Origin of the sequence: Hyphobacterium indicum (assembly GCF_003129605.1) — a bacterium.
Classification (GTDB): Bacteria; Pseudomonadota; Alphaproteobacteria; order Caulobacterales; family Maricaulaceae; genus Hyphobacterium; species Hyphobacterium indicum.
In genome coordinates this window covers 906539-963283 of sequence record NZ_QBDX01000004.1, presented here as the reverse complement: position 1 = coordinate 963283, position 56745 = coordinate 906539, and the positions used below count along the sequence as shown (strand labels likewise).

Here is a 56745-nt window from a genome sequence, read left to right as displayed (position 1 = left end):
GAAAATTCCGATACTACATTCATTATTCGGCGCCCGCCGCTCCTGGATCGTCACAGCGATCACGGGAACGATTGCGGGGCTGGTGATCATTTCTCAGACCGATCCGACACAAGGTCTTCTGCCGGTGGCAATCGGCGCACTCCTGCTTTCCTATTCGGGCGCAACGCTGGATGTTGCCATCGATGCTTGGCGGATTGAATCCGCACCGAACCGGATGCAGGCGAACATGGCGGCCGCTTATTCGCTCGGCTACCGCTTTGCCTACATGACGTCTGGGGTGGGATTAGCGATTTCCGAATGGTCGGACTGGACATGGTCATTCCTCGCCATGGCGCTGGCCATGGGAATATCCATGGTGTTGGTCTTCTTCATCAAGGAACCCGCTGCCGGGGCCGGAAAAAGGGAACTTGAAGGCGGCTTTGCAAGCAAGGTGGTCAATGCGGTCTGGGAGCCGTTCAAACAGTTTCTCGGCCGACTCGGATTCTGGTTCTTCCCGGTCATTGCCCTGATCATGATCTATCGCATGTCCGATTTCACAATGGGCGTGATGGCAAGCCCACTTTATGCCGATATTGGTTTCAATCGGGCTATCGTAGGCGGTATCCAGAGCGGACCTGGCCTGATCGCAACCTTCACCGGCTTGTTCATCGGCGGAGTCGCGGCGTTCCGGTTCGGATTGATGCGCGCGATGGTGATCGGATTGATCATCACTTTCATCACGAACGGCGCCTATGCGTGGCTGGCCGCCACGGCTGGTCCGGACAGCATCTGGCAGCTCACTGTAGCAATCGTGGGTGACAATCTCGCTGGCGGGTTCGTGACAACTGTCTTCATTGCCTATCTTTCCAGCCTCGTCGATCCGGCCAATGCCGCGACACAATATGCGTTGCTGGCATCATTCTATGCGCTGGTCTCAAAATTCCTGTCCGGATTTTCCGGCGTGCTCGCCGATGCTGTTGGCTATGTGTACTTCTTCATCATCACGGCTTCGGTAACGATCCCCGCGGCGCTATTGCTCGCATTTGTAATGATCGCCGGGACCGAAGCCGCAAAAGGGAAACTCAAGTTCGCCGAACGGGAAACGATTTAGATTATTCCGCCGCTTCTGCCTCGGCAGACAAATCATAGGCGGCGAGGGCGGCCAATGTCGTGATTTCTGTTACAGGTGCGCCCAGACGGGCGATCTGGACCGGGCGCTCAAAACCCAGAAGCATGGGACCCAAAACGGTCGCGCCAGCGCCGGCGCCCATCAGCCGCGTGGCGATGGAAGCTGAGTGGATCGCCGGCATGACCAGCACATTCGCCGCCCGGGTCAGCCGCGAGAAAGGATAGAGCAGGCGGTGGGCGGGATCGAGCGCGACATCGGCAGCGAGCTCGCCTTCATATTCGAAATCCACACCGCGCTCATCCAGAATGCGCACGGCGGCCTGAAGCTTTTCGGAGCGCTGACCGGCGGGGTTGCCGAAGGTCGAATATGAAAGAAAGGCGACGCGTGGATCAAAACCAAAGCGGCGCGCCGCCGCCGCCGCCTCGCAGGCGATGTCCGCCAGAGCGGCCGAATCCGGGAATTCGGTGACATTGGTATCGGCGATAAAGAAAGTCTGGTTCTTGGCCAGAACGATGGACATGCCGATGACGCGTTCACCCTCGGCCGGGTCGAGCACGCGCGCAACATCGTTCAATGCCGCATCATAATTGCGTGTCACGCCGGTGACCATTCCGTCAGCATCACCCAGCTTCACCATGCAGGCGGAGAAGACATTGCGGTCGTTGTTTACCAGGCGCTGCACATCCCGCTTCAGATAGCCTTCGCGCTGGAGCCGCGAATAGAGGAAGGCGGAATAGTCTGCATTGCGCTCGGACAGGCGGGCATTGACGATGGTCAGCGCGTCTTCCGGCACGCCGACAAGGCGCATATTGGCGCGGGTCTGTTCCTCGCGCCCCACCAGAATGGCCTCGCCGAGTTCCTGCGCCTGGAATGCATAGGCCGCACGAATGACTGAGGGCTCTTCGCCTTCGGCAAAGACGATGCGCTTGCCCTTTCCGGCGACCGCACCCTGGATACGCTGGAGCAGGGCGGCAGTCGGATCCAGCCGCCGTGCAAGTGATTTTTTATAGACTGCCATATCCTCGATCGGCCGCCTCGCCACACCGGTATCCATGGCGGCTTGCGCGACATAGGGCGGAATGTAGGAAATCAGACGCGGATCGAAGGGCGAAGGGATAATGTAGTCCTTGCCGAAGCTGGGGCGCTGGCCGTGATAGGCCGCCGCAACCTCGTCAGGCACGTCTTCCTTCGCCAGGTTGGCCAGCGCTCTGGCGCAGGCGATCTTCATTTCCTCATTGATCGTCCGGGCCCGCACATCGAGCGCTCCACGGAATATATAGGGAAAACCGAGCACATTATTGACCTGATTGGGGTAATCGGACCGGCCGGTGGCCATGATCGCATCCTTGCGGACCTTGCGGACGGCCTCCGGGCGGATTTCCGGCTCCGGATTGGCCATGGCAAAGATGATCGGATCCCTGGCCATGGATTTGACCATGTCCTCGTCAATCGCTCCGGCAACAGACAGGCCCAGGAAACAGTCCGCCCCCTTCAGCGCTTCGGCCAGTGTCCGCGCCTTGGTCGGGGCAGCATGGGCGGCTTTCCACTGATTCATGCCGTCCTCACGGCCTTCATAAATGGGCCCGCGGGAATCACACAAAATGCAATGCTTGGCATTGACCCCCATGGCCTTGAGCAGCTCGAGCACAGCGATGCCGGCCGCGCCAGCGCCATTGACCACGACTTTCAGCTTTGAAATGTCGCGCTTGGTAATTTCGCAGGCATTTATGATGCCCGCTGCTGCAATGATGGCGGTGCCATGCTGGTCGTCATGAAAGACAGGGATATCAAGCCGCTCACGGAGCTTTTGCTCGATGATAAAGCAGTCCGGCCCCTTGATGTCTTCGAGGTTGATGCCGCCGAAAGTCTCGCCGAATCGCGCAACACATTCCACGAAGAGGTCCGGATCGGCTTCGTCGACCTCGATGTCCATTCCGTCAATATCGGCAAAGCGCTTGAAAAGGACCGCCTTGCCTTCCATTACCGGCTTGGAGGCCAGCGGGCCGAGATTACCCAGGCCCAGAATGGCTGTGCCATTGGAAACAATCGCTACAAGGTTGCCCTTGGAGGTGTATTCGTAGACCAGGTCGGGATCCGCCGCGATGGCCTTGACCGGCGCGGCCACGCCTGGCGAGTAGGCGAGAGACAGATCGCGTTGCGTCGCCATGGGCTTGGTCGGTTGAAGCGCGAGTTTTCCGCGGGTCGGCTGGCTGTGAAATCGCAGCGCGTCTTCATCATCCACGGGGCTTGTGCGGTCTGACATCTATTGTGTTCCTGAGCGGATCGCGGGAAGGGCAGGTTCGACCCTAACGCCGCGCGCGTCCGACGCAAGCGTCAAGGCCGCTTGCAGAGCTCACGAATCCCGGCCAATTTCCCGTGCTTCATGACTGATCCCACGCTCTCCGACCGCCAGTTTCCCAGCCCCGATGGCGCAACGCCGATGATGGCGCAATTCCTCGCCCTGCGCGAGGAAACGCCGAAGGATGCCTTGCTCTTCTACCGGATGGGCGATTTCTATGAACTCTTCTTCGACGATGCGAAACGGGCGGCAGAGGCGCTGGACATTGCGTTGACCCAGAGGGGCCAGCATCAGGGCGAACCCATTCCGATGTGCGGTGTTCCGGCGGCGACCGCGGAAGCCTATCTGGCCCGCCTGATTCGCGCCGGTTTCAAGGTCGCGGTGGGCGAACAACTGGAAGATCCGGCGGCCGCCAAGGCAAGGGGCGCCAAAACTGTTCAGCGCGGACTTGCGCGGATTGTTACGCCCGGCACGCTGACGGAAGATTCGCTGCTGGAGGCGAGAGCGTCCAACCGGATCGCGGCTTTTGCCCCATCGGCCTCTGGCGGAATGGCTATTGCCTGGGCGGAAGTTTCCACGGGTGAATTTGCTGCAAGCGCTGTCGACGAGGCCGGGATACCGGCCGAGCTGGGTGCGCTCAATCCGGCGGAATTGCTGGTGCCGGAAGAGTATTTTGTAGCGGCCGCAGCATGGGTCGGGCGTGGCCGGATCACGCCACTGGCGCGCGCCAAATTCGATGCAAAGTCAGCCACACGGAGACTGAAGGAACGCTTTGGTGTGGATTCGCTCGATGCGTTCGGTGATTTCACGTCGGCGGAAACGGCGGCGCTGGGTGCCTTGCTCGACTATCTGGAACTGGCGCAGGCCGGGGCTCCGGCGAAACTTTCCGCGCCCCGGCAGGTCCGGAGCGGGGGCGCCCTGCTCATTGATCCCGCGACGCGAGCCAGCCTGGAAATAGACCGGACGCTGGCCGGGCAACGCAAGGGGTCCTTGCTGGACGCGATTGACGGGACTGTGACGGCACCCGGTGCCCGCCTCCTCTCCGCCCGGCTGAACCGGCCCTCGACCGATCCTGCCGAAATCAATTCGCGGCTGGATCTGCTTACATATTTTCTGAATTCGCCCACCAGCGCGACGGTGCGGGACCGGCTGAAGGCGGCGGGTGATCCGGAACGCGCGCTGTCGCGCCTTGTCCTGTCGCGCGGTGGCCCCCGCGATCTTTCTGCTCTGCGGCGAACCCTGACAGAAGCGCAAAATCTGTCTGCCATATTGGTTCCGGGGCCTGGACTGGACGTGCCCGAAAGGCTGGCAAAGCTGGCCGAAGCCTTAAATGTTCAGGAATTTGAAGGGCTTCGTTCCCTGGTCGCTGATCTCGAAGCCGCGCTAGTTGAAGAACCGGGACTGTTTGCCCGGGATGGTGGCTTTATCGCCGAAGGCTGGATTGCGGCGCTGGATGAAGCGCGGGCCTTGCGCGACGATTCCCGGAAGCTGATTGCGGGTCTGCAAAAAACCTATTCAGAGGCCACAGGCGTTACCAATCTGAAGGTCAAGCATAACAATGTGCTGGGCTATTTCGTGGAAGTCAGTGCGCGCCATGCCGACCCGCTGATGGCACATGATGGCTTCATTCATCGCCAGACCATGGCCAATGCGGTGCGCTTTACCACGACGGAGCTGGCGGAGCTGGAATCAAAAATTGCCGGTGCAGCCGGCCGGGCCCTGGCGCTCGAAGTGGAGGCCTTTGGCGGATTCCGGGACCGGGTGGAGCATAATGCTGAAACCATCCGCTCCATAGCCCGGGCGCTTGCCGAGATCGATGTGGCAACGGCCAATGCCGAATTTGCACGGCGTGCAAACTGGACGCGTCCGGACCTGGCGGAGGAGGCGGTCTTCGAGATTGAAAGCGGGCGTCATCCGGTGGTCGAAGCCGCGCTGAAACGCGATGGCGAAGCCGGATTCACGCCCAATGACTGTCATATGTCAGGAAACGGAAAATCCGGCGCCCGTCTCTTGCTGGTGACCGGTCCGAATATGGCCGGTAAATCGACCTATCTGCGGCAGAATGCCCTGATGATCATTCTGGCACAGGCCGGGCTGTATGTGCCTGCGGCACGGGCGCGTATCGGAATTGCCGACCGGCTGTTTTCGCGCGTCGGCGCGGCGGATGATCTTGCACGCGGGCGTTCCACATTCATGAATGAAATGGTTGAAACCGCCGCGATCCTCAATCAGGCGACACACCGGAGCTTTGTGATCCTTGATGAAGTGGGACGCGGAACCTCGACCTTTGACGGATTGTCCATCGCGTGGGCCGCAGCAGAGCACCTGCATGAGATCAATACCTGCCGTGCACTGTTCGCGACGCATTATCACGAGATGACCCGATTGGCTGAAGAGCTGTCGGCCGCCGGGAATCTGAGTCTCAGGGCGCGGGAATGGAAAGGCGAGCTGGTCTTTTTGCACCAGGTCGCCGAAGGGCCGGCCGACAGGTCCTATGGCATTGAAGTGGCCCGGCGCGCCGGATTGCCTCCGGCTGCCATAGCGCGGGCGACAACCATTCTCGAGCGCCTCGAAAGTGAAGATGCCCCGGCCGCGGCGCTGGCGGAATTACCGCTTTTCTCGGCGATGCCTGTGGCCGCGCCCGCAAAACCCTCACAATTGTCCGAGCGGATGAAGCGGATTGATCCGGACCGGCTGAGCCCGCGGGAGGCGCTGGACTGTCTTTATGAGCTGAAGCGCCTGTCCGGCGAAGACAATGAGTGACGCAAAAGACGGCGCGCGCTAGAACCGGTGACAATGCTTGTTTCCTCGCTTCCGGCATCCCTTGATGGATTGAAACTGCGTGCTGAACTGGCAGCGGCGCTGGGCGGCAAGGGCTGGCAGGACACCGCAGCGCGTCTGGCCGCGATTACCCGCATAAAGGCATCTATCGAGGCCGGGCGGGAGGCAGCGTTCCGCAAGCTGGACGGAGCCAGTGGCGGGCTGGAGGCTGCGCGCTTTCTATCGGGCGTCATGAATGCCGTGCTTGGCGCGGTGTTCGATTCACTGGCAGCAGAAGCGGGCAAACCCGCGGATGGCATATCGCTTCTGGCGATCGGGGGTTATGGTGCCGGAGAACTCGCGCCGAGCTCGGATATCGATATTCTTTTCATAAAACCGGACCGCGCCAGCAAGGCCCAGAACGCCTTTCTGGAGCAGGTCATCTATGTGTTGTGGGATTGCGGGCTGGATATCGGCGGCGGGGCTGTCCGCACGATTGATGAAACGCTGAAGATCGCTGATACGAATATCGGCGAACGCACATCGCTTTTGTCATTGCGGCATATTGCCGGCGATCCCGGTCTTGCCGAAAAGCTGCGTCAGGCGCTCCGTGATGAAGCTCAGTCAAAAGGCGCTGCCTTTGTTGAAGCCAAGCTGGCCGAGCGGGACAGCCGGATCGCGAAAGCGGGCCGTTCGCGCTATACGGTCGAACCCAATCTGAAGGAATCCAAGGGCGGGCTGCGTGATCTGCAACTGATGCGCTGGCTGGCGCAATTCCTCTACGGCGCCGACGCTTTCGAGCGCTGGGTTTCCTCCGGGCTTCTGACCGTCTCTGATGTCGAGAAATATCTGCGCGCGTCTGATTTTTTCTGGACGATCCGTTTCCACATTCACGCCATTATCGGCGGCAAGGATGACCGGCTGACCTTTGACATCCAGCCGGAAATCGCTGCGCGTATGGGATTTGACGATGCCGAGGCGGAAAGCGCGGTGGAGCGTTTCATGCGGCGGTATTTCCTGACCGCGATGGATGTCGGCAGCCTGACACGGCTTGTGTGCGCCAAGCTGGAAGCGGACCACCGCAAATCGCGCCCGCGCGGCCTGGCGCGCTTTCTGCCCGAGAAGGACACGCTCGGAGAGCCGGTCGATGCAGCATTCCGGCTGGTCGATGGCCGTCTTGATTTTGCTGCCGATGTGGCGATCGAGAACGATCCCGTCCTGTTGATGCGGCTGTTCTGGGCGGCTTCGGCAATGGGGACGGATCTGCATCCTGATGCGATTGCGGTGGTGGGTCAGAATATACGCCTGATTGACGATGATTTCCGGTCGGATCCGCGTGCGGTCCGGGTGTTTTTCTCCATCCTGCTGGATTCGGCGGCGCCGCAACTGGTCTTGCGGCTGATGACCGAAGCCGGGCTTCTGGGGAAATTCCTGCCCGAGTTTGGCAGTATTGTCGCCCGCACCCAGTTCAACATGTATCACCGTTACACGGTTGATGAACACACGCTGCAACTGATCGGCCTGTTGCGCGAAATTGAAACCGGGGATCACCCCAATGATCACCCGATCGCCACAAAGATTGTCCACGACATCAAGAACCGGCGGGCACTGCATCTGGCCGCGCTGCTGCATGACACCGGCAAGGGCAAGGGGGATCAGTGCGTCGAGGGCGCGCTTCAGGCCCGCATGGCCTGTACGCGCCTCGGTTTGCCGAAAGCGGAGGTCGAACTCGTGGCCTGGCTGGTCCGTTCGCATCTTCTCATGAGCGACACAGCACAAAGGCGCGATATCGGCGACCCGCGCACGGTGATCGAGTTTGCCCGGGAGGTTGGCTCGATGGAGCGATTGAACCTGCTGACGCTCCTGACAGTGATTGATATCCGTTCGGTCGGTCCCGGCATCTGGAATGGCTGGAAAGGACAGTTGTTGCGCGATCTCTACTCTGCAACGCGCAATGTGCTCGAAGGTGATACATCCGGTGAAGGTGAAGCGGAGATCCGGGCCCTTCTTAAGGGACAGGCGGATGATGCCCGTGCCCTGTTCCGCGAAAAACTGAAGCGGGTGGACGATGAATTCGCCCGGAACTGGACCGCTGATCTGGATGATTCCTACTGGCTGTCCTTTTCGGAAGCAGACCGTTTACGGCACGCAGCCTTCGTACGCGCCGCCCGGGCGCGTGGAGACCTGGTCGCGGCGGCGGCGCGGATCGACAAACGCCGGGCCGCCACTGAAGTCATGATGATTGCACCGGACCGGGACCGGTTGTTTGCAGACATTGTTGCCGTGCTTGCGCAGCTGGGCGCCAATGTTGTGGGTGCACAGGTCTCGACGACAGCCTCCGGTGAGGCGTTTGACGTTTTCTATGTACAGGACGCATCCGGCCAACCCTACGGGTATGACCGTGAGCGGGCCCGGGATGCCCTTGCCGAGCGTGTCCGCCGGGCTGCATCAGGGTCGAAATCACGATCCGGGACGCGGCCCGCGCAACGCCTGACGCGCCGGGCAACGGCCTTTACCGTTATTCCGTCCGTATCAATCGATCAGCAGGCCGCAGAAACCGCGACCCTGATCGAGGCGTCGGGCCGGGATCGTCCGGGCTTGCTGGCGGATCTCTCGGAAGTGCTGGCCGATGCCGGGCTGGCTTTGCAATCGGCCCGCATTGACGGTTATGGCGAACGCGCCACAGATGTCTTCTATGTGTTGAAGGACGGCCAGAAGCTTTCGGATACGGCACAGATCGCCGACATCAAGGCGGCTTTGCTGGCAGTGCTGGCGGAAGAAGAGGCCCGCATTGAAGAAACCGCACGGACGCGCGGGCTGGCCCGCGCCCGGGCAAGCGCCGGGCGCTGACGATGCGATTGCTCCGATCCACTTTCGTTGTTGGCGGGTTTACCGCCATCAGCCGGGTGCTGGGCTTTTTGCGCGAGATATTGCTGGCCGCGGCGCTGGGTACAGGGCCTGTGGCGGAAGCCTTCGTTGTCGCTTTCCGTTTTCCCAACCTGTTTCGCCGTTTTTTTGCCGAGGGCGCATTCAATGCGGCCTATATTCCGCTTTATTCGCGGACGCTGGAAGGCGAAGGCCGGGACGAAGCCAGGCGGTTTGCGCGTGACACACTGTCGGTGATGATCGTGACGCTGTCTGCTCTGACGGTCATGGCGCAGATTTTCATGCCCGTCATCATCCGGGGCATTGCGCCGGGATTTGTCGATGAGCCGGGCCTGTTCGAAATGACGGTGCTTTTTACGCAGATCACCATGCCTTACCTCCTGCTTGTCTCGCTGACCGCAATGATGGGAGGGACGCTGAATGCGCATGACCGGTTCGCATTGTCAGCGGCGGCCCCGATTGCGCTGAATATCGTCATGATCGGCGTGTTACTTGTGGCCCCGCGAAATCCGGAAACCACAGGCCTGTGGATCACGATCGCGGTACCCGTCTCCGGGGTTGTTCAGGCGGTCATGCTCTATTGGGGATGCCGCCGGTCCGGGATCCGGCTGGGCCTGCGCGTGCCGCAGCTGACGCCGAAAGTCCGCCGCCTCATCGTGCTGGGCGTACCGGGCGCGATTGCCGGCGGCGTGACCCAGATCAATATTGTCATCAGTCAGCTGATTGCGACCCTGCAGGATGGCGCTGTTGCGTTGCTGTATTACGCGGACCGGCTGTATCAGCTGCCTCTGGGTGTCATCGGCATCGCGATGGGCGTAGCACTCTTGCCGACCCTTTCCAGACGACTGAAAGCCGGTGATGACCAGGGCGCCATGGATGCGACCAACCGGGCTGTGGAAATTTCAATGGCGCTGACCCTGCCGGCCGCCGCCGCCTTGCTGGTCATGCCGGGCCTTCTGGTTGAGGGCCTGTTTCAGCGCGGCGCGTTCACAGCAGAAGATTCCGAAGCGACAAAACTGGCGGTCCAGGCTTTCGCCCTGGGTCTTCCGGCCTTTGTCCTGATCAAGGTGTTCTCGCCAGGCTTTTTTGCGCGGGAAGACACAATGACGCCGATGAAATTTGCTGCGGTCTCCATGGTGTTGAACATTGTGATCGGGGCAGCAGCTTTCTTCTGGATTCGCGACTTTGCGCCGGATCGTGGCCATGTCGGACTGGCGGCTGCGACCTCGTTTGCCGGCTGGGTGAATGCGGGATTGCTGGCCTTCTTTCTGGCGCGGCGGAGCGGGCTTGATATCGACAAGCGTCTGAAACGCGCCTTGCCCAGATTATTGGTCTCGGCAGTGCTTGCCGGCGGCGTGATGTATGCCCTGACCCTGTACCGGGAACCCATGACCGATCTGTTGATCGGCTCGCGGCTTCTGACCGCTGTCGCTGCATCTGGAATCGGGCTGGTGGCCTATAGCCTTTTTGCCATGCTCTCAGGCGGGTTGCGGATTTCGGAGTTGCGTCACGCTTTCGCGCGTGGCTAAACGCGGGCCTTCCTTTTTGCATCCTGCATTCGAGTGAGATCATGACTGACGCGCAAACCTATTCCGGGCCCCAACGCATCCTCTCGGGCATGCAGCCTACGGGCGGGCTTCATCTGGGAAACTATCTCGGCGCGCTGGTGAACTGGGTAACGCTGCAGGATAGCGGCGCGGAGTGTTTCTATTGCGTAGTGGATATGCACGCCATCACCATGCCGCATGACGCACGAGGTCTGCCGGACAAGGTTCGCCAGGCTGCCGCGGCCTATATCGCATCCGGTGTTGATCCCGAAAAATCCGCGTTGTTTGCACAATCCGCTGTGACGGCGCATGCCGAACTTGCCTGGATATTCCAGTGCGTGGCCCGTCTAGGCTGGCTGGAGCGAATGACGCAATTCAAGGACAAGGCCGGCAAGGACAAGGAGCGTGCCAGCGTGGGTCTTTTTACTTACCCCGTGCTGCAGGCCGCCGACATTCTGGTTTACAAGGCGACCCATGTGCCGGTCGGCGAAGACCAGAAACAGCATCTGGAATTGTCCCGCGATATCGCGGCCCGCTTCATGCGTGACTTTGATTGTGAAGGCTTTTTCCCGCTTCCCGACCCCTATATCCAGGGGGCGGGCACGCGCATCATGTCGCTGAAGGACGGATCGAAGAAGATGTCGAAGTCCGACCCGTCCGACCTCTCCCGCATTAATCTGGCGGATGATGCCGACACAATCGCACGCAAGATCAAGAAGGCCAAAACGGATCCAGAACCGCTTCCCGCCTCTCTGGAAGAGCTGGGTGATCGCCCTGAAGCGCTCAACCTCATCGGCATTTATGCGGCATTGGAAGGTTCGACGAAGGAGAAGGTGATTTCCGAATTCGGCGGACAGGGTTTTGGCGTGTTCAAGCCGAAACTGGCCGAACTGGCGGTCGAACGCCTGTCGCCTGTGGCCAATGAATACGCGCGCCTGATCGCCGACCCCGCAGAAATCGACCTTATTCTGACCCGCGGGGCCGAGCGTGCCCGCGCTGTGGCCGGACCGGTCATCAGGGACGTCAAGGAAATCGTCGGCTATTGGGGATAAACCGCCGCATGGTCAGGGCCGTCCTCTGGCGCTAGTACAGCGGCAAAAGGAGCGCGCCCATGCGATGTTATCTTGCGATTGTCCCGGCCCTGATTCTTGCGGCCTGCGAAGCGCCGGAAAACCGGCCGTCTGCCCCCCCGCTTCCGGAAGTGGAAAGCCCCGTGTCCGTTGCCGGGCAGGAAAGCGTGATCGAAATTCGTGCTGCATGGATGCGGCCCCACCCGGCAGGACGGGATGTCACGGCCGCCTATTTCACTGCCAACCTCGCCGAGGGATTTGAAGACGTATTGCTCTCGGCAAGGATCGACGGGGCGGAACGGGTCGAGCTGCACGGGCACTTCATGACCGGAGATGGCGTCATGCAGATGCGGGAGGTCGGTCCGCAGCGCATCGGAGAAGACGGCCCTCTGATATTCGCGCCGGGTAGTCTGCATCTGATGGTGTTTGGCCTGCCGGCTGTATCCGAAGGCGAGACAGTGAACGGGATGCTGACCTTCCAGAATGCCGGTGCGGTTCCGGTCCGCCTTGCTGTGCAATCCATGCCGCCGGAGCTATCGGCCGATTAGGACAGCATGTCTGCGTAGAGCCTGGGATCATAGGGTTTTTGCGGGCGTGGCCGGAACATCCAGGCCAGATAGAGGCCGATGATGAGCCCTGGCAGGCCGCCAAAACCCACTGGATTTTCATCCAGCAACAGAAAAAGAGCGAAGCCGCCGCCGAGCAGGGCAAGCATCAGGCCGAGGCCCGACATGACAAAGCCGAACCAGAGCGGCTGGCCCTCGATAAAGCGGATTGTCCCGGCATAAGGCAGAAGCGCGCGATGAAGGGCGGTATTGAAATCCCGGAATCCGACCGCACGATTCTCCCATTGGCCGAGGCTTTGCCAGCTGCGGGATCCGAAGACGATGATCGTCCCGTCCGTCGCGGTGATGCGGCAAACGACCTGGCTGTCACGGCCTGCCATTTCGACCCCGAGGCGGACTTCTGTAATGTCGTCAAACGCAATGGCGCGCTTCAGCGTCCCCTGCTCGCTCACGGAAATCCGCTTGGATTCCAGTGCTATGAGCTGTTCCTTCGCGGTGGCATTACGCCGATCTGAATAACTGGTTCCGGTCATGGGGCGCATTCCTATCTGGACGAATGGCGCGTGTCAGGCCAAATCTATGCATTATGAGCGAACACCGCCGTAAATTTCTGGTCGTGGCTGATCAGAGCGAAGAGTGCCGCACCGCGCTCTATTTCGCTGCCAAGCGGGCGCAGGCCACAGAGTGCGGCCTGATCCTTCTGGCCGTTATCGAACCGTCCAATTTCGATCACTGGATCGGAGTCTCCGAAACCATGCGGCGTGAGGCCGAGGAGGAAGCCACCGAATTGCTGGACGCGCTGGCTGAGGATGCGGAAGCCGTTTTGGGCGAACGTCCGGAACTGGTCTTGCGGGAAGACGAGTTGCGGTCCGCGATGGCTGATCTGATCGAGGAAGATTCCACGATTTCCATTCTGGTGCTGGGAGCTGCCGAGACGGGAGAGGGTCCCGGGCCACTGGTCACCGCGCTGGCCCGCGGCCGTGGACTGACCGGTGCGCGGCCGATTCCTGTAACGGTTGTGCCGGGTGGTTTGTCGCGCGAAGCGATTGATGCCCTCACATAATGAAGGGTTGCAGGCGGCGCCCAGAAGCGCCATGTGGGAGCTGGCAGACAGGACGGACTCCTCATGTTTATCCAGACGGAAGACACTCCCAATCCGAACACGATGAAATTCCTGCCCGGCCGCGAGATCGCGCCCGAGTCTCCAAGGGAATTTGCAACTCCGGAAGAGGCTGAAGCGTCCTTGCTCGCACGCGAACTGTTTGCGGTGGATGGTGTGACCGGTGTCTTTTGCGGCGCGGACTATGTCTCTGTTTCCAAGGATGAAACCGTGGGCTGGCCGCATATAAAACCGGCGCTTCTGGGCACGATCATGGATGTGCTCCAGTCCGGTGCGGCGCTGTTTGATGCGGATGGGGGCGAGGCGGATTTCGAGCCCGACAGCGGTCCCGCGAAAGAGATCAAGGAGATCATCGACACACGGGTCCGCCCCGCGGTCGCCCGCGATGGCGGGGATATCATCTTCAAGGGCTTTGACGAGCAGACCGGTATTGTCGCGCTGGTGATGCGTGGAGCCTGTGCGGGCTGTCCGTCATCAACCATGACCTTGAAGTCCGGTATCGAGAATCTTCTGAAGCATTATGTGCCGGAAGTCCGCGAGGTTGTCGCGGTCGGATAATCTCTTTTTCCGATTCTGACCTTAATAGAGCCCTGATCGCGCCTTACGTGACTGATTGTCACGAATAATACACAGGTGCTCTCATGCTCGACCAGAATATTTCAGATTATGACGCGCTTTCTGACGCGGCGCTGGATCAGCTTTTCCGCGAGGCGCGCACCCATTATGCCTGGACGGACAAGGCCATCCCGGACGAGACGCTGCATGCGCTCTATGATCTGGTGAAAATGGGCCCGACCAGCATGAATAATTCACCGGCGCGTTTTGTCTTTCTCACCTCTGGTGCCGCCAAGGCCCGGCTGAAACCGCACCTGATGGACGGAAATGTCGAGAAAACCATGACCGCGCCGGTGACCGTCATTGTCGCCTGGGACAAGACTTTCTACGAAAAAATGCCGCAGCTTTTCCCGCACTCGGACGGTGCGCGCGACATGATGAAGAATACCGCCCAATCCAATGGTTATCGCAATGGCACGCTTCAGGGCGCGTATCTGATCCTTGCGGCGAGAGCGCTGGGCCTGGATGTCGGGCCAATGTCCGGATTCTCGATCGAGGGCGTCGACAAGGAATTTTTTGCCAGAGACAAGGGACGCGAAAACTGGACGGCCAATTTTCTGGTCAATCTTGGCTACGGCTCGGGTGAAAAAATCTTCCCCCGCCTGCCGCGACTTTCATTCGACGAGGCCGCCGCAATCCTCTAAACGCCGCAGCATGAATTTGCTGGCGATCGATACAACGGGTCCGGCCTGCTCCGTCGCGCTTCGCGTGCCGGGGCGGGCCGATATCGTTTGCTCTGAGAGCATGCCCCGCGGCCAGGCTGAACGGCTCGCGCCCATGGTGTCCGAGGTGCTGGCGGAGGCGGGACTGGCACCCCGGCAGATTGGCCGGATTGGCGTCACGACCGGGCCGGGCAGTTTTGCCGGCACCCGGGTCGGTGTTGCCTTTGCGCGCGGACTGGCATTGGCGACGGGTGCGGAATGTGTCGGTATTTCGAACTTCCGGGCCTGGGTGAAGGCTTCTGACCCCAATGACGGTTATCCGGTGATTGCTGCGCATGATGCAAAGCGCGGCGAGGTCGTTTTGCAAAAATTTGAATGCGGCCGACCTGCCGGCCCGCGCCAAACCCTGCCGGTCGAAGGGTTCAGGAAATATGTGAAGGATGCGATGCAATCCGGCGATCCAATGTTTGCACTCTCGCTTGTTGGCAGTGCCGCTGCGCTTGCCGCCGAAGGGGGGTCGCCCGGCGCGACGGCTGCTGTTGATATGGGCGCTGTGCTGGACCTGGCTTGTCAGGCGGAAGGGCCCTTCGATCCGCCCCGCCCCTTCTATGCGCGACCGCCGGATGCGAAGCTTCCGGGCGGACAGACGATCCCGTGACGGTCTCACGGATACTCAAAGCCGACTGTGGAAAGCTCTCAGCGCTGCATGCCCGCGCCTTTCCCAAAGGCTGGACGGCGGCGGAAATCGCGCGTTTGATTGCCGAACCCGGCATGGTGGCGCTCGCATCGAACGCCCCGGATCCCGACGGATTCATTCTGGTGCGGGTCGTGATGGATGAGGCTGAAATCCTGACGCTGGCCACAGACCCCGAGCATCGCCGCACGGGCATCGGACGAGCGCTCCTGATGTCCGCTCTGTCGGAGATCAGGCTATCCGGAGCCAAGCGCGTTTTTCTGGAGGTCTCAAGATCAAACATGGCCGCTTATCGACTCTACATCTCGGCGGGATTTTATGAAGCTGGTCTGAGAAAGGCATATTATTCGGATGGAACTGATGCACTGGTCATGGAAAAAACACTCGGTGAATAGACGGATCGCTGCGACCGGCTTATGTCAGTAGTGAGGCACTTTCAGGGGAATATCCATGCCAGACCGGATCGAAAAACTCTGCATTGAAAAAGGCCTTCGGATGACAGACCAGCGCCGCGTGATTGCGCGCATCCTGTCTGATGCGGAAGACCACCCGGACGCCGAAGAGCTTCATCGCCGCGCCGCGGCCGAGGATGACCGGATTTCACTGGCGACGGTATACCGGACCGTTCGCCTGTTCGAGGAAGCCGGAATTATCGAGCGCCATGACTTCCGTGATGGCCGCGCCCGCTATGAAGAAGCCAGTGATGATCACCATGATCATCTGATTGATCTGCGATCGGGTGAAGTCATCGAATTTGTCAATGAGGAGATCGAGCGTTTGCAGGAGGCCGTTGCCCGGAAGCTCGGTTACCGCCTCGTGGACCACCGGCTCGAGCTTTATGCGGTTCCCCTGAGCCCTGAAGAACGCGAGTAGACGGCGAACCGGGCCGTGACGGTTTCACGGATGCCCGGCCGGAACGCGCTGGCCTTTATCTTCATCACGGTTCTGATTGACATGATCGGGCTCGGGATCATTATTCCCGTATTGCCGCAACTGATCATGGACCTGACGGGGCTTCCGCTGCCGCGGGCGGCCCTGTGGGGCGGTGCGCTGGCGACGCTCTATGCCTTTATGCAATTTGTATTCGCCCCGATCGTCGGCAATCTGTCGGACCGGTTCGGCCGCCGCCCGGTGTTATTGTTATCGCTGGCGGGTTTCTCGCTCGATTACCTGATCATGGGCCTGGCCCCGGTGATGTGGGTCCTGTTTGCCGGGCGGGCATTGTCCGGTGTGTTTGGTGCCACCTATACGACCGCCGGTGCGTTCATTGCCGACATCTCTCCACCGGACAAGCGCGGGGCCAATTTCGGGCTGATCGGTGCGGCTTTCGGGCTCGGCTTCATCATCGGCCCGGTCATTGGCGGACTATTGGGCAATTTCGACCATCGCTGGCCCTTCTTTGCGGCTGCTGCGCTGGGGTTTGTCAATCTCGTCTACGGGGCGATTGTCCTGCCGGAGACGCTGGCGGAAGAAAACCGCCGGCCTTTCCGATTGTTCAGCGCCAGCCTGGTCAATACCCTTCTGCAAATGCGCCATTATCCCATCGTTTTTGGCCTGCTGGGCGCGCTTGCCCTGTTTCACCTCGGCCATACGGCGCTACCGGCGGTCTGGGCATATTACGGCATTGAGCGGTATGGCTGGTCGGCTCTGCAGGTCGGAATATCGCTCGGCGTGGTCGGTTTCTCGGCCGCCGCTGTGCAGGGGTTTCTGGCACGCAAGGCGATCCCGGCTCTGGGCGCAAAACGCGCGGCCATCACGGGATTTGCCATCGCGGCGGCGGCCTATTGGGGCTATGCGCTCGCACCCAATACAGTGGTGATGTATGTCATCATCGTGCTCGGGGCTCTGGCCGGGATCGGTGGCCCGGCCCTGCAGGGCATCATGTCCAATCAGGTGCCCGCCAATATGCAGGGGGCATTGTCCGGGGCGACAACTAGCCTGGCTTCGCTGATGACGGTTTTCGGGCCGGGCCTGATGACCTTCATCTTCTATATGTTTTCAAACCGCGAAGCGGCGGTTTATTTTCCGGGCGCTCCCTTTGCGCTTGCAGGCGTGCTGACGCTTCTGGCCGTGATCATCATTGCGCGGGTGATCGGCCGCAACGTGGTGACCGCCTAGGCAGGGCTTGCGATTCCGTGCGCTTTCCATCATAACCCGCGCCTCTTTCGCAATGACAGGTAACCCATGGCGCAGCAGCGCAAGAAGCTCTTCATCAAGACCTATGGCTGTCAGATGAATGTCTATGACAGCGAACGCATGCGCGATGTGCTTGCGCCGCTGGGCTATGAGCCATCGGACAGGCCTGATGATGCCGATCTGGTGATCCTGAACACCTGCCATATTCGCGAGAAGGCCGCGGAAAAAGTCTATTCCGAGCTCGGCCGTCTGCGGCCACACAAGGAAGCCAAGGCCGGGACCGGTGATCCGATGACGATTGCGGTTGCAGGGTGCGTGGCCCAGGCCGAGGGCGAGGAAATCATGCGTCGTGCTCCGGTGGTGGATCTGGTCGTCGGCCCTCAGACCTATCACAAATTGCCCGAGCTGATTGCGCAGACCCATCGTGCGCGCGGCGAAAGGCTGGAGACCGAGTTCGAACCGGTGGCGAAGTTTGATGCGCTGGCCGGTGACCGGGCGGTTGATGGATACACGGCGTTCCTGACGGTTCAGGAAGGGTGTGACAAATTCTGCACTTTCTGCGTTGTGCCCTATACGCGCGGCGCCGAATGGTCGCGCCCTGTCGACCAGATCGTTGCCGAGGCCAGGATGCTGGTGTCAAAAGGTGTGCGGGAAATCACGCTTCTGGGTCAGAATGTGAACGCATTTCATGGCGCGCCGCCTGCCGGACACGAGGCGGACGGGCCGTGGGGGCTGGGCCGGTTATTGCGGCATTTGTCACTGATCGGCGGGCTCGACCGGATTCGCTATACGACGTCCCACCCCAATGACATGGATGACGAGCTGATTGCCGCGCATGGCGATCTGGAATGCCTGATGCCGTATCTGCATCTTCCGGTTCAGTCCGGATCGGACAAGATCCTCCACGCCATGAATCGCAAGCACACATTTGAAAGCTATGTGCGGGTGATCGAGAAAGTGCGCGCGGCACGTCCGGATATTGCCATTTCCGGTGATTTCATCGTCGGATTCCCGGGCGAGACGGAAACCGATTTCGAAGCCACGCTGCAGGGCGTGAAAGCGATCAATTATGCCTCGGCGTTCTCATTCAAATATTCCCGCCGGCCCGGAACGCCGGGTGCCTCCATGCCGATGCAGGTCGATGAGGCGGTGGCCAGCGAGCGCCTCGCCCGGCTCCAGGCCGTGCTGGAGGAACAGCAAGGCGAATTCAACCGGTCGCAGATCGGCAAGCGCCTGCCGGTCCTGTTCGAGAAGGCCGGCCGCCTTCCTGGGCAGCTGCATGGCCGTTCACCCTATCTGCAATCGGTGCATTGCGAGGGGCCTTCCGGGCTAATCGGACAGATCGCCGAAGTCACGATTACGGATGCCAGCCGGAATTCTCTGACCGGCTTCCTCGATGCAAAGGTGGATGCCGCTTGACCGCCTCCCGTTCGAAGACGTCCCGCTCCGCAAAGCCCCGCAAGGATCCCGTCGAAACCCTGCATTTCGATGATCGCGACCGCGTGCGCCTCCTGGCCGGCGCTGGCGACCGTCATCTCATCATGATCGAAGAGGAAATCGGTGTGCGGCTGGCCGCGCCGGGTGGCGGCCAGATCCAGATTTCGGGCGCGGATCCCAAAACCCGGCTGGAAGCCAAACGGATTATCAACCGGCTCTATACACGCCTTGAACAGCAGATGACGTGTGACGAGGCAGATGTACGATCGGTGCTGACGCTGGATGACAGCGAGGCTGCGATGGCGGATTCCACAGTCATCCGGGTTCCCCGCGGTGCCAGCTTCATGGCGCGTACGCCGCGGCAGGGTGATTATATCCGGGCGCTGAATGATCCCAAAAGCAGCGATCTGATTTTCGGCGTGGGACCAGCCGGGACGGGGAAAACGCTGTTGGCGGTCGCTTATGGCGCTGCGCAACTGGCCTTGAAATCGGTGGACCGTTTGATCATCACCCGGCCGGCTGTCGAAGCTGGTGAAAAGCTCGGATTTCTGCCCGGCGATCTGGCCGAGAAAGTCGATCCCTATCTATTGCCGGTGTGGGATGCGCTGACAGACGCGCTGGGGCGGGTGCAAATGGAGAAATTCCGCGAAGACAAGCGGATCGAGGTTGCCCCCCTGGCATTCATGCGCGGCCGGACCCTGAACCGGGCAATCGTGATCGTGGATGAGGCGCAGAATGCGACTCGCGCGCAGATGCGTATGGTGCTGACCCGGCTGGGTGAAGGCTCGCGCATGATCGTGACCGGGGATCCTACCCAGACAGATCTGGACAGCCGCCAGCCCTCCGGTCTGCCGGAAGCTCTGGACATTCTGGATGGTGACCCGGCGGTTCGTATTATCCGTTTCGAGCGGAAAGATGTTGTCAGGCACAACCTGGTCGGACGGATCGTGGATGCCTATGAACGCCGGGATGCGGCCCGATAGATCATGCAAGTGCCGTTTGACCTGATAGTGGAAACAGAGGGCTGGCCACCGGAAGACACGCTGAAGGATCTCTGTGATGCGGCGATAGCCGCAGCCGCAAGGGAGTCGGGCGGTCTCCCGGCGAAATCCTTCTGCCTTCTTTTTACGGATGACGCCGCCTTGAAAGATTTGAATTTCCGGTTCCGGGACCAGGCAAAGCCCACCAATGTATTATCCTTCCCCGCAGCGCCGGGTGACGAAGATCATCTCGGCGACATTGCGCTGGGACAGGAAACAGTCTTTCGCGAGGCGCAAGAAACGTCTATTCCGATAGAGCACCATATTGCGCATCTGGTCGTGCATGGTTTCCTGCATCTTCAGGGCTATGATCACCAGACGGAGGCGGAAGCAGAGCAGATGGAATCCATTGAGCGCAAAGCGCTCCAACACATGAAAATTGCCGATCCCTATGCGGGAGATCAGCCATGAGCGGCGACGTAAACAGTCGAAGTTGGCGGGCGCGCCTGGCGCGCATTCTGGGCCGGGCGGGTGGTGAAATTCCGGCGGAGGCCGACCGGAACGGCTTTGCCGCCAATGTTCTTATGTTCGATCAGATGCAGGTGGCGGATGTCATGGTGCCGCGTGCCGATATTGTCGGCATCGAGGTCAACACACCGCTGGGTGAGTTGATTCCGGCCTTTTCGGAAGCAGCGCATTCGCGGCTGCCGATATACCGTGAAACGCTGGATGATCCGCTCGGCGTGGCACACATCAAGGATGTGATGGCGCAGCTGGTGCCGGTTGTGTCTGACCCCGGCCAGAGCTGGGCTGACCGCCGGATATTGAAAGACATCCGCCGGCCGCTTCTGTTTGCTCCGCCATCCATGCGGGCGATTGATCTGCTTTTGCGGATGCAGGCGAGGCGCATGCACCTGGCGCTGGTTGTCGATGAATACGGCGGTACAGACGGGCTGGTCACGCTGGAGGACCTGCTCGAGCCGATCGTTGGCGATATCGAAGATGAGCATGATGATGAGGCGACGCCGGGCATTGTTGCCAAGGGCACAGGCGTCTGGGTTGCTGATGCCCGCGCGACCATTGAGGAATTGGAGCAGATTACCGGCTATTCCATTCTCGACGAGGGTGAGGACGATGACATCGACACGCTCGGTGGCCTGGTGTTCATGGTGGCCGGACGGATTCCGGAGCGCGGGGAGATGATTTTCCACCCGGCCGGCCTTGAATTTGAAGTGTTGGATGCCGATCCGCGCCGCATCAAACGCTTGAGAGTCCGTAAGCGGACACGTCGTGCAGGCGGGGACGAAAACGCCTGGGAGCCCGCATGATTGCCATAGCCCGCGGCCGGGACTTCCTCAATCATCTGACCCCGGACCGGCTCCGTAACGGGCTCATGACCCTGCCACCGGAAAAGGCGTGGATTGTGCTTGCCGCGCTGGGACTGTTTTCCGGCCTGTCGGCGTCTCCAATCTATTTCTTTCCGGCACTGATCATAGGTCAGACCGGGCTCATCTGGCTTCTGGATGTGTCTGTCGATGCTGAAAAGCCGGGCCGGTCCGGTTTCTGGCGTGCCTTTCTGTTTGCCTGGGCCTATCTCGGGATCGGTGTTTTCTGGGTTGCATTTGCATTCTGGAACCGGGGCGGGGCCTATGTCTTCTTCGGGCCGCTGGTGGCGATTGGAGGCGGGGCGTTTCTTGCGGCATTCTGGGGACTGGCTGGTGCGCTCTATACCAAGCTGAAGCTCCGTGGCCCTGTCCGTGTCCTGGCGTTTGCCGTGGTTATTCTGGCGGCGGAGGCGGCGAAAGGACTGCCATTCACCCAGTTTCCCTGGAATCTTCCAGCCCATGTTTTCCCCGCGGGCGGGGCGGTTTCACAATCTGCCGCGTGGTTCGGCGCCTGGGGTCTCAGCTTCATTGCCCTGCTCGTGTTTTCCAGCCCCGCGGCACTGGCCGGGCAAGGGTCGGAGACACAGAAACGGCTTCCGGTATTGATCAGCCTCCTGGTGCTGGCTGCGCTTTATGCCGGCGGGACGCAACGGCTTGGTCAGGCTGATGTCCGGTACCAGCCGGACCTGACCTTCCGTCTCGTCAATGTCGATGTCGACCAACGGGACAAGTGGGCTCCGGGAGGTGAGGCTCCTGTCCGCACCCGGTATCTTGAATTGACGGCCTCTGAAGGTATTGACGATGTCACCCATGTGATCTGGCCGGAAGGTGCCCTGCCCTTGTTTCTTATCGAGGACAGCGTCTCGATTGCGGCGCTCACGGAAATCCTGACGCAGGGGCAGACGCTACTGGCCGGAACACCGCGGCGGGAGCGGACTGCCAGCGATGAGTATCGCTACTATAACTCGCTGGTTTCCATGACATTTTCCGAGGAACGCCCGCGCGTGACGGGGCTCTATGACAAGGTGCTCCTGGTGCCCTTCGGCGAGTATGTTCCGCTGGGAAATCTCATTTCATCTTTTGGAGTTAGGCCGCTCCAGGAGCTGGTCGCCGGATATTCACCGGGGCCGGAGTTCACAACGCTGGAGAATGCGGATGCCCCGGCCTTCTTTCCCATGATTTGCTACGAAGCGGTCTTCTCGGGAATTGTTCCGGGCGGAGCGGGCCGGCCGGACTGGATTCTCAATATCTCGAATGATGCATGGTTCGGCCCTACTGCAGGGCCGAGACAACATCTGAACATTACCCGTTACCGGGCAATCGAAAATGGCTTGCCGATCATCCGGTCGGCCTCCCGCGGGTTTTCCGGCGTGATTGACCCCTATGGGCGCATGCCGGCCCGGATTGACCGGAGATATGACGGCATCACAGATGTCGCGCTTCCGCTGGCAGCAGCGCCGACCACCTACCAGATTACTTCCGGTTTATTGTTCTGGGTCCTGTACATCTTAAGTATATTCATTGTTTCTGCGATTGTAATTCAGCGGCAATTTCAGAAATAGAAATTCACAGGAAAGTCTGTAATTATGGCTAGTCTTACAAAAAATTTAGGTTACTTGATGGGGATAGGGACCTGTCACATACTCTTCATAACCGGGGGATGGCTATGAAACGAAATCCGCGCGAAGCGAATCAAATTGATGCGCATGTCGGCTCTCGTGTCCGTTTGCGACGCCAATTGATGAAAATGAGCCAGGAAAAGCTTGGCGACGAGCTTGGCGTGACGTTTCAGCAAGTACAGAAATACGAGCGCGGGGCCAACCGCATCGGTGCCAGCCGGCTCTACAGTCTGGCCAATGTGCTGGATGTCCCGGTAAATTTCTTCTTTGATGGGTTGACGGGTGTGGCGGCTGGCGGCGTTGCCGAGACCGAACAAAGTCCGATCGTCTATGATTTCATCCAGAGCTCTGACGGGGTGGCGTTGGCCGAAGCGTTTTCCCGGATCAAAACGCCGAAAGTGCGCCGCCGGGTGCTGGAACTGGTCCGGTCTCTGGCCGATGAAGACGAAGCCGAAAACGGCAGCGACTGATATTTCTGCTAAAATCCGCTGACATTTGGTTGCCAGCGGGGCTGGAAGCGCGTAATCGGCTCATCATATAAAGATATCCTTATATGAAAGGCGGAGCGCTGTGAGCCGGAAATCCTACATCTTCACTTCCGAGAGTGTGTCCGAGGGACATCCTGACAAGGTCTGTGACCGCATTTCAGATGCCGTAGTGGACCTTTATCTAGGCCGCGATCCGGAAGCGCGCGTTGCTTGTGAAACGCTGACGACAACCAACCGCATCGTTCTGGCCGGGGAGGTCCGTTCGTCCAATCCGGTGCATGCGGACGAGATCGAAGGCGTCGCCCGCGCTGCGGTGCGTGATATCGGCTATGAACAGGATGGGTTTCACTGGCGCACAGCCGAGTTTTCCAATTACCTGCATGAACAATCCAGCGATATTGCCATGGGCGTTGATGCTTCGGGCAACAAGGATGAGGGGGCCGGCGACCAGGGCATCATGTTCGGTTATGCAACCGATGAGACACCCGAGCTTATGCCGGCGCCGATCCTGTATTCTCATAAAATCCTGAAGGAAATGGCACGTCAGCGCAAAAACGGCGAGCGCCCCGAATTCGAACCCGATGCCAAGTCCCAGGTTACGCTGCGGTATGAAAACGGCCAGCCTGTCGGCGTGACATCGGTTGTTGTGTCCACGCAGCATCAGGATGGTTTCACACCTGCTGATATTCGCGAGCTGGTTCGGCCGATCGTTGCCGGCGTGCTCCCCGACGGCTGGTTTCCGGCGGAAGACGAGTTTTACGTCAACCCGACCGGTAATTTCGTCATTGGCGGACCGGATGGGGATGCGGGCCTGACCGGTCGCAAGATTATCGTCGATACCTATGGCGGCGCAGCCCCCCACGGCGGGGGTGCCTTTTCCGGTAAGGACCCGACAAAGGTCGATCGCTCGGCAGCCTATGCCTGCCGCTGGCTGGCCAAGAATGTTGTCGCGGCGGGGCTGGCAAAAAAATGCACGATCCAGGTCTCCTATGCCATTGGTGTTTCCAAGCCGCTCTCGCTCTATGTGGATTTCCACGGTTCCGGGCAGGTGGACGAAACCCGTGTGGAAGAGGCGCTGATGCAGATGGCCAACCTCTCGCCACGCGGTATTCGCGAACGCCTCGGCCTGTCACGCCCGATCTATGCCCGCACCGCCGCTTATGGCCATTTCGGCCGCGGCGCTGACGATGATGGCGGTTTTTCCTGGGAAAAGCTTGATCTTGTCGACGAGCTCAAATCGATTGCCTGAAGACAAGCGTCTCCGGACATTCGGGCGGACCAAATCACGCACCCTGTCGGACCGGCAGCAGGGGCTTGTGGATGATTTGCTACCGCAAATCGCCATTCCGGCCGCCGGGCCGGTGGAGCCTGCGAAGCTGATTCCAGGCAAATCTGCCCATGTGCTCGAGATCGGATTTGGCGGCGGTGAACATCTGACCGGGCAGGCCGCCCGGCACGCAGATGCCGGATATCTGGGTGTTGAGCCCTTCATCAATGGTGTCGCCAAGGCGCTGACGCAGATTGACGCGGCCGGATTGGATAATGTCCGTCTGTATGAAGGCGATGCGCGTGATGTGATGGAGCGCATGCCGGACCAGTGTCTGGACCGGATATATCTGCTCTTCCCGGACCCATGGCCCAAGGCGCGCCATGCCAAGCGGCGTTTCGTGCAGGACGAGACTGCGGCTGAATTTGTGCGGCTGTTAAAGCCGGGCGGAAGCCTGCGTGTGGCCACAGATGTCAAAGCTTATGCCAATCACGCGCTCTCGATTTTAAGGCGCACATCCGGGCTGGAATGGCAGGCCACGCAGGCATCTGACTGGCGCCACCCGCCGCAAGATCATCTGACAACCCGTTATGAAACCAAGAATCTCGGCGATTGTGCGCCGGTGTTTTTTGATTTCTTGCGGGTGTGTCCATGTTCTTGCGCTTTGGGCGCTTAGCGCGTATATCCCCTCCCACACGTTCGATTAGTGCTGGATAGCGCTTATCGGCGGCTCCTCACCGGGGCCGCCGTTTTTATTGGCTGAAACGGAGGGCGGCGTTTGCGCACCCGCACCGCACAGGATGAGGCGATACTGACACTGGCCCTGCCGGTGGCTGAAGCGCTGGATATGGAAATTGTCCGTATCCGCGTGAAGTCGGGAAAAGTGCAGACGGTCCAGATCATGGCTGAAAAACTGGACGGCACGATGAATGTCGAGGATTGTGCGAAGCTGTCGCGCAGCTTGTCGGACCTGCTCGAGGAAACCGACCCCATAGCGGGCGAGTATCATCTGGAAGTGTCGTCGCCTGGTATCGACCGGCCCCTGACCCTGCCCGCGCATTTTGCGCGATGGGAAGGATTCAAGGCCAAGCTGGAGCTCGACAGGCTGGTTGAGGGACAGAAGAGATTTAGCGGTCAGCTCGCCGGCTTCGAAGACGGTTCGGTGCTGATTGACCTGCCCAATGAGGACGAAACGGCGATGATCCCGTTCGACTGGATCGCAGATGCCAAACTCGTTCTCACCGATGAATTGATCAAGGCCGACCTGGCGGCGCGCGGTGCGCCATCCGGCTCGGATGAAGCAAGTGGAGACACGCCATGAATATCGGCGTCAGTGCAAACAAGACCGAAATGCTCGCCATTGCCCGGGCCGTGGCGCATGAAAAGTCCATTGATGAACGTATCGTCATTGAAGCCATTGAAGAGGCAATCGAAAAAGCGGCCCGCTCGCGCTACGGGGCCGAGCTGGACATTCGCTCCAAAATCGACCCGAAGACGGGTGAAATGTCTCTGACCCGCCACACGACGGTGGTCGAGGAAGTCGAAAATGACGCTCAGGAAATGAGCCTCGCTGACGCAAAGAAAATTGATCCTGACGCTGAAATCGGAACCGTCTTCTCTGAAGAATTGCCGCCGATTGAGTTCGGCCGTGTGGCCTCGATGACGGCCAAGCAGGTCATTACGCAGAAAGTGCGCGATGCCGAGCGCGAGCGCCAATATGAAGAATACAAGGACCGCGTGGGCGAAATTCTCAACGGGATCGTCAAGCGCGTCGAATACGGCAATGTGTTTATTGATCTGGGGCGGGCCGAGGGCATAATCCGCCGCAATGACGGTATTCCGCGCGAAAACCTGAAGAATGGCGACCGGGTCCGGGCCTATATCTATGATGTCCGCCGCGAGACACGCGGGCCGCAAATCTTCCTGTCGCGCGCGCATCCTGACTTCATGGCGGCCCTGTTCGCCCAGGAAGTGCCGGAAGTTTATGAAGGCATCATCGAAATTCCGGCCGTGGCCCGTGATCCGGGTTCCCGTGCCAAGATCGCCGTGATTTCGAATGACAGCTCGATCGACCCTGTCGGCGCCTGTGTGGGTATGCGCGGTTCGCGCGTCCAGGCTGTTGTGTCGGAACTTGCGGGCGAGAAGATCGATATCATTCCGTGGAATAATGACCCGGCGACCTTCATCGTGAACGCGCTTCAGCCGGCCGAAGTGGCCAAGGTTGTCCTCGACGAGGAAGATCAGCGTATCGAGGTTGTGGTGCCGGATGACCAGTTGTCGCTGGCCATTGGCCGGCGGGGCCAGAATGTGCGTCTGGCGTCGCAACTGACCGGCTGGTCCATCGACATTCTCACCGAGCAGGAAGAGTCGGAGCGCCGCCAGAAGGAATTTGCCGAGCGTACGGCGATCTTCATGGATGCACTTGATGTGGATGAGGTCATCGCCCAGCTTCTGGCAACAGAGGGCTTCGAGAGCGTCGAAGAGCTGGCCTATGTTGATCTCGGTGAAATCGCGATCATCGAGGGCTTTGACGATGACACGGCCGTCGAGATCCAGACGCGCGCCAAGGAGCATCTCGACAAGCTGGCCGCCGCCCAGGATGCCAAGCGGACCGAGTTGGGCGTAGAAGACAGCCTGCTGGAAGTCGACGGTATTGATCTCGCCATAGCGGTCAAGCTGGGTGAAAACGAGGTCAAAACGGCTGATGATCTGGCCGGGTTCACGCCCGATGATCTGCGCGGCTGGTTTGAAACCCGGGATGGCGCGCGGGTCCGCGAGCCGGGTATACTGGAAGAATTCGACCTGTCGCAGGAAGATGCGGAAATGCTGATCCTCAAGGCCCGGGTTGCGGCCGGCTGGATCTCCGAAGACGACCTGCCGCAGCCGGAAGCCGAAGAAGCCAGCGAAGATGAGGGTGATACGGAAGTGGACATCGCCGATATGGATCTGGATGCGCTGGATGCGGAAGCGGCGGCGCTGGGTGTTGATCTGGATGCGCCGGTCGACGAAGAGGAAGAGGCGAAGGACTGAGTTCCGGAGCGATCATGCGCGAACGGCGCTGCATTGTCAGGGGGACAAGTGGACCGGAAAGCGGGCTGATCCGCTTTGTGGCTGACCCCGAAGGAAATGTGGTGCCGGACATCGCGGTCAAATTGCCGGGGCGCGGTGCCTGGGTCAGTGCGGACCGGATATCGGTCGATCTGGCCATAAAAAAAGGCAAGCTGGCGCGGGCGCTGGAGGGGGCAAAAACGCCGGCCGGCCTGGCCGATGACGTTGAAAAGCTTCTGGCGGCACGCGCCCTGTCCTTTGTCGGGCTGGCGCGTAAGGCCGGGGCGCTGGCGGCGGGAATGGACGCGGTCCGGCTGTCGCTGAAGGCGGAACGGCCGGCCTGGCGGATCGAAGCCAGCGATGGCGCGGCTGATGGCCGGGGCAAGCTGGACCGCCTGGCCGCGGCGAAATGGGGCGAGATTCCCGTGGCGGGATGTTTTACCGCTGCAGAACTCGGACAGGCTGCCGGACGCGATAGTGTGGTCCATGCAGTGCTTTCCAATGGTCCGCAGGGGCGGGCTTTTGGAGAGGTCATGACGCGGCTTTCGGGCTTCCGGATCATCGATCCGGCGACGAAAGCGGGTGAGAGTGGTTGAATCCGGCTTGAAGGTGGCTAGTTTAGCGGGCCTTCAAGCCTTGTTGACTTGAAAACGGGACGCTGGTTGATCGGCCGCCAGCGAAATGCCCGGAATAGGCCGTGTTGAAAGGTTCGCATGAGCGACAACGACGATCGTAATCAGGGTGGTTCCGGCCGCCGGCCTCTTTCGCTCAATCGCGGAGGGTCAGGCACCGTGCAGCAAAGCTTTGCGCGCGGCCGCTCCAAATCTGTGGTAGTCGAGAAAAAGCGTAAGCGCGTCGCGACCCCTCAACAGGGCGGCGCGTCTAAGGCTCCGGGCAAACCGCAGCCGGGCGCGACCCAGAGGAAGGGCGAAACACCGCTGGCCGCCAAGGCCCGTGAACTCGGCCTGTCCGAAGAAGAGCTGCTGTCGCGCCAGCGCGCTATCCAGCGTGCCCGCGCCGAAGCCGCGCAAAAGGAAGAGAGCCGCAAAACCGCCGAGGCCGAACGCTCCCAGCGCGCGCAGGAAGAACAGCGTCTGCTGGAAGAAAAGCAGCGCCGGGAAGCCGAAGAAGCCGCAGAAGCCGAGCGCCGCCGGGCCGAAGCCGAGGCGGAGGCTGCCGCAGCGGCTGCTGCCGCTGCTGCGCCCGCGAAGGGCGATCCTGATGACGTGGCCCCCGCCCGCCGCGAGGGCCCTAAAACCAAAGACAAGCCCAAGGATCATGACATTGATGATGCGGACGCCATGCTGGAAGCGATGGGCGGACGCGTCAAAAAGAAAGGTGCGCCAGGCCCCGGACGTGCTGCCCCGGAAAAAAGCCGTGCCAAAGCCGATCATGGCCGCCGTTCCGGTAAGCTGACCATCCAGAATATTCTGGATGGTGACGAGGATCGTCAGCGCTCGCTGGCGTCCGTGCGCCGGGCGCGTGAGCGTGAAAAACAGCGCCGTCAGCAAGGCGGTGACCGCGACAAGATCCAGCGTGAAGTCGTCCTGCCGGAGGCCATAACAGTCCAGGAACTGGCTGTCCGTATGGCCGAGCGCGCGGCGGATGTTGTCAAATACCTGATGAAGCAGGGCCAGATGGTCCGCGTGAATGACGTGCTTGATCTCGATACCGCCGAGTTGATCATCGAGGATTTCGGCCACATTGCGAAACGCGTTTCGGAATCTGACGTCGAAGAAGGCTTTATTGCGGATGATGATCCGGAAGACAGCAAGAAGCCGCGACCGCCGGTCGTGACCGTCATGGGCCATGTGGACCACGGCAAGACTTCGCTGCTGGACGCCTTGCGGGCGACGGATGTGGTTGCCGGCGAAGCGGGCGGCATCACGCAGCATATCGGTGCCTATCAGGTGAAGCTGAAGTCCGGTGACAAGATCACCTTCCTCGACACGCCGGGCCATGCCGCCTTTTCATCCATGCGTTCACGCGGGGCACAGGCGACCGATATCGTGATCCTGGTCGTGGCCGCCGATGACGGCGTCATGCCGCAAACGGTCGAGGCGATCAAACACGCCCAGGCCGCGGGTGCGCCGATCATTGTCGCGATCAACAAGATGGATCGCGAAGGTGCCAATCCGCAAAAGGTCCTGACAGATCTGCTTCAGCACGAAGTGGTGGTTGAAAGCATGGGTGGCGAGACCCAGGCCATCGAGGTTTCGGCCCTGAAAAAGACCGGCCTGCAGGAGCTGACCGATGCGATCACGCTGCAGGCGGAATTGCTCGAACTGAAAGCCAATCCCGACCGCGCCGCAGATGGTGTCGTGGTTGAAAGCCAGGTTGAACAGGGCCGCGGATCTGTGGCCACGGTTCTGGTCAAGCGCGGCACATTGAAGCGCGGTGACATCGTGGTTGCCGGGGCACAATGGGGCCGTGTGCGGGCTATGATCGACGAGCGCAACCAGCAGCTCAAGGAATTGGGGCCGTCACAACCTGCCGAAATTCTCGGTCTGGATGGCGCACCCGAGCCGGGCGAGTTGTTTGCGGTTGTCGAAAGCGAGGCCCGGGCCCGTGAAATCGTTGATTATCGTCAGCGGCAGAAGCGCCAGTCTGTGTCCGCAACCGGTGCAGGCGGCGCATCGCTCGAGCAAATGCTGGCGCGCCTCAAGTCGAGCGAAATCCAGGAAATGCCGCTGGTGGTGAAAGCCGATGTACAGGGGTCTGCAGAAGCCATTGCGCAGTCGCTGGAAAAAATCGGCAATGACGAGGTCAAGGCTCGGGTCATATATGGTGCTGCAGGCGGCGTGAATGAATCCGATATCCTGCTTGCCAAATCGTCCGGTGCGCCGGTTTTTGCCTTTAATGTCCGCGCCAACAAGCAGGCCCGTCAGATGGCCGAAGCCGAAGGCGTCGAGATCCGGTATTATTCCATCATCTACAATATTCTTGATGATGTGAAAGGCACGCTGGAAGGCATGCTAGCACCGGAGAAGCGCGAAACCTTCATCGGGTATGCCGAAATCCTGGAAGTCTTCAATATTTCCAAGGCCGGCAAGGTGGCAGGCTGCCGTGTGACCGAAGGTGTTGTGAAGCGTGGCTCGGGCGTTCGCCTGTTGCGCGATGATACTGTCATTCACGAAGGCAAGCTGAAAACGCTCAAACGCTTCAAGGACGAAGTCCCGGAAGTTCGTGCCGGCACAGAGTGCGGCATGGCATTCGAGAATTATGAGGACCTCCAGAAAGGCGACCTCATCGAGTGCTTTGAAGTCGAGGAAGTCGAACGCAAACTCTGACCGGATGGTGGTAGACGGCCTGAGGCGCGGCGTTTTGATCCTGTTCACGCCGCGCTTCTGGGTTCATTAGTCCTGCCAGTTTGCGGGAACCAGTCCCTGTTCAGCGCCTTCATAATCGGCAAAGTCATATTGCTCGACGACAAACCCGCCGCTCATATGGATGACGGTGGTTTGCGGGGCTGACCAACGGAACACCATGCCCTCCTGATCAACCGGATAGGTCGCGTTGACCCGCCCCATGAACACATAGCGGTCATTGCTTTCAAATACGGTGTCCCACTCGAAGTTGAGACCAATCGGGTTGTTTTGCGCGGCAAATTCTCGCAGCGCCTCCATGATGTCCGCTCGGCCATGATGGACCATGCCGGCTTCGCCCATACCGGTTGCGGTCGGGTCCACAAATACGACATCCTCGGCCATATAGGCTTCCATCGCATCGAATTCAGCGGCGGAATAATGCGCCATATATGCGTCAACCGCGGCGCGGGTTTCGGCATCCGAATCCTGAGCGGACGCCCCGGCGGATACAAGCAGGCTGCCGGTGACAGCAAATATAATGTTCTTCATCTTATTCTCCGGGTGTCAGTTGGATTCAACGCGAACCGCGCCGTCAAAGTCAGTGTAATCCCGATGTTCAACCAGACGACCATCGGAGACGGTTACAATGGTGATGATCGGGTAGTCATATTGAGCACCGTTGCCATAGGTCACCAGAACATTGCCATCGTAGATGACCCGCCCCGGCGATTCATAAACGCGGTCGAAGCGGTATTCACCATTGACCAGCCCCCAGCTGGAGATCCCGTTGATAATGGCATCCGGTCCTGTCCAGTTGATCGGCTCGCCAAAATTCTCCCGGCCAAATGACGTCGGGTCGATGAAAACCGATTCATCGGTCAGGAATTCGCGGGCGGCTTCAAAATCCTGCGCCTGATAGGCGGCCAACCAGGCATCAGCAGTGTGACGGGCAGGCGCGGCATCCTGTGCACCTGCAATAGAAGCCATGCTCGCAACGCTCGCGATTATTGCAATTTTCAGACGATTCATCATGTTCTCCCTGTTGGGCAATAGCTAGCGGGCAGGGAGCCGGCTTCGCCAATCACAAAGCTGCGATAAAGCTGACAGCCGTGTTAGACTTGCGTTCAGCCGTCCGAGACGCTAGACCGCGCGCCCTTTTCAAAAGCGAATGCGCCGGTTCGAATCCGGGCTTTCGAGAATGAGGTTTTCATGACCCGCCACGGATCGCCCCATGCGGGCGCCAAAATGCCTTCCCAGAGACAGCTGCGTGCCGGTGAGCTGATCCGGCACACGCTGGTTGAAATCCTGCAGCGCAAGGAGCTGCGGGATCATGACCTGGCCGGGGTTGACGTGACCATTACAGAGGTCCGCACCTCGCCCGACCTCAAGGCAGCACGGGTCTATGTGGCCCCGCTTGCCCAGGGCGACAGGGATGTGGTCGCAAAAGCCATGAATCGCTGCGCAAGTTTTCTGCGCGGGCAGCTGGGCCGCGAGATCGAGCTGAAATACACGCCCGAGCTGCGCTTTATCGCCGATGACCGGTTTGATCAGGCGAGCCGGATTGACGACCTTCTGGCCAGCCCTTCGGTAAAACGCGATCTGGATCCGGGGCTTGCCGGGGAGGATGAAGACTGATGGGCCGCCGCAAGCGCGGACAGGATATTCATGGCTGGGTGTTGCTGGACAAGCCGCTGGACATGACCTCGACGCAGGCCGTGTCCGCCGTGCGCCGCCTGTTTGATGCAAAAAAGGCGGGCCATGCCGGGACGCTGGACCCGCTGGCGACGGGCATGCTGCCCATTGCGCTGGGGGAGGCCACGAAGACCGTGTCTTTTGCACAGGAGGCCGGCAAGACCTATCGATTCGCCATCCGCTGGGGCGTTTCCACCGATACGCTGGATGCGGAAGGCAAGACCGTTGCAACGTCGGACACTCGACCCGATATCGAGGCCATAAAGGCAGCGTTGCCGGATTTTGTCGGCGATATCGAGCAGATTCCGCCGAAATATTCGGCCATCAAGATTGATGGCGAACGCGCCTATGACCTTGCCCGGGCCGGTGAGGAGGTCGAAATTGCCGCGCGTCCGGTCCGGATTGACCGTCTGGATATTGTCGATGCTCCCTCGGTGGATGAAACCGTCTTCGAAATGGATTGCGGAAAGGGCACCTATGTGCGCGCCATTGCCCGCGATCTGTCGCAAAAGCTCGGCACGGAAGGGCATATTTCCAGCCTGCGCCGGACCGCAGTCGGTGTGTTTGAAGAGTCTGCTGCCATATCGCTGGACGAATTGGCAGATTTGGCCCATAAGGGCCGCGCTTTTGAGGGGCTTGCCCCGGTTGAGACCGCGCTGGACGACATCCCGGCACTGGCCGTAACCGAGGAGGAGGTTTCTCATTTAAGGCAGGGGCGGTCCATCGTCCTGCTCCCGCGTATTGCGCAGGAGCTTCGTGCCCAAAGGCGTCCTCGTGATCTTTCCGGAAAAGACGGGTCTCGATTGGCGGTCGCGATGCACGGCGGGATGGCGGTCGCTCTGGGAGATGCGCAGGCGGGAAAATTTGTTCCGTCGCGCGTTTTCAATCACAGCCTCTAGAGCCCCAAGAGGGGGCAAGAAAGGAAAGTCCGATGTCGGTAACGCAAGAGCGCAAGAGTGCGCTTATTTCCGAAAATGCCCAGACGAAGGGCGATACGGGGTCTCCGGAAGTCCAGGTGGCTATCCTGACCGAACGTATCGCGAATCTGACGGAGCATTTCAAAACCCACAAGAAGGATAATCACTCCCGCCGTGGTCTTCTGAAGATGGTATCCCAGCGCCGCAGGCTGCTGGACTATCTGAAAGGCAAGGATGAGGCACGTTATCAGGCTTTGATCAAGAAGCTGGGCCTCCGCCGCTAATCGCTGGTTGAGACGACGTACGGGACGAAAGCACGCACGAGATGTTTGAGATACACAAAGAAACGATTGAATGGGGCGGCCGTGAGCTAACCCTGGAAACCGGCAAGGTCGCCCGCCAGGCGGACGGCGCTGTCATGATCACCTATGGTGAGACAACTGTTCTGGCGACCGCTGTCGGCGTCAAGGCGGTCAAGCCGGGAGCCGACTTTTTCCCGCTGACGGTCAATTATCAGGAAAAATACTTCGCCGCCGGGAAAATACCGGGCGGCTTCTTCAAGCGCGAAGGCCGGCCGACCGAAAAGGAAACGCTGACTTCCCGCCTGATCGACCGCCCGATCCGTCCGCTCTTCCCGAAAGGCTTCAAGAATGAAGTCCAGGTGATGCTGACGGTCTTGTCGCACGATATGGAGAATGATCCGGATATCGTCGGCATGATCGGCGCTTCAGCAGCGCTGTGCATTTCCGGTCTGCCTTTCATGGGCCCGATCGGCGCGGCGCGTGTTGGCTATATGAATGGCGAATATGTGCTGAACCCGCTCTGCGATGATGTTGCAGACAGCGCGCTCGATCTGGTTGTCGCCGGCACTGGCGATGCCGTGATGATGGTGGAATCGGAAGCCAAAGAGCTGTCCGAAGAAATCATGCTCGGCGCTGTGATGTTCGGTCATGAAGCGTTCCAGCCCGTGATTGATGCCATCATCCGGTTGGCAGAAAAATGTGCCAAGGAGCCGTGGGACTATCAGCCGGAAGATCATTCCGACCTGGAAGCCAAGGTCCGCAAGCTGGTCGAAGCCGATCTGGCTGCGGCCTATACGATCACCGACAAGACCGAGCGTTATGCGGCTGTCGGCGCGGCCAAGGACAAGGCGAAGGCCGAACTCGGCCAGAGCGAAGACAATCCGGACGGTGTTCCGGGCAATGTCCTCGCTGACGTTTTGAAGGGTGTGGAGTCCTCCATCGTCCGTGGTGGCATCATCAAGACCGGCAAACGGATTGATGGCCGCAAGCTGGACGAAGTCCGCACCATTGTTGCCGAAGCCGGCATTTTGCCTCGCACGCACGGTTCTGCCCTTTTCACCCGCGGTGAAACGCAGGGTCTGGTCGTGGCCACGTTGGGGACGGGCGAGGATGAGCAATTCATCGACGCGCTGACGGGGACGTACAAGGAGCGCTTTATGCTCCACTACAACTTCCCGCCCTATTCGGTTGGCGAGACCAGCTTCCGTCTGGCTCCGGGCCGCCGCGAAATCGGCCATGGCAAGCTGGCCTGGCGTGCGGTGAATGCGGTTCTGCCGTCGGCAGAAAACTTCCCCTACACCATCCGCCTGGTTTCCGAGATCACGGAATCCAACGGCTCGTCCTCCATGGCGACGGTGTGTGGTGCCTCGCTCGCCCTGATGGATGCCGGTGTGCCGATCACGCGTCCGGTTTCCGGCATCGCCATGGGTCTGATCAAGGATCCCGACGGTATTGCCGTTCTTTCCGACATTCTCGGGGATGAGGATCATCTCGGCGATATGGACTTCAAGGTCGCGGGCACGTCGGAAGGCGTTACCTCGCTGCAGATGGACATCAAGATTGCCGGCATCAACGAAGACATCATGAAGACGGCTCTGGCGCAGGCCAAGGGCGGCCGCATGCACATTCTCGAAAAGATGAATGAGGCACTCGGCACCGCCCGCGAAGAAGTCGGTGAGTATGCACCGCGCATCGAGACGATCACCATTCCGACCGACAAGATCCGTGATGTGATCGGCACCGGCGGCAAGGTGATCCGCGAGATCGTGGAAGTCACCGGTGCCAAGGTCGATGTCAATGATGATGGTGTGATCAAGGTCTCGTCCTCTGACGCCAAGGCCATCCGCGCCGCGCTTGACTGGATCCACGGCCTGACGGCCGAGCCGGAAGTCGGCCATATCTACAAGGGCAAGATCGTCAAGGTCATGGACTTCGGCGCTTTCGTGAACTTCTTCGGTCCGAAAGACGGTCTGGTTCACGTCTCCCAAATGAAGAATGAGCGCGTCAGCCATCCCAAGGACGTCGTTGCCGAAGGTGACGAAGTCTATGTGAAGCTGATGGGCTTTGATGACCGCGGCAAGGTCCGCCTGTCGATGAAAGTTGTCGATCAGGAAACCGGCAAGGACATCAAGGAAGAAGACGGCGACGAAGAGGAATAGTCCTTTTTCTCTCGGAAAATTTAATTGGCCCGGACATTGTTCCGGGCCATTTTTATTGCATGACGGTTTGCGCACGAATGTCCGATCCTGATCTGCCGGCGTTCCGCGCTGATAGTATCGGCGTTATGAAATTCGCAACGCCTGGATTTCTTTGCCATCGACCGGTGATGGAAACGGATTTCAGCATTGAGCTCCAGCGTTCAAATGGCTGTCGTATGCAGTTGCCGTATCGGCGCTGGCACTGCCTGACTTTTTATCCGTCCAGCGCGAGCCGCGTGGAACGCGTAGGGGCCTGGGGACGGCAGGTCGGCGTAGTTCGCGCCGGGGAGGTGGGTCTATATCCCGCCGGAGAACCGGAGATTATTGATTGGCACGGTCGGACGGATGCCCTGCATCTGCATTTGGATCCCCGGCGCGTCGGCCGGGAGCGAATGGAGCTGGGTCTGGGCGAGGAAACAGGCATAGCCCGCTATTTTATCTGCAATGAAGCCGTCTTGATTGAACTGGCCGCCAGTTTGTACGAAAGCGTCAAGGCGAAGGCTTTTGAGGACGTCTCCCTCCTAGTTGATCAGATTGCCCGCCGTCTCGCAGATGCGCACCCGGCTAAGCGGCCACTTCCCCAGCCCGAATTGGGGCGAGTCTTACTGGATGATATTCTTGACCTAATGCACGGGCCCGCGGCGGCGCGGGCTTCGGTTCCCAAACTGGCAAACCATGCCGGGCTGAGCCTTGGCCGATTTATCCGCAAGTTTTCCGCGAGTTTCGGGACTTCACCGCACGATTATCTTGTGCGCAATCGAATCGAGACAGCCAAAGGCCTGTTGAGCGAGGGCATGCAGATCGCGGAAACGGCTACGGAATGCGGCTTCTGCGATCAAAGCCATCTGACGCATGCGTTCAGGCGCCGAACAGGCATGACACCCGCCGCCTTCGTTGATTGGGCCAACCTCTAGGCAGGATTTTACAATACAGGACAAAATCCGGGTGCTCTATTTGGAAGACCTTTCCCACACCGGAGTTTCGGAATGTTTGCTCGCCTCCTGATTGTTCACATCTTTTTGGCGGTCGCCGCGCCCGCCTTCGCCAATCCGATCGATGCTGGCAACCGCACCGAACGCTTTGAATTAGACTCCAGCATTCTGGGTGAAACACGCGAATTCCTTGTGCGGATGCCTGAGAGTTACGCCAGGGAGGTTCAGAACGAATATCCCGTCCTCTACGTTTCAGATGCGGACTGGAACTTCCCGCTGATGGCTGAATGGGTGGAGTATTTATCGCACCACGGGAGCATCCCCGAATTGATTGTCGTGGGCGCTGTGAACGTCTCGCGCAATCGAGATTTTGTGCCGCGCGAGGACCCGAATTTTGCGGAGTCCGGGCAAGGTGACCGATATTTGCGCCATGTGGCCGCGGAATGGATTCCGGAAGTCGAAAGCCGATACCGCGTTGGTGAAGGACGCGTTTTCTTCGGTCATTCCTTTGGCGGTGTTTTGGTGCTCAACCAACTGTTCACCGACCCTGATCTTTTCGATGCTTACGTCGCGCTTGGGTCCAGCACTTGGGTGGCGGACCGTGTTTTATTCGAACGCGCCAATGCTTTTTTCGATGCCGGCCGAACGATGGATGCTTTTCTGTATATGAGCGTCGGTGAAACCGATGGCGGGGCGACGGTTCCCGACGGCTCGCTGTTTGCGGAATTGCTGGAAGCGCGCGCACCAGACTCGCTCGACTGGAGCTATCGTATCACGCAAAGCACAGATCATTTTACCAACGTGACAGCCAGCCTGCACGAGATCTTTATGTCCCTCTTTCCAGCTTGGGGATTTGATCGTGAGCTGGCCGAGGCTGCGAGAACTTACGGTGCAGCAGCAGCTGGCGAATTGTTCGACCGCAGGCAAAGCGAGCTAGGCTGGAGGTTTGCGCCATACTGGTTTGATGTTGGTGTCACCGCTATTGATCTCGCCCGCGACGGCCATGGTGAAGCAGCCTCAGTGATCCTCGAAAAAATGGTCGAATACGATCCTGATAATACTGAAACGCGAGCCTTTATTGCGTTTGCGTTCGCAGCATCAGGTCAAACCGAGCCCGCTATCGAAGCCATCAATGAGGCGATCGCCCATGGGATTGATAGTGGTCACGACCTGACCCGCATTGACGCGTTCAGAAATTACCGCGAAAGGCTGGTTGGACGACTCGAGAGCGAATAGCCCCAGATAAACCACCTTATGCCGCTCAGGATAGCGGCGGTTTCCGGAGAATGTCGAGGTGGTTGCCGTCCGCGCCAACGCGCTGGGTACTGCGCAGCGCTTTGCAGCCGCGATAACAGAGATCGACCGGGCCATAGAAATGGCTGAAGAATACGGCCATCCTGACAGCCGGATTGAGGCGTTCCGCGCCTTTCGCGGGCGGCTGGTGAGCCGCATGGAGGCGGTCGCGCAAGACGGCAATTGAGCTAAATACCGGCAGGATTGCTGGACCTGTCCGCTTCGCCCCCTATGATTGAATTCAAAGATCATCGGGAGACATGAAGTGATCCGCCAGATTCTCACACTTGCCGGTTGTGCCGGCCTCATTGCCAGCGGCGCTGCCGCGCAGGACGATAGTTACCGCCTTCCGCCTCAGGACATCGTCGATATTGTTGATGCCCCGGCTGCGCCATGGACGACGTTTTCGCCCGACCGTCGCCACCTTCTGCTGATTCACCGCGAGGATCTGCCGCCCGTATCGGAGCTGGCGCGGCCGATGGAACGACTGGCCGGGCTGCGCCTTGATGCGGCAACTAACGGACGACACGGCCCGCGAACCGCCATCGGCCTGTCTGTGATCGACGTCACCACAGGCGAGGAGCGCGCCATCGAATTACCGGAAGATATCGGTCTTTCAAATTTCGACTGGTCGCCGGACGGGCGCTATGCCGCCTTTGTCGTGACGCAGGGCAATACGCTGTCTTTATGGGTAGCGGATGTTCAGCGCGCCCGGGCGCGTGAGGTGATCCCGAGCGGAATCAATGCGGTGTTCGATCCGGTCAGCTGGATGCCGGACAGCGAGACGCTGCTGGTGAGTATGGTGCCATCCAATCGCGGTCCGATGCCGCAGCGGCCGCTGGTGCCGGAAGGGCCGGTCATTCAGGAGGCGGGCGGATATGAAGCGCCGGTTCGCACCTATCAGGATTTGCTGACCGACAGTCATGATGCGGCGCTGTTTGCCTGGATGGCTACCAGCCAGCTTGTGCTGGCCGATGCCCGCCGGGGCCGTCCGCGCCCTGTGGGCAATCCGGATCTGATTTATTCCGCCGACCCGGCACCGGGCGGTGAGATGATCCTGATCGGGGCGATGCAGCAGCCTTTCTCCTATGATGTGAACTGGGCGGGCTTTGCCGACCGCACCTATGTGATTGATCTTGATGGCAATGAAATTTCGGAGATTGCGCGTCAGCCGATAGCAGACAATGTGCCGATCGGTGGTGTCATTACGGGCCGCCGCAGTGTTGGCTGGCAGGCCTCTCATCCAGCCCGTGTCGTGTGGGCCGAGGCGCAGGACGGAGGCGATCCACGCGTCGAGACGGATGAAAGAGACAGCGTCTGGGCGCTCGAAGCTCCTTTTGATGGCGAGCCGATGGAAATCGCGCGATTTGAAGATCGCTATTACGGCACCCAGTTTACTTCTGAAGGCCAGATGGGCATTGCCGTAGAGTATGATCGCGATACACGGATCATCCGGCGTTGGGTGGTTGATTTTGCGGAAGGTGGCGCTGAGCCACGTCTGGCCGAGGAACGCAATCTGCAGGACGCCTATGCCGATCCGGGCTCTCCGGAAACGATGCGGAATGAATACGGTCGCAGTGTTGCAGCGGTTGTAGACGGGTATCTTTACTACACCGGCAATGGGGCAACGCCCGATGGCAACCGGCCATTCCTGAACCGGGTGAGCTTCGAGACGTTCGAGACGGAAGAGCTGTGGCGCAATAGCGGTGAGAATTTCGAACGGGTCATCGGCCTGGTGGAGACTGATGGACCGGTATTCCTGACCTCCTATGAAGACCCGGAAACGCCGCCGAATGTGCGTCTGCATGGACAGGGAGAGCCGCGTTTTATCACCGACTTCCCCAACCCGCACCCGCAGCTCAACGAGATCTCACGCGAGCTGATTACCTATGAGCGCGCGGATGGTGTGCCGCTGTCAGCGACACTCTATCTGCCGGCCGATCATGAGGAGGGAGCGACTCTTCCGCTTCTGATCTGGGCGTATCCGCTTGAATACAATGATGCGGCCACCGCCGGACAGGTGCGGGGTTCGCCTTACGAATTCACGCGCGTCGCCGGAACCAGCCCGCGCTTCCTGGTGACACAAGGCTATGCGCTCATGGAAAATGCCACCATGCCGGTGGTCGGAGATGATCCGGAAACAGTGAATGACACTTTCATCGAACAATTGGTGCTGTCAGCTGAAGCAGCGGTCGCAGAGTCGGTGCGCCGCGGATTCGGCGACGGGCAACGCGTGGCTGTGGCCGGGCATTCCTACGGGGCCTTTATGACCGCGCACCTTCTGGCCGCCAGTGATATTTTCCGCACCGGCATTGCCCGGTCCGGGGCCTATAACCGGACATTGACGCCGTTCGGCTTCCAGTCGGAGCGGCGGACTTTCTGGGAAGCGCCGGAAACCTATTTCGAGCTTTCCCCCTTCATGCATGCGGACGACATAAACGAGCCGATCCTGTTGATCCACGGTCAGCTCGACAATAATTCGGGCACTTATCCGATCCAGTCCGAGCGCATGTTCGCGGCGGTGAAGGGCAATGCCGGGACCGCACGCCTCGTCATGCTGCCCTATGAAAGCCATGGCTATCGCGGGCGCGAAAGCGTGCTGCACGTTCTGGCAGAGAGCATTGACTGGCTGAACACCTGGGTTTTACCGGAAGTGGATCCGACCGGGCGTGATGCGGCTGAGGATGTGCCGGAGGGTGAATCGGCTGACAGCGCGAGCGATTGATCCAGCCACACCGGAAATGAAAAACCCCGCTGGAGCGATCCGGCGGGGTTTTGACTTTCATGTGTCTGTTCAGGGCCTACTCGTCATCATCATCCATGCTCGGTACCGCCACGGCGTGGAAACCGGCATCAACGTGCAGGGTTTCGCCCGTGCAGGAATGGCCGAGATCAGACAGGAGGTAGAGCGCCGCGCCCGCAACGCCTTCCATGCGGGTGTCTTCCTTCATCATCGACCATTCGCGGCCCGTGCGCATGAGAGATTTGCCGCCGGAAATCCCGGCCATGGCGAGGGTCCGCATCGGACCGGCTGAAAGCGCATTGACGCGAATGCCCGACGGGCCGAGATCGCGCGCCATATAGCGAGTGGAGGCTTCCAGCGCGGCCTTGGCCACGCCCATGACATTGTAGGACGGGACGACGCGCTCCGATCCGAGATAGGTGAGCGTTACCATCGACCCGCCATCCGTCATCAGGCGGGAGGCGCGTTTTCCGGCATCGACGAAAGAGAAGGCCGAGATTTCCAGTGCCCGGCGCCAGCCCTCACGCGTGGTGTTCTCGGTGAAGGAGCCGACGAGCTCGTCCTTGCCGGCAAAGGCGATGGCATGGACGAGGAAGTCCATCCTGCCCCATTTCTTCTCGATGGCCGCAAAGCAGGCATCCATTGAGGCATCGTCGGTGACATCGGCAGAGAGCATGAAAGGCTCCTGCCCCAGGCTTTCCACCAGCGGGCGCACGCGTTTTTCCAGCGCTTCGCCCTGATAGGAAAAGGCCAGTTCCGCGCCCTGGGCCGCAAGCTGCTGGGCAATGCCCCAGGCGATGGAATTCTTGTTAGCGACGCCCATGATGAGGCCGCGCTTGCCCTTCATCAGATCGCCCTTGGGGAAAATCGTATCGGTCATGGAAAGTCCTTCCGGGGTTTGGGCTCAGCCATATTTGGCGAGGCCGTCCGCTACTGAAAGGCGCGGCGCGCGCCAGATGTCCTGACCTAAGGCCGCGGCCTCCATCGGGTCAATATTGAAAATGTCAAATGCGGACGAAGTTGAGGCGTCGAGATTGGTGAGGATGATATCCAGTGTGCAGGCATGCTCTTCGGCAATAAACCAGTGAATATTGTCATCCGGGTCGCCGATAGACGCCAAATTTCCGGCCGTCACGACTTCGTCAATCGTCGGGCGGATCAAAAGCGCATCGTCTTCTATCGCGATCCTGTCATATTGCCGGAGATGAAATCGGCCCTGCAGTGTCAGGTGGGCGGATATCATATTACTGTGGCCATGTGGAATGATGGCTCTGCCGCGTCCCACGGTGAAGAATTTCGGGAAAAACGCCAGCCGCTCTCCGTTTTCGAGCTGCAAGCGAACCGGCGCGGTTGCGACGCCACGTTCGGCGATGCCCGCACTGTTCAGCAGACGGTCGAATTCAATGGCGTTCCGGACATCGTCTGGATCAAGGTTTGAAAAAACATGATCAAGGCCTTCGCGCCAATTGGCAATTGAAATGCCTCCATTCAGCGCCTGGCGAGAGAAATGGTCGACTTGTCCGATGGCCGTACTGAACGCCTGCAGCGCTGGAGTCCCAAAGGCCCATGCCTGATGTGCTGCCAAACCCGCAAGAAACGTCGCGCCCGTTGCTGTCAGAAGGTTGCGCCGATCAATCACCGTCACACCTTGGATACAACAACCGTACCATTCGTGCCGCCAAAGCCGAAGGAATTGGACATGGCGGTATTGATTTGTGCGTCGCGGGTTTCGGTGATGATGGGCAGGTTCAGGGCGGCAATATCCGGATCCATGTCAAAGACATTGATGGAAGGCGCGACGAAACTGTTCTGCATCATCAACAGCGTGTAGACGAGCTCGTGTGCGCCTGCCGCGCCCAAGGAGTGGCCGGTCATGGATTTCGTTGCCGAGATCATGGGGGCGTTTTCGCCGAAGACGTCTTTGACCGCCTTCATCTCGGTGATGTCGCCAACCGGTGTCGCGGTGGCATGCGGGTTGAGATAGTCGATGTCCGATCCGGCGGTTTCCATGGCCAGACGCATGGAGCGCACGGCCCCCTCGCCGGACGGGGCGACCATGTCATAGCCGTCCGACGTCGCGCCATAGCCGGTGATCTCGGCGAGGATCGGTGCGCCGCGCTTCCTGGCGCGCTCATATTCCTCCAGAACAACAACGCCCGCGCCGGCACCGCCGACAAAGCCGTCGCGATCCTTGTCAAAGGCGCGCGAAGCGTGCTCCGGCGTATCATTGTACTTCGTTGACATCGCGCCCATGGCATCAAACAGGTTGGAGAGCGCCCAGTGAATCTCCTCGCAGCCGCCGGCAAACATCACATCCTGCTTGCCCCACTGGATCTGTTCGGCTGCAGCCCCGACGCAGTGCAGCGAGGTCGTGCAGGCCGAAGTGATGGAATAGTTCACGCCAAGTATCTTGAACGGTGTGGCGAGCGTGGCCGACGCCGTCGAGCTCATCGCCTTGGGCACGGCAAAGGGGCCGATACGGCGCGGGCCCTTGTCGCGGGTAATATCGGCCGCGTTGACAATCGTGCCCGCAGACGGACCGCCCGAGCCCATGATGATACCGGTGCGTGGATTGGAAATGTCGTTCTCGCCGATGCCTGATGCGGCAATCGCCTGTTCCATCGCCATATAGCACCAGCCTGCGCCTTCGCTCATGAAGCGGTAGACGCGCTTGTCGACATGCTCTGCCGGATCGATATCCGGCTTGGCCCCGACCTGGCATTTGAAATTGTGGTCGGCAAATTCCTGCATGAAACGGATGCCGGTCCTGCCGGCTTTCAACGAGGCGGTGACCTCGTCTGCATTGTTTCCGATAGGCGAAATCACGCCCAGCCCGGTGATCACAACACGGCGCATATGAACTCCTGTCATTCGGGGCTCAGCCCTGACGGGCGAGATCTTCAGGTTTGAACAGGCCGACCTTCAGATCCTTGGCCTTGTAGATTTCCTTGTCGTCGGCGAATAATCGCGCATCCGCAACGCCGAGAACAAGCCCCCGGCGGACAATTTTCTTCATGCTGATTTCATAGCGCACGGTCTTCACATCCGGCGTGACCTGGCCGACGAATTTGACTTCACCGCAGCCGAGCGCGCGGCCCTTGCCCGGATTGCCTTCCCAGACCAGCCAGAATCCGACCAGCTGCCACATTGCATCCAGACCCAGGCAGCCGGGCATGACCGGATCGCCGGGAAAATGGCAGGCGAAAAACCACTTATCATCCTTGATATCCAGCTCGGCAATGACCTGACCCTTGCCGTAATCGCCGCCATCCTCGGAAATGTGCGTGATGCGGTCGAGCATCAGCATGGGCGGCGCGGGCAATTGACCGTTACCGGGGCCGTAAAGCTCTCCGCGGGATGATTTCAGCAGATCTTCATAGGAAAGCGCGCTTGGACGTTCTGTCATGTCTGATCCCGATCGGTGACGGTCCGCTTTATGAATTGGAGCGGGGGATCAAGCCGTCATATATCCACCGCTTTCAGCGATCAGCGGTATCATGCGGGGGCGGGTCACTCAAGGCGGCGAGGCTGTGTGGCGCTGCGCCGTAGGTGCCGAGGTCGGATGGCATTATGCCCCAGATGGCATTGGCGCGAACCCAGCCATGATGGCCCTGTGCCTGCAGCCGGCACCAGCCATCGGCGCAGCGTTCCAGATCGAGAATGGCCCCGGCCTCGGCTATGGCCTCGATATTGGCATCAGCATCCGGGCGGATCCGGAGCTCTGCCTCCTCCGGAATATAAACGGTGCGGCGGCCGGACAGCAGCGATTGGTGCATCCATGTTACCTCGCCGCCCGGGTCTTCCACCCGCCGCCAGCCGGGGGCTTCGGCTGTGACACGAAGCGGCAGGCCTTCACGTACATAACGCCAGATAATCCGGTGATCCTGACTGGGGCCTTCCCGCCCGTAGGCGACGCTGACCTTCAGCGAGACAAAGCGTGGAACCGGATAGCCTGACGGCGTATCGGCATCCTGTGCCAGAACGGCCGGGCAGAGCGCCGTCAACACGCCTGTCAGAAGGAGAGCCAGCATCCGTTTCATGCTGACAGACATGCGCCCGTCAGGGTGAATAGGCAGTAAATCCGATATGAGGAAGAAGACGCGGCGGCCATGCCACGCTATCATATGTTTCAACTCATACAGGGAGGTCGCCATGAAATTCATTCTGACCACAGCAGGTGCACTGGTTTTTGCAGCAACAGCTTCCGCTCAGGACCGTGAACTGACCTTCGAGCCAACTGAATTGCGTGGCGGCATCGTCATGCTGACCACCGGCGCGGGCGGCAATATGGGCGTGCTGACTGGCGATGATGGCATATTGCTGGTGGACGATCTTCTCCCCGGCACTGGCCCGCAGGTCGAAGCCGCCATTGCGGATATCGCTGGTGACGGTGTGCCGCGTTTCATTCTGAACACGCATTATCACGGAGATCATACGGGCTCGAATGACCACTTCCATGCGGAAGGCTCGACAATTGTGGCTCACCATAATATCCGCACGCGGCTGGCCGCGTCGGACGACCAGAACGCCTATGGCTTTCTGCCGGTCCTGACCTTTGGCGAGGACATTCATTTCCATATGAATGGCGAGACGGTGCGCGCCGTGCACGTGCCATCCGCTCACACTGACGGTGATGCCCTTGTCTATTTTGAAACCGCCGATGTCCTGCATATGGGCGATACGCTGTTTTCCGGCCTGTTTCCCTTTATTGACCTGACGGGCGGCGGAACGGTGGACGGGTATCTGGACGCCATGGCGACCGGATTGCGGATCGCCGGCCCTGAAACCCAGGTCATTCCCGGTCACGGTCCGTTGTCGGCGCGCGAGGACATACAGGCGTCCATCGATATGGTGCGCGCGGCGCGGGCGATCATCGCGCCCATGGTTGAAGCCGGTATGAGCCTTGAAGAGGTGCAGGCCGCCAACCCGCTGGCGGATTTCCATGACGACTGGAATTGGGGCTTTATCTGCACGCCGCGCATGGTGGCGACGCTCTATCTGGATGCTGTGGGCGATGCCGAATCCAGCCCGCTTGCGACGTCCTGCAACTGATCGGGCAGCGCGGCGCTGAAATCATTGTCCGCAGACAGGACAGGCCGAGTCGCGGTGAAGGGTCAGGGTGCGGCTTGTCCCTGCCAGCCCGTCATACATCAGAAGGCGGCCTGACAAGGGATTTCCCGCCCCGGTGATCCATTTGATCGCCTCCAGTGCCATCATCGAACCGATAATGCCGGTCAGCGCGCCAACGACGCCGACACGTTCGCAGGTTTCAGCATCCGGCGGAATGGCCGGTACGAAGCACTGATAGCAGGGCGTCCCCTTGCTCAAGCCGGATGTGAAGACTGCCACTTGTCCTGTCCAGCGGCCCACGGCACCCGATATCAGCGGCTTGCCGAGGTGGTGACAGGCGGCGTTTACCGCAAAACGGGTTTCGAAATTGTCGCAGCCATCGAGGACGACATCCGACCCGGCCAGAACGGCGACGGCGTTTTCAGGCGTGAGTTCGGCCTGGACTGCGCGGACATTTACCAAAGGGTTCAAGCGGGCGAGTCCCTGTGCGGCGATGGCGGCCTTGGGCTGGCCGACATCCCCCGTGGCGAACTGGACCTGACGTTGCAGATTGTCGAGGCTGACCGTGTCGGGATCAATGAGTGTAATTGTGCCCACACCCGCTGCCGCCAGATAGAGCGCCGCCGGCCCGCCCAGCCCGCCGGCACCGACAATCAGCGCAGATGCCGCTCTCAGGCGCTGCTGGCCGGGACCGCCAATCTCCTTGAGTACGAGGTGGCGGGCATAGCGTTCGATCTCTTCATCTTCCATGGCTTCCGACTAGCACCGGATTGACAGCCTGCCTATGGCGGATCCTCACCAATCAGGTCAGTCTGCCGTCATGAATATTCCAGCCCCCACCGATGATCCGACCGCCCCCGCCTTGCGTCTTCTGACGACAGGCAGGGCGCATATCTTCCTGACCGGGCGGGCCGGGACGGGAAAAACCACGCTGCTGCGCAAATTCCTGCAACAGATAGAAGGCCGGGCCGCGGTGGTGGCTCCCACTGGTGTGGCCGCCATGAATGCGGGCGGTCAGACGATTCACTCCTTCTTCCGTTTCCCGCCGCGGCTGATCGAGCCGCAGGACATAAGGCGGTTGCGCCATGCGCGGGTTCTGAAAGAGCTCGACACGCTGGTGATTGATGAAATCTCGATGGTGCGCGCGGACATGATGGCGGCGATCGATCATTCCCTGCGTCTGCACCGTGACAGTTCGGAGCCGTTCGGCGGCGTGCGCATGGTGATTGTGGGCGATCTGGCCCAGCTGCCGCCGGTTGTTGACGGGCAGGTCGGGCAATATCTCGACGAAATCTATGGCGGACCGTTCTTTTTTAATGCGCCGGGCTTCCGGGATGCCGGCTTTTTGCGGGTCGAACTGGAAACCGTATTCCGGCAATCGGACCCGGATTTCATCGACATTCTATCGGCTGTGCGCGAAGCCCGGGTCGATGAGCGTGAAGCGGCTCTGTTGAACCAGCGGGTGACGCAAGCCACCGGCTTTGATGCCAGCGCCACACATGTCGTTCTGACACCGACCAATCAGGCCGCACATGACATCAATGCGGCGCGCCTTGCTGCCTTGCCCGGCGAGGCCGCGGCTTATAATTCCAAGACAGAAGGCCAGTTTGATCCCCGCCTGTTTCCAACCGAGGACCCGCTTCTGCTCAAGCGCGGCGCCCGGGTGATGATGATCCGCAATGATCCATCGGGAAAATGGGTGAATGGCACAATGGGCGAGGTGGCCGATCTGGATGAGGGTGCGGTCCTTGTGAAGATCGGCGCGGAGACCCACCGCGTCGAACCGGCCGCCTGGGAGCGCTATTCCTACCAATATGACGCGGCCAAGAAGGCCATCGACAAATCAGTGGTGGGGGCCTTCAAGCAATTGCCGCTGCGCCTGGCCTGGGCGATGACAGTCCACAAGGCCCAGGGCCTGACGATCGACAAGCTCTACATCGATTTTTCACGCGGCATGTTTGCGCACGGGCAAGCCTATGTAGCGCTATCGCGCGCGCGGACACTGGAGGGCTTGCGGCTGTCCCGGCCCCTGCGTCCGCGCGATCTCGTTGTGGATCCGCGGATCAATGACGTCTCGGCCTATTGCCATGATGCGCGGCTGTAGACCCTATTCGCCCACCCCATCGAACAGAACGGACGAGATATAACGTTCGGCAAAGGACGGGATAATCACGACGATATTCTTGCCCGCCATGTCGTCGCGTTTCGCGATATCGAGCGCCGCCTTCAGCGCCGCTCCGGATGAGATTCCGCCCGGCAGGCCTTCGACCCGGGCGGCTTCGCGCGCCCATTTGATGGCTTCGTCATTGGTCATTCCGATGATTTCGTCAATCAGGCCGGTGTCGAGAATGTCCGGTATGAAACCGGCCCCGATGCCCTGGATTTTGTGGGGTCCGGGCTGCCCGCCAGACAGGACCGGGCTATCAAGAGGCTCAACGGCCACAATCCGGAGGTCCGGATTTTTCTCTTTCAGATAGCCACCTGCGCCGGTCAGGGTTCCGCCCGTCCCGACGCCGGACACGAAAACATCGACCTTGCCGTCCGTATCATTCCAGATTTCCGGGCCGGTCGTCTTGCGATGAATGTCCGGGTTGGCCGGATTGACGAATTGTCCGGGTGCGACCGCATCAGGGTTCTCGGTCAGAATTTCCTTTGCGCGGGCGATCGCCCCGCCCATGCCCTTGGCGGCAGGCGTCAGTTCCAGCTCGGCTCCGAGGAAGGCCAGCATCTTCCGGCGCTCAATCGACATGGATTCAGGCATGACCAGTTTCAGCCTGTAACCTTTTGCTGCCGCCACGAAAGCCAAGCCTACACCCGTATTGCCCGAAGTGGGTTCCACCAGGAGCGTGTCCGGACCAATCCGGCCCTCGGCTTCTAGCGCCTCGATCATCGCAAAGCCGATACGGTCCTTTACACTGGCCAAAGGATTGAAGAATTCCAGCTTGGCTAGAATTCGTCCCCTGGCTCCATGTTTTTTTGTCAGCCGTCCGAGCTCGACCAGCGGCGTGTCGCCGATTGTATCCAGAAACGAGGCGTAGACTTTTCCGCGACCGCTGGTTTCCATGGGCCTTCTCCGGCTTTGACCTTTCGTTGATGTATGCACGTCAACGCCGATTGCCAGCGCATGAAGTCAGAAAGAACTGTCAGACGCCGGTCGAGCCGAAGCCGCCGGTGCCGCGGGCGGTTTCGCTCAAGGTCGTAACAGGGGCCCATTCAATATGAGTCACCGGAGCAACGATCATCTGGGCGATGCGTTCCCCGCGCCGGACGATAAAGGGCTCCTTGCCGTGATTGATCAGGTTGACCTTCATTTCGCCGCGATAATCGGCGTCAATTGTGCCCGGCGTATTGACCATGGAGATGCCGAACTTGGCCGCCAGCCCGGAACGGGGGCGGATTTGCGCCTCATATCCATCGGGCAGGGCCATGGAGAGGCCGGTCGGAATCAGCCGCCATTCACCGGGCGGAATGGTAACGGGTTCATCGTCAGGAACGGCGGCCGGCAGGTCGAGGCCGGCACTGGCCGCCGTCTGATATCCGGGCAAGTCCAGCCCTTCAAAATGCGGCAATGGCGAAACCTGAACAATAACCGGCATGGCGGACCTCCCCCTGACCGCAGGACAAGGTCTCAGGCGGCCGCTTCATGATTCGTCTTCAAGCGCAGCGTAATAAGTTTCGATCCGGCTTGCCACCTGCTCGCGTTCAGAGGCGGTCAATTCACCTTCCATTATGCGGACAACGAACTGGTCGTCCTCGATCGTCAGCACCACAATGCGGCTGCCATCTGCGCCATCCGTCGAAATGTAAAGAGGAAGCCCGGCCAGCGGCACTTCAAAATCCTGCTCTGCCGGAATGATCGTGTTACGCCGGCACATTATTCCGGCAATGGCGAAATCGGCGGAAATGCTCACGGTCATGCGCCCTTCGGCGCGGGACCGTTCCAGCACACTATAGCCGGGCATGGCCGCTGCGCCCTGCCGGTCTGCTGACATGGCCACGCAGCCATATTCCTCAACATCGGTAAATGCGAACGCGGCTGCACCTGTCAGCGAAGCTGCGGCAATTGCGGTCAAGATTCCTGATTTCATCGGAAAGCCTCCCTTATCATAGGGCAAAACTAGAGGATAAAGCCGGACCGCTCTACTTCGCCGTGATCACATTTCGGAGAGCGCGGCGACAATCCGGTCAGCCAGGAGCGCCGCAATCCCGGCTTTTTGAGTTCGCGGCCAGACCGTCTCTTCGTGGTCCGAGATCAGCCAGACCGCGTTTTCATCCCCGCCCATCACGTCTCCGGACACATCATTGGCGATGATCCAGTCACAGTCCTTGCGACGGCGTTTGGCACGGGCGCGCTCACGCACGTCATGGGTTTCTGCGGCAAATCCGATGATCAGACCCGGCCGGTCCGTTTTCCGGGTTGCGATGGTGTGGAGGATGTCGGGATTTTCGACAAGTTGAAGCGTTGTTGCCACCGCCGATTTTTCAGCTTTCCGGGCGTGGGTTTCAGCCGGGCGCCAGTCTGATACCGCCGCGACGGCAATGAAGACATCTGCCGGTAATTCGGCTTCGACAACGGTCAGCATTTCGCGGGCGCTTTCGACCTCAATCCGTGTCACGTCAAACGGGCAGGGCAGGCAGACCGGGCCGGAAACAAGACGGACATCCGCGCCGCGATGCGCCAGGGCTTCGGCAATCAGATAGCCCTGCTTTCCGCTGGACCGGTTGGACAGAAACCGGACGGGGTCAAGGGCCTCGATGGTCGGGCCCGCCGTGACGATTATTTTCTTGCCGGTCAGGCTGGTCATGCAGAGGTCCGCGACAGCAGGCCTTCAATGGCATTGGCGATGGCGGCAGGCTCGGCCATGCGGCCCGGGCCGAATTCGCCGCAGGCCATTTCGCCTTCCTCCGGTCCGGCAAATTCAACACCGTCGGTCTTCAGTGTCTCGACATTCCGGCGCACGGCAGGATGCTGCCACATGCGGACATTCATGGCCGGAGCCATCAGGACCGGCTTGTCGGTGGCCAGCAGTGTTGTAGACGCGAGGTCATTCGCAAGGCCATTGGCGCATTTGCCGATGAGGTCCGCAGTGGCTGGCGCAACCACCACAAGATCGGCAGAGCGGGACAGTTCGATATGGCCCATTTCGGTCTCGTCGGTCAGCGAGAAAAGGTCTGAATAGACCTTCTCTCCGGACAGGGCGGCGAGACTGAGCGGGGTGACGAAGTGTTCTGCCGCACTGGTCAGGATGCAGCGCGTTCCGATGCCGCGCTTTGCCAGATCCCGGATCAGTTCAAGAGATTTGTAGGCAGCGATACCGCCGCCAATGATGAGTAATATGCGCTTATCGCCCATGCCAGCCTCCTGATCCATGCGTCTCCTAGCGCGTTTTTGCTCGCAGGTGGAGGGCAAAGCGCGCTAGCCTTGTTCGTGACCGGATCGGGGAGGATATCATGCCATCCATTCTTTACGCCGCGGCGGCGCTCGCCCTGCTTACCCTTTTTATCTATTTTCTGCTGACGGTTCTCGGGGTCATTGCCAATGCCCGCGGGGAATTGTCGAAGGATTATTCTCTGACCAAGACGGGCACGCCACCGCCTGCCTACATCGGCAATGCGGGGCGCAATCTGGTCAACCTGCTGGAATTGCCGGTGCTGTTCTATGCGCTGGTGGCTTTCCACCTTGCCGGCCAGCTCGACGTGTCCGGATTGCAGCTGACATTGGCCTGGGTGTTTGTCGGGCTGCGGTTTTTACACACGCTGATCCATATAACGATCAACACGCTGGGCTTGAGGTTTCTGGTTCACCGCATCTCCGCCATCGTGCTGGCCGTGATGTGGGTGAATTTCCTGCTCTCTCTCTAGAAAAAGTTGAGGAGGCTGGCACCGGCGGCGCCGGCTGCCATGGCCAGAATGCCATAGCCGAACCAGCGCCAGAGCCGGCCCTTGCGTTGATGGCCGGCGAGGCGGTTCAAGCTGGCATCGTCCAGCTTGATTTCGCCGCTGCGCAGCCGGGCTCCGGCCTCGGCCCAGTCCTCGATGGCATTCGGCAAGCGCCGGACGCTGGCTCGCAGCCGCTTCAGGTCCTCAATGAAATCGAGTGCCATGCCTTCCGGTCCCAGTTCGCGCTTCATCCATTTCTCGACCACCGGGGCGGAGGCCGCCCACATGTCGTGTTGCGGATTGAGGATTCGCGCCACACCTTCTGACTGGACCATGGTTTTCTGCAACAGAACCAGTTCGGGCCTGAGGTGCATGTCAAACAGATCCGTGATCTCGAACAGCTGCAGGAGGACACGGCTCATCGGCACTTCGTCCGCTCTCTTGCCGAAAATGGGCTCGCCGACCGCGCGCAAGGCGGAGGCAAAATCATCAATCGAATGACGGGGCGGGACATAGCCCGCATTGAAATGAGCTTCGGCGGCACCCTTGTAGTCACGGGTCAGGAAGCCGTGCAGGATCAGCGCCAGAAACCGCCTTTCCTCACGGCCGATGCGGCCCATAATACCGAAATCAACCGCCCAGAGATTGCCGTCCTTGTCGGCGAACAGGTTTCCGGCATGCATGTCGGCGTGGAAGACACCGGTTTCCATCGCCGTGGTCAGAAAGGCGCGCGTCAGCGTGTTGGCCAAAGCGGCCCGGTCAATTCCCGCTGTCTCAATCCTGTCGGGGTCGGTAAGGGGTATGCCGTCAATCCAGTTGGTGGTGAGGACCCGCTTGGCCGAGCGCTCCCAATCGACCTCGGGGATGCGATAATTCTCCGCCAGGGACGCCGCTTCAGCGAGCTCGCTGGCCGAGGCGGCCTCGAGGCGAAGGTCGGTTTCCAGCTCTGTGGCACGGGCCACGGTGTCGACGAACTTCACCGGTTCCAGGCGCTTCGCGGCAGGAACAAAACGTTGAACCAGCTTTGCGCCCAATCGCATGGCGCGAATGTCTTTTTGCAGCCGGGCCTCAATTCCGGGCCGGAGGATTTTTACGGCGACATCGCGGCCATCCGTGGTCGTGGCGCGGTGAACCTGTGCGACCGATGCGGCGTTGACCGGCGCATCGAAGCTGCTGAACCAGTTCGACAGCTCTCCGCCCAGCTCGTATTCCAGCGTGGCAATGGCGGTCTTCTGATCGAAGGCCGGCATCTGGTCCTGCAGGCGCGACAGGCCGCGTGCAAAACGCTGACCGACCACATCGGCCCGCGTGGCGAGCACCTGCCCCAGCTTCACATATGAGGGGCCAAGCTTTTCCAGGGCTCTGGCCAGTCTTTCGCCGGGGTTTTCCGCTTCACCGCGGCGCGAGAACAGACGCGTAAAAGCGGCCAGGGCGATCAGCGATGGCGGAAATTTTTCCTGGTATTCACGCGGAAAGATGGCGTCATAGCGCGCCAGCGTGAATCCGGCCCGGGCGAGCCGGCCAAGGGAAGTCAGGGTTCTGAACATTGCGGGTGAGGTTTAATGCGCCATAGCGCTCATGGCGAGCGCGCTATGCGGTCGCATCCTATGAGCAGAGCGGTGTTAACCATAGTGTTACAACAGAGGGCCAGACTCCGCTTATGGCTGATATCCCCCTTCTCCCACCCGTTGCCGCCTATGTACTGGATGGTGAAGGAGGGGCGAGATCCATCAGGCTCGTGCAATTGACCTCACCGGCGCCAGGATCGAATGGATTTGATTTCGTTTGGGTCCAACTGCAACGCGAAAATCACGAAGCAATGGACTGGCTCGAAAACGAGAGCGGTCTTGATGGATTCATTCTTGATGCACTGACCGCGGACGATACCCGCCCCAGATGTACCGTGCATGGCGATGGAACCATTCTCAATCTGCGAGGCGTCAATTTACATGAAGGCGCCGAACCGGAGGACATGATTTCTCTCCGTCTCTGGGTAGACAAGCACCGCGTAATCGGAGTCTGGCGGCGTCCGCTCCATGCTGTCGCCGATCTAATGGCCTCACTAGACCGCGGCGTTGCGCCGGTCAGTCCGGGCGATCTGGTGGCAAAGCTGGCGCTCAGGCTGGTCGACCGGATGGAACCTCTTGTCGCCGACCTTCACGAGCAGATGGATGGAATGGAAGAGCTGCTGGACCATCCCGAAGCCACATTCGAACGCCGCATTCTTGCGGATTTGCGGCGGCAAACCATTCTGTTGAGGCGTTTCATTGCGCCGCAGCGCGATGCCCTCAACACACTGGCGATCGAAGATCTGGACTGGTTGACAGAGCGTGACAGAAGCCGGATTCGTGAGGCCGGAGACAAGACAACGCGGGTTACGGAAGAGCTGGAGTCAGTGCGTGAGCGGGCGGCGATCGTTCATGACCAGTTGCTGGATTTACGCGCAGAACAAATGCATCGGTACACGCTGCTTTTGTCGGTGGTTGCGGCCATTTTCCTGCCGCTTACATTGCTGACTGGTATTCTGGGAATCAATGTCGGAGGCATTCCCGGAGCGGACAGTCCATGGGGATTCTGGATTGTTGTCAGCGGCTTGACCCTGATTGGCCTGATGCTTCTGGCGGTTTTCAGAAAACTGAAACTGATCTGAGCGCCGCCTTCACCCAAGCTCCGCCAACCGTGCCAGCAGGAAGGTGCGGACAGCGGAATCCGACGTCAGTCCGATAGCCAATCGGTAGGCTTTCTGTGCTGCTGCCAAGCTGCCCCTGCGTGCTTCCAGATGCGCCCGTGTCGCCCAGTAGGGCTGGTATTGTGCCACGCGGTCGCCGGGCAGGCTGTCGAGCGCTTCAAGTCCGGCTTCCGGCGACACGTTCTGGCCGATGGCAGCGGCCCGGCCGACCATTGCACCCAGGGCCGGGCTGACCGCGATCAACCGATCGTAAATGGCGAGGATGGAGGCCCAGTCCGTTTGCCCGGTGATCCTGCGGGCAGAGTGGGCGGATTGCAGGGCTGCTTCAAGCTGGAAGCGGCCGATATTTCCCATCCGCAGGGCCATGCCGAGGAGACGTTCGGCCTCAACAATCATGGCCGCGTCCCATCGCGACGTGTCCTGCTGGTCCAGCGGGACGAACCGGCCCGCCTGGTCGCGCCGTGCGTTTCGCCGGGCTTCGCAATGCAGGATGAGTGACATGAGGCCCGCCGACTCGGCTTCATAGGGCAGCAACTGATTGACAAGGGTAGCGAGAAACAGGGCTTCTTCGGCAAGGGAGGCGTTGGCATGGTCCTCCCAACCGGCGTTATAGGCCCCGTAAATGGCCTGCAAGACGGCGTTCAGCCGGTCCGGCCACTCATCCCTGCCCGGAACCTCGAAACCGGCCCCGGCCAACTTCAGAGCGGATTTCTGCCGGACCAGCCGCTGGCTCATCGTGGCGGGGCGGACCAGAAAGGCACTCGCAATCCGGGCGGCGTCGAGTCCCAGCACGGTCTGGAGCATGAGCGGAGCCTGCATGCCCGGCTCGATGGCCGGATGCGTGCAGACAAAGAGCAGTTTCAGGCGTTCATCGGGAAGGCTGTCCCCGGCCATCATCTCGGCCTCACTTTCCTCGAGGAGAAGCCGCACGTCCGCTTTCCGCGACGTCTCGGTTGATTTTTTCCGCGCCGTGTCGATCACGAGATGGCGGGCCGTGGTCAGCAGCCAAGCTTCCGGTTTTTCCGGCACGCCCGATTGCGGCCAAGCCACCAGAGCGCGGGCAAGCGCTTCGGCCAGCGCATCCTCGGCGATGGCAAGATTGCCGCTGCGGATGACGAGCAAAGCGAGGATCCGGCCATAGGCATTGCGCACAGCGGATTCTGCCGCCCGCCGGGCCGGATCCTGCACGGGTTTATCCGCCATAGTCCGGGACGGGCCGGACCTCGACCTTGCCGGTTTTTGCCGCCGGGCATTTGCCGGCCCATTCCACCGCTTCTTCCATGGAGGTGGCCTCGATCAGATAGAAGCCGCCCAGCTGCTCCTTGGTGTCAGCGTAGGGACCGTCCTGTATTCCGGAGCCGGTGACGATTTTCGCCGACCCTGCTGGGTCAAGCGGCGCGCCCGACACGAAAGCGCCGGCTTTCTGCAGCGCATCGGAATAGGCCATGTATTCGCCGACAATTGCCATCTGCCGGTCTTCGGGAAGGCTCATCCAGGCCGCTTCGTCATCGTGCAATAACAACATGAATTGCATGGCTCAGCCCTCCCCTTGTGTCATGGGTAAAACCGGGCGGACTTCAACAGCTCCGGTTCCGGCCGTCGGGGCCCGGGCTGCGATTTCCAGCGCCTCTTCCAGGCTGTCGGCCTCGACCATGAAGAATCCGCCCAATTGCTCCTTGGTGTCGGCATAGGGCCCGTCCTGCACCGTGCCGGCTTTCAGGGTTGCGCCGGTTTCCGGTCCCTGCAGGGCGGCACCGCTTGCCAGCTTGCCCGACTGACCAATCGTGCCGCTGTAGGATGTCCATCCCTGCCAGTAATCCGCGCGGGCCGGGTCCTGCCTTGCGGCAAAATCCTCGGCGCTCTCATAAAACAGTATTGCGTATTGCATCATGCTCTCCCGTTTGAAGGTGGCCGGATGTCCCGGTCAGCTTCAAGACGGATGAGTTTTCCCGATTTCGACAGGCAGGTGAAATTAAATCCGCCAGCCGGTGTGGAGCGCCGCGATCCCGCCGGAAAAATTGGTCACGGAGACCT

55 protein-coding genes and 1 pseudogene (2 of these 56 only partly in view) are annotated in these 56745 nt (G+C 60.1%); 37 read left to right on the top strand and 19 right to left on the bottom strand.

What is annotated here, in order from left to right; genetic code table 11:
• Positions 1-1090: the 3' portion of an AmpG family muropeptide MFS transporter gene (locus DBR16_RS12595; RefSeq protein WP_170108338.1), read on the top strand. The gene continues 251 nt to the left of window position 1, outside the view; 1090 of the gene's 1341 nt are visible here — the last part of the coding sequence; the start codon falls outside the window, past its left edge; it ends in the stop codon at positions 1088-1090.
• A 1-nt stretch (position 1091) separates the two neighbouring features.
• Here the strand turns inward: DBR16_RS12595 and DBR16_RS12590 are convergent, their stop codons facing one another.
• Positions 1092-3371, bottom strand: coding sequence for an NADP-dependent malic enzyme (locus DBR16_RS12590; protein ID WP_109261580.1), 2280 nt, complete (start codon positions 3369-3371; stop codon positions 1092-1094).
• Between the two features lie 120 nt (positions 3372-3491).
• Here DBR16_RS12590 and mutS point away from each other — a divergent pair, with 120 nt between their 5' ends.
• From mutS to DBR16_RS12565, 5 genes are read left to right on the top strand one after another with little or no spacing between them, the layout of a single operon-like run.
• Positions 3492-6170 (top strand): DNA mismatch repair protein MutS, encoded by a 2679-nt coding sequence (gene mutS, locus DBR16_RS12585; protein ID WP_109261579.1) that lies wholly within the window; start codon positions 3492-3494, stop codon positions 6168-6170.
• Positions 6171-6203: 33 nt separating this feature from the next.
• Positions 6204-9017, top strand: coding sequence for a [protein-PII] uridylyltransferase (locus DBR16_RS12580; RefSeq protein ID WP_109261578.1), 2814 nt, complete (start codon positions 6204-6206; stop codon positions 9015-9017).
• A 2-nt stretch (positions 9018-9019) separates the two neighbouring features.
• Complete coding sequence (gene murJ, locus DBR16_RS12575) at positions 9020-10582, top strand: murein biosynthesis integral membrane protein MurJ (protein ID WP_109261577.1); 1563 nt, start codon at positions 9020-9022, stop codon at positions 10580-10582.
• Between the two features lie 41 nt (positions 10583-10623).
• Complete coding sequence (trpS, locus tag DBR16_RS12570) at positions 10624-11652, top strand: tryptophan--tRNA ligase (RefSeq protein ID WP_109261576.1); 1029 nt, start codon at positions 10624-10626, stop codon at positions 11650-11652.
• A gap of 59 nt (positions 11653-11711) precedes the next feature.
• Positions 11712-12218, top strand: coding sequence for a copper chaperone PCu(A)C (locus DBR16_RS12565; RefSeq protein ID WP_109261575.1), 507 nt, complete (start codon positions 11712-11714; stop codon positions 12216-12218).
• On the opposite strand, the gene DBR16_RS12560 is transcribed toward DBR16_RS12565, so the two are convergent.
• Positions 12215-12769 (bottom strand): hypothetical protein, encoded by a 555-nt coding sequence (locus DBR16_RS12560; protein WP_109261574.1) that lies wholly within the window; start codon positions 12767-12769, stop codon positions 12215-12217. The genes DBR16_RS12565 and DBR16_RS12560 overlap by 4 nt on opposite strands.
• 53 nt (positions 12770-12822) lie before the next feature.
• Between DBR16_RS12560 and DBR16_RS12555 the strand changes: the two genes are divergently transcribed.
• The 19 genes from DBR16_RS12555 to infB all read left to right on the top strand — a co-directional run bounded on the left by DBR16_RS12555 (position 12823) and on the right by infB (position 30977).
• Entirely contained in the window at positions 12823-13299 is a 477-nt protein-coding gene (locus DBR16_RS12555) for a universal stress protein (RefSeq protein WP_109261573.1), read from the top strand.
• Between the two features lie 63 nt (positions 13300-13362).
• Positions 13363-13914 (top strand): NifU family protein, encoded by a 552-nt coding sequence (locus DBR16_RS14185; RefSeq protein ID WP_109261572.1) that lies wholly within the window; start codon positions 13363-13365, stop codon positions 13912-13914.
• A gap of 83 nt (positions 13915-13997) precedes the next feature.
• A complete protein-coding gene (locus tag DBR16_RS12545; protein WP_109261571.1) occupies positions 13998-14615 on the top strand; it encodes a malonic semialdehyde reductase in 618 nt (205 codons plus the stop codon).
• Between the two features lie 10 nt (positions 14616-14625).
• Positions 14626-15291: a tRNA (adenosine(37)-N6)-threonylcarbamoyltransferase complex dimerization subunit type 1 TsaB gene (gene tsaB / locus DBR16_RS12540; RefSeq protein ID WP_109261570.1), complete on the top strand. Its 666-nt coding sequence runs from the start codon at positions 14626-14628 to the stop codon at positions 15289-15291.
• Entirely contained in the window at positions 15288-15722 is a 435-nt protein-coding gene (rimI, locus tag DBR16_RS12535; protein WP_109261569.1) for a ribosomal protein S18-alanine N-acetyltransferase, read from the top strand. The genes tsaB and rimI overlap by 4 nt, the downstream gene beginning before the upstream one ends.
• A gap of 55 nt (positions 15723-15777) precedes the next feature.
• The gene (locus DBR16_RS12530; protein ID WP_109261568.1) at positions 15778-16200 is read left to right on the top strand and encodes a Fur family transcriptional regulator; all 423 of its coding nucleotides are present in this window, start codon (positions 15778-15780) and stop codon (positions 16198-16200) included.
• A gap of 30 nt (positions 16201-16230) precedes the next feature.
• Positions 16231-17445 carry a TCR/Tet family MFS transporter gene (locus DBR16_RS12525; RefSeq protein WP_109261567.1) on the top strand — a complete coding sequence of 405 codons (1215 nt, stop codon included), beginning with the start codon at positions 16231-16233 and terminating at the stop codon, positions 17443-17445.
• 66 nt (positions 17446-17511) lie between these two features.
• The gene (gene miaB / locus DBR16_RS12520; protein WP_109261566.1) at positions 17512-18882 is read left to right on the top strand and encodes a tRNA (N6-isopentenyl adenosine(37)-C2)-methylthiotransferase MiaB; all 1371 of its coding nucleotides are present in this window, start codon (positions 17512-17514) and stop codon (positions 18880-18882) included.
• Positions 18879-19883 carry a PhoH family protein gene (locus DBR16_RS12515; RefSeq protein ID WP_109261565.1) on the top strand — a complete coding sequence of 335 codons (1005 nt, stop codon included), beginning with the start codon at positions 18879-18881 and terminating at the stop codon, positions 19881-19883. Before miaB ends, DBR16_RS12515 begins: the two co-directional genes overlap by 4 nt.
• 3 nt (positions 19884-19886) lie before the next feature.
• Positions 19887-20351, top strand: a complete 465-nt coding sequence (ybeY, locus tag DBR16_RS12510; RefSeq protein WP_109261564.1) for an rRNA maturation RNase YbeY — start codon at positions 19887-19889, stop codon at positions 20349-20351.
• Positions 20348-21208: a hemolysin family protein gene (locus tag DBR16_RS12505; RefSeq protein WP_109261563.1), complete on the top strand. Its 861-nt coding sequence runs from the start codon at positions 20348-20350 to the stop codon at positions 21206-21208. Before ybeY ends, DBR16_RS12505 begins: the two co-directional genes overlap by 4 nt.
• Positions 21205-22827: an apolipoprotein N-acyltransferase gene (gene lnt / locus DBR16_RS12500; protein ID WP_109261562.1), complete on the top strand. Its 1623-nt coding sequence runs from the start codon at positions 21205-21207 to the stop codon at positions 22825-22827. The genes DBR16_RS12505 and lnt overlap by 4 nt, the downstream gene beginning before the upstream one ends.
• Before the next feature lie 104 nt (positions 22828-22931).
• On the top strand, positions 22932-23354 hold the full coding sequence (locus DBR16_RS12495; RefSeq protein ID WP_109261561.1) for a helix-turn-helix domain-containing protein: 423 nt from the start codon (positions 22932-22934) through the stop codon (positions 23352-23354).
• 100 nt (positions 23355-23454) lie between these two features.
• A complete protein-coding gene (gene metK, locus DBR16_RS12490) occupies positions 23455-24621 on the top strand; it encodes a methionine adenosyltransferase (RefSeq protein ID WP_109261560.1) in 1167 nt (388 codons plus the stop codon).
• Entirely contained in the window at positions 24614-25315 is a 702-nt protein-coding gene (gene trmB / locus DBR16_RS12485) for a tRNA (guanosine(46)-N7)-methyltransferase TrmB (RefSeq protein WP_233347829.1), read from the top strand. The genes metK and trmB overlap by 8 nt, the downstream gene beginning before the upstream one ends.
• Positions 25316-25417: 102 nt before the next feature.
• Positions 25418-25960, top strand: a complete 543-nt coding sequence (gene rimP / locus DBR16_RS12480; RefSeq protein ID WP_109261559.1) for a ribosome maturation factor RimP — start codon at positions 25418-25420, stop codon at positions 25958-25960.
• Positions 25957-27669, top strand: a complete 1713-nt coding sequence (nusA, locus tag DBR16_RS12475; protein WP_109261558.1) for a transcription termination factor NusA — start codon at positions 25957-25959, stop codon at positions 27667-27669. Before rimP ends, nusA begins: the two co-directional genes overlap by 4 nt.
• 14 nt (positions 27670-27683) lie before the next feature.
• Positions 27684-28283: an RNA-binding protein gene (locus DBR16_RS12470; protein ID WP_109261557.1), complete on the top strand. Its 600-nt coding sequence runs from the start codon at positions 27684-27686 to the stop codon at positions 28281-28283.
• Positions 28284-28400: 117 nt separating this feature from the next.
• On the top strand, positions 28401-30977 hold the full coding sequence (gene infB, locus DBR16_RS12465) for a translation initiation factor IF-2 (protein WP_109261556.1): 2577 nt from the start codon (positions 28401-28403) through the stop codon (positions 30975-30977).
• A gap of 66 nt (positions 30978-31043) precedes the next feature.
• On the opposite strand, the gene DBR16_RS12460 is transcribed toward infB, so the two are convergent.
• Together DBR16_RS12460 and DBR16_RS12455 are read right to left on the bottom strand one after the other, a co-directional pair.
• Positions 31044-31544: a nuclear transport factor 2 family protein gene (locus tag DBR16_RS12460; RefSeq protein ID WP_109261555.1), complete on the bottom strand. Its 501-nt coding sequence runs from the start codon at positions 31542-31544 to the stop codon at positions 31044-31046.
• A 15-nt stretch (positions 31545-31559) separates the two neighbouring features.
• Positions 31560-31982, bottom strand: a complete 423-nt coding sequence (locus DBR16_RS12455) for a nuclear transport factor 2 family protein (protein WP_161539509.1) — start codon at positions 31980-31982, stop codon at positions 31560-31562.
• A 258-nt stretch (positions 31983-32240) separates the two neighbouring features.
• Between DBR16_RS12455 and rbfA the strand changes: the two genes are divergently transcribed.
• From rbfA to DBR16_RS12415, 8 genes are all read left to right on the top strand, one after another.
• Positions 32241-32630 (top strand): 30S ribosome-binding factor RbfA, encoded by a 390-nt coding sequence (rbfA, locus tag DBR16_RS12450; RefSeq protein ID WP_233347827.1) that lies wholly within the window; start codon positions 32241-32243, stop codon positions 32628-32630.
• Positions 32630-33586: a tRNA pseudouridine(55) synthase TruB gene (truB, locus tag DBR16_RS12445; protein WP_109261552.1), complete on the top strand. Its 957-nt coding sequence runs from the start codon at positions 32630-32632 to the stop codon at positions 33584-33586. Before rbfA ends, truB begins: the two co-directional genes overlap by 1 nt.
• Before the next feature lie 32 nt (positions 33587-33618).
• Positions 33619-33888, top strand: coding sequence for a 30S ribosomal protein S15 (gene rpsO, locus DBR16_RS12440; protein WP_109261551.1), 270 nt, complete (start codon positions 33619-33621; stop codon positions 33886-33888).
• 41 nt (positions 33889-33929) lie between these two features.
• A complete protein-coding gene (gene pnp, locus DBR16_RS12435; protein WP_109261550.1) occupies positions 33930-36065 on the top strand; it encodes a polyribonucleotide nucleotidyltransferase in 2136 nt (711 codons plus the stop codon).
• Between the two features lie 77 nt (positions 36066-36142).
• The gene (locus DBR16_RS12430; protein WP_161539508.1) at positions 36143-37018 is read left to right on the top strand and encodes a helix-turn-helix domain-containing protein; all 876 of its coding nucleotides are present in this window, start codon (positions 36143-36145) and stop codon (positions 37016-37018) included.
• A 72-nt stretch (positions 37019-37090) separates the two neighbouring features.
• On the top strand, positions 37091-38272 hold the full coding sequence (locus DBR16_RS12425; RefSeq protein ID WP_109261548.1) for an alpha/beta hydrolase: 1182 nt from the start codon (positions 37091-37093) through the stop codon (positions 38270-38272).
• A 58-nt stretch (positions 38273-38330) separates the two neighbouring features.
• Complete coding sequence (locus tag DBR16_RS12420) at positions 38331-38516, top strand: hypothetical protein (protein ID WP_109261547.1); 186 nt, start codon at positions 38331-38333, stop codon at positions 38514-38516.
• A gap of 78 nt (positions 38517-38594) precedes the next feature.
• On the top strand, positions 38595-41054 hold the full coding sequence (locus DBR16_RS12415) for a prolyl oligopeptidase family serine peptidase (RefSeq protein ID WP_109261546.1): 2460 nt from the start codon (positions 38595-38597) through the stop codon (positions 41052-41054).
• Between the two features lie 76 nt (positions 41055-41130).
• Here the strand turns inward: DBR16_RS12415 and DBR16_RS12410 are convergent, their stop codons facing one another.
• The 5 genes from DBR16_RS12410 to DBR16_RS12390 form a co-directional block, all read right to left on the bottom strand.
• Complete coding sequence (locus tag DBR16_RS12410) at positions 41131-41952, bottom strand: enoyl-ACP reductase FabI (protein ID WP_109261545.1); 822 nt, start codon at positions 41950-41952, stop codon at positions 41131-41133.
• Positions 41953-41976: 24 nt separating this feature from the next.
• A complete protein-coding gene (locus DBR16_RS12405) occupies positions 41977-42711 on the bottom strand; it encodes a hypothetical protein (RefSeq protein WP_125184567.1) in 735 nt (244 codons plus the stop codon).
• Positions 42712-42713: 2 nt separating this feature from the next.
• A complete protein-coding gene (fabB, locus tag DBR16_RS12400) occupies positions 42714-43928 on the bottom strand; it encodes a beta-ketoacyl-ACP synthase I (protein WP_109261543.1) in 1215 nt (404 codons plus the stop codon).
• 22 nt (positions 43929-43950) lie between these two features.
• The gene (gene fabA / locus DBR16_RS12395; protein WP_109261542.1) at positions 43951-44478 is read right to left on the bottom strand and encodes a 3-hydroxyacyl-[acyl-carrier-protein] dehydratase FabA; all 528 of its coding nucleotides are present in this window, start codon (positions 44476-44478) and stop codon (positions 43951-43953) included.
• 73 nt (positions 44479-44551) lie between these two features.
• Positions 44552-45103, bottom strand: coding sequence for an SH3 domain-containing protein (locus tag DBR16_RS12390; RefSeq protein ID WP_233347825.1), 552 nt, complete (start codon positions 45101-45103; stop codon positions 44552-44554).
• Positions 45104-45224: 121 nt separating this feature from the next.
• Between DBR16_RS12390 and DBR16_RS12385 the strand changes: the two genes are divergently transcribed.
• Entirely contained in the window at positions 45225-46124 is a 900-nt protein-coding gene (locus DBR16_RS12385) for an MBL fold metallo-hydrolase (RefSeq protein WP_161539507.1), read from the top strand.
• A 21-nt stretch (positions 46125-46145) separates the two neighbouring features.
• Here DBR16_RS12385 and DBR16_RS12380 read toward each other — a convergent pair whose 3' ends face one another.
• On the bottom strand, positions 46146-46892 hold the full coding sequence (locus DBR16_RS12380) for a HesA/MoeB/ThiF family protein (protein ID WP_109261540.1): 747 nt from the start codon (positions 46890-46892) through the stop codon (positions 46146-46148).
• Positions 46893-46962: 70 nt separating this feature from the next.
• Here DBR16_RS12380 and DBR16_RS12375 point away from each other — a divergent pair, with 70 nt between their 5' ends.
• Positions 46963-48246 carry an ATP-dependent DNA helicase gene (locus tag DBR16_RS12375; RefSeq protein WP_109261539.1) on the top strand — a complete coding sequence of 428 codons (1284 nt, stop codon included), beginning with the start codon at positions 46963-46965 and terminating at the stop codon, positions 48244-48246.
• 3 nt (positions 48247-48249) lie between these two features.
• Here DBR16_RS12375 and cysK read toward each other — a convergent pair whose 3' ends face one another.
• From cysK to coaBC, 4 genes and pseudogenes are all read right to left on the bottom strand, one after another.
• On the bottom strand, positions 48250-49206 hold the full coding sequence (gene cysK / locus DBR16_RS12370; protein ID WP_109261538.1) for a cysteine synthase A: 957 nt from the start codon (positions 49204-49206) through the stop codon (positions 48250-48252).
• A 79-nt stretch (positions 49207-49285) separates the two neighbouring features.
• On the bottom strand, positions 49286-49738 hold the full coding sequence (gene dut / locus DBR16_RS12365; RefSeq protein ID WP_109261537.1) for a dUTP diphosphatase: 453 nt from the start codon (positions 49736-49738) through the stop codon (positions 49286-49288).
• A gap of 45 nt (positions 49739-49783) precedes the next feature.
• Entirely contained in the window at positions 49784-50230 is a 447-nt protein-coding gene (locus DBR16_RS12360; RefSeq protein ID WP_109261536.1) for a hypothetical protein, read from the bottom strand.
• 66 nt (positions 50231-50296) lie between these two features.
• Positions 50297-51495: pseudogene (gene coaBC, locus DBR16_RS14230) on the bottom strand (bifunctional phosphopantothenoylcysteine decarboxylase/phosphopantothenate--cysteine ligase CoaBC).
• A 98-nt stretch (positions 51496-51593) separates the two neighbouring features.
• On the opposite strand from coaBC, the gene DBR16_RS12350 reads away from it, so the two are divergent.
• Positions 51594-52004, top strand: coding sequence for an MAPEG family protein (locus DBR16_RS12350; RefSeq protein ID WP_109261535.1), 411 nt, complete (start codon positions 51594-51596; stop codon positions 52002-52004).
• On the opposite strand, the gene ubiB is transcribed toward DBR16_RS12350, so the two are convergent.
• Positions 52001-53569: a 2-polyprenylphenol 6-hydroxylase gene (ubiB, locus tag DBR16_RS12345; RefSeq protein WP_109261534.1), complete on the bottom strand. Its 1569-nt coding sequence runs from the start codon at positions 53567-53569 to the stop codon at positions 52001-52003. The genes DBR16_RS12350 and ubiB overlap by 4 nt on opposite strands.
• A 113-nt stretch (positions 53570-53682) precedes the next feature.
• Here ubiB and DBR16_RS12340 point away from each other — a divergent pair, with 113 nt between their 5' ends.
• Positions 53683-54672 carry a zinc transporter ZntB gene (locus DBR16_RS12340; protein ID WP_109261533.1) on the top strand — a complete coding sequence of 330 codons (990 nt, stop codon included), beginning with the start codon at positions 53683-53685 and terminating at the stop codon, positions 54670-54672.
• Between the two features lie 9 nt (positions 54673-54681).
• On the opposite strand, the gene DBR16_RS12335 is transcribed toward DBR16_RS12340, so the two are convergent.
• The 4 genes from DBR16_RS12335 to DBR16_RS12320 all read right to left on the bottom strand — a co-directional run.
• A complete protein-coding gene (locus DBR16_RS12335; RefSeq protein ID WP_109261532.1) occupies positions 54682-55914 on the bottom strand; it encodes an RNA polymerase sigma factor in 1233 nt (410 codons plus the stop codon).
• Positions 55904-56245 carry a YciI family protein gene (locus DBR16_RS12330; RefSeq protein ID WP_109261531.1) on the bottom strand — a complete coding sequence of 114 codons (342 nt, stop codon included), beginning with the start codon at positions 56243-56245 and terminating at the stop codon, positions 55904-55906. Before DBR16_RS12330 ends, DBR16_RS12335 begins: the two co-directional genes overlap by 11 nt.
• A gap of 3 nt (positions 56246-56248) precedes the next feature.
• Positions 56249-56599, bottom strand: a complete 351-nt coding sequence (locus DBR16_RS12325) for a YciI family protein (RefSeq protein ID WP_109261530.1) — start codon at positions 56597-56599, stop codon at positions 56249-56251.
• 84 nt (positions 56600-56683) lie between these two features.
• Positions 56684-56745: the 3' portion of a class I SAM-dependent methyltransferase gene (locus DBR16_RS12320; protein WP_109261529.1), read on the bottom strand. Its footprint extends 706 nt past the window's final position; only the last 62 of its 768 coding nucleotides appear in the window; its start codon lies off the right edge, out of view — the gene reads right to left on this strand; it ends in the stop codon at positions 56684-56686.

Excerpts from the sequence above, each read along its gene's own strand:
- DBR16_RS12590 (WP_109261580.1), bottom strand. The coding sequence starts at position 3,371 with ATGTCAGACCGCACAAGCCCCGTGGATGATGAAGACGCGCTGCGATTT.
- mutS (WP_109261579.1), top strand. The coding sequence starts at position 3,492 with ATGACTGATCCCACGCTCTCCGACCGCCAGTTTCCCAGCCCCGATGGC.
- DBR16_RS12580 (WP_109261578.1), top strand. The coding sequence starts at position 6,204 with ATGCTTGTTTCCTCGCTTCCGGCATCCCTTGATGGATTGAAACTGCGT.
- murJ (WP_109261577.1), top strand. The coding sequence starts at position 9,020 with ATGCGATTGCTCCGATCCACTTTCGTTGTTGGCGGGTTTACCGCCATC.
- trpS (WP_109261576.1), top strand. The coding sequence starts at position 10,624 with ATGACTGACGCGCAAACCTATTCCGGGCCCCAACGCATCCTCTCGGGC.
- DBR16_RS12565 (WP_109261575.1), top strand. The coding sequence starts at position 11,712 with ATGCGATGTTATCTTGCGATTGTCCCGGCCCTGATTCTTGCGGCCTGC.
- DBR16_RS12560 (WP_109261574.1), bottom strand. The coding sequence starts at position 12,769 with ATGACCGGAACCAGTTATTCAGATCGGCGTAATGCCACCGCGAAGGAA.
- DBR16_RS12555 (WP_109261573.1), top strand. The coding sequence starts at position 12,823 with ATGAGCGAACACCGCCGTAAATTTCTGGTCGTGGCTGATCAGAGCGAA.
- DBR16_RS14185 (WP_109261572.1), top strand. The coding sequence starts at position 13,363 with ATGTTTATCCAGACGGAAGACACTCCCAATCCGAACACGATGAAATTC.
- DBR16_RS12545 (WP_109261571.1), top strand. The coding sequence starts at position 13,998 with ATGCTCGACCAGAATATTTCAGATTATGACGCGCTTTCTGACGCGGCG.
- tsaB (WP_109261570.1), top strand. The coding sequence starts at position 14,626 with ATGAATTTGCTGGCGATCGATACAACGGGTCCGGCCTGCTCCGTCGCG.
- DBR16_RS12530 (WP_109261568.1), top strand. The coding sequence starts at position 15,778 with ATGCCAGACCGGATCGAAAAACTCTGCATTGAAAAAGGCCTTCGGATG.
- DBR16_RS12525 (WP_109261567.1), top strand. The coding sequence starts at position 16,231 with ATGCCCGGCCGGAACGCGCTGGCCTTTATCTTCATCACGGTTCTGATT.
- miaB (WP_109261566.1), top strand. The coding sequence starts at position 17,512 with ATGGCGCAGCAGCGCAAGAAGCTCTTCATCAAGACCTATGGCTGTCAG.
- ybeY (WP_109261564.1), top strand. The coding sequence starts at position 19,887 with ATGCAAGTGCCGTTTGACCTGATAGTGGAAACAGAGGGCTGGCCACCG.
- DBR16_RS12505 (WP_109261563.1), top strand. The coding sequence starts at position 20,348 with ATGAGCGGCGACGTAAACAGTCGAAGTTGGCGGGCGCGCCTGGCGCGC.
- lnt (WP_109261562.1), top strand. The coding sequence starts at position 21,205 with ATGATTGCCATAGCCCGCGGCCGGGACTTCCTCAATCATCTGACCCCG.
- DBR16_RS12495 (WP_109261561.1), top strand. The coding sequence starts at position 22,932 with ATGAAACGAAATCCGCGCGAAGCGAATCAAATTGATGCGCATGTCGGC.
- nusA (WP_109261558.1), top strand. The coding sequence starts at position 25,957 with ATGAATATCGGCGTCAGTGCAAACAAGACCGAAATGCTCGCCATTGCC.
- DBR16_RS12470 (WP_109261557.1), top strand. The coding sequence starts at position 27,684 with ATGCGCGAACGGCGCTGCATTGTCAGGGGGACAAGTGGACCGGAAAGC.
- infB (WP_109261556.1), top strand. The coding sequence starts at position 28,401 with ATGAGCGACAACGACGATCGTAATCAGGGTGGTTCCGGCCGCCGGCCT.
- DBR16_RS12460 (WP_109261555.1), bottom strand. The coding sequence starts at position 31,544 with ATGAAGAACATTATATTTGCTGTCACCGGCAGCCTGCTTGTATCCGCC.
- DBR16_RS12455 (WP_161539509.1), bottom strand. The coding sequence starts at position 31,982 with ATGGCTTCTATTGCAGGTGCACAGGATGCCGCGCCTGCCCGTCACACT.
- rbfA (WP_233347827.1), top strand. The coding sequence starts at position 32,241 with ATGCCTTCCCAGAGACAGCTGCGTGCCGGTGAGCTGATCCGGCACACG.
- truB (WP_109261552.1), top strand. The coding sequence starts at position 32,630 with ATGGGCCGCCGCAAGCGCGGACAGGATATTCATGGCTGGGTGTTGCTG.
- rpsO (WP_109261551.1), top strand. The coding sequence starts at position 33,619 with ATGTCGGTAACGCAAGAGCGCAAGAGTGCGCTTATTTCCGAAAATGCC.
- pnp (WP_109261550.1), top strand. The coding sequence starts at position 33,930 with ATGTTTGAGATACACAAAGAAACGATTGAATGGGGCGGCCGTGAGCTA.
- DBR16_RS12430 (WP_161539508.1), top strand. The coding sequence starts at position 36,143 with ATGTCCGATCCTGATCTGCCGGCGTTCCGCGCTGATAGTATCGGCGTT.
- DBR16_RS12425 (WP_109261548.1), top strand. The coding sequence starts at position 37,091 with ATGTTTGCTCGCCTCCTGATTGTTCACATCTTTTTGGCGGTCGCCGCG.
- DBR16_RS12410 (WP_109261545.1), bottom strand. The coding sequence starts at position 41,952 with ATGACCGATACGATTTTCCCCAAGGGCGATCTGATGAAGGGCAAGCGC.
- fabB (WP_109261543.1), bottom strand. The coding sequence starts at position 43,928 with ATGCGCCGTGTTGTGATCACCGGGCTGGGCGTGATTTCGCCTATCGGA.
- fabA (WP_109261542.1), bottom strand. The coding sequence starts at position 44,478 with ATGACAGAACGTCCAAGCGCGCTTTCCTATGAAGATCTGCTGAAATCA.
- DBR16_RS12390 (WP_233347825.1), bottom strand. The coding sequence starts at position 45,103 with ATGCTGGCTCTCCTTCTGACAGGCGTGTTGACGGCGCTCTGCCCGGCC.
- DBR16_RS12385 (WP_161539507.1), top strand. The coding sequence starts at position 45,225 with ATGAAATTCATTCTGACCACAGCAGGTGCACTGGTTTTTGCAGCAACA.
- DBR16_RS12380 (WP_109261540.1), bottom strand. The coding sequence starts at position 46,892 with ATGGAAGATGAAGAGATCGAACGCTATGCCCGCCACCTCGTACTCAAG.
- DBR16_RS12375 (WP_109261539.1), top strand. The coding sequence starts at position 46,963 with ATGAATATTCCAGCCCCCACCGATGATCCGACCGCCCCCGCCTTGCGT.
- cysK (WP_109261538.1), bottom strand. The coding sequence starts at position 49,206 with ATGGAAACCAGCGGTCGCGGAAAAGTCTACGCCTCGTTTCTGGATACA.
- dut (WP_109261537.1), bottom strand. The coding sequence starts at position 49,738 with ATGCCGGTTATTGTTCAGGTTTCGCCATTGCCGCATTTTGAAGGGCTG.
- DBR16_RS12360 (WP_109261536.1), bottom strand. The coding sequence starts at position 50,230 with ATGAAATCAGGAATCTTGACCGCAATTGCCGCAGCTTCGCTGACAGGT.
- DBR16_RS12350 (WP_109261535.1), top strand. The coding sequence starts at position 51,594 with ATGCCATCCATTCTTTACGCCGCGGCGGCGCTCGCCCTGCTTACCCTT.
- ubiB (WP_109261534.1), bottom strand. The coding sequence starts at position 53,569 with ATGTTCAGAACCCTGACTTCCCTTGGCCGGCTCGCCCGGGCCGGATTC.
- DBR16_RS12340 (WP_109261533.1), top strand. The coding sequence starts at position 53,683 with ATGGCTGATATCCCCCTTCTCCCACCCGTTGCCGCCTATGTACTGGAT.
- DBR16_RS12335 (WP_109261532.1), bottom strand. The coding sequence starts at position 55,914 with ATGGCGGATAAACCCGTGCAGGATCCGGCCCGGCGGGCGGCAGAATCC.
- DBR16_RS12330 (WP_109261531.1), bottom strand. The coding sequence starts at position 56,245 with ATGCAATTCATGTTGTTATTGCACGATGACGAAGCGGCCTGGATGAGC.
- DBR16_RS12325 (WP_109261530.1), bottom strand. The coding sequence starts at position 56,599 with ATGCAATACGCAATACTGTTTTATGAGAGCGCCGAGGATTTTGCCGCA.